Raw genomic sequence first — 57,671 nt, forward strand, 5'->3', positions numbered from 1 at the left:
TGCCAATACAGCTTTTAATGCTAAATTTAATTTATGATATTTCTTGTATAGCTATTCCTTGGGATAATGTAGATGAAGATTATCTTAAAGCACCTCGTAAATGGGATGCAGGCTCCATTAGCAAGTTTATGATTTGGATTGGACCAACTAGCTCAGTTTTTGATATTGCAACTTATATTCTAATGTATTTCTTTATTTGTCCATTTGTATTTGGCGGACAATTCCATACACTAAATGAAGTGCAACAGTTAGGGTTTATGGGACTTTTCCATGCAGGATGGTTTGTTGAATCACTATGGTCTCAAACTCTTGTAATTCATATGATTAGGACACCACGTATTCCATTTATTCAAAGCCGTGCATCATGGAAGCTTACAACATTAACAACATTAGGAATAGCAATAGGAACTATAATTCCTTATACAGCTTTTGGAAAGGCTTTAGATATGGTTGCTATGCCAGCAATTTATTTCCCTTGTCTAGTTATAATAATAATTCTTTATATGGCATTAGCAACAGTTTTAAAGAAAGCTTTTATAAATAGATATGGTGAGTTATTGTAAATATTTATTAAAGAAAACAAGCTAAGTTTTAAATTTAGCTTGTTTTTATTTAATGAGCAATGAATATATAAATTTAGAGTATTATTAATTGTTGAATAATTTATAAAATTATGATAAAATACTTTTGCAATAAACTTTTAAAAGGTTATATTAAAAGTTAAGGAGAGAGAAAATTGAGAAAATACAAATGTGTAATATTTGATTTAGACGGAACAATTTTAAATACAGAAAGAATGAATATGATACCTCTACAAAGGTTAATTAAAGAAGAACTTGGACAAGATATATCATATGAAAACTTATTGAAATATAAAGCATATGCAGGAAAAAAGACAATAGAAGAATTAGGTTTTAAGAATATAGAGAAAGCTTACGATAAATGGGTGAAGTATGTAAATGAATTTGAAGAAGGGGCTACATTATATGATGGCCTTGATGAAGTTATAAAAACTTTATATAAAGAAGGAATCATATGTGCAATAGCAAGTTCTAAAATGAAAAATCAATATGAAATAGATTTTGTACCTACTGGATTGCAAAAATATATTAAATGTGAAGTGTTAGCTGATGATACAGAAAAGCATAAACCTTATCCAGATCCATTGCTTAAGGTTGCCGAAATACTAGATATATCACCAAAGGAGTGTATGTATATAGGTGATACAATATTTGACTTTAAAGCTACAAAAGCAGCTGGTATGGATTTTGGAATAGCCATATGGGGAGCAGATAGCTTAGATGGTATAGAAGCTGATTTTAATTTAAAAGAGCCAAGAGATATTTTAAAGGAGTTAAATATTTAATGAAAAAAATTGCAGGAACACCAAAGGAACTTAAAAATGTAAATACTTCATTAATAATGAATTCTATAAGGACTAGAGGTAATGCAACGAGAGGTGAAATTGTTAAAGATACAGGAATAAGCCATACAACTGTAAGAGGAATACTTAATGAACTAATTGAAATAGATGAAATAATATCTATTGGATTGGATGAATCAAGTGGTGGAAGAAGAGCAGAAAGATATAAAATTAATTCTAATAAAAGGTATGTAATAGTACTTTCAGTAGAAGAAGCAAAAATAGTATATAGAGTGGTAAATGCCTTAGGTGAAGTCTTAGAGGAGAATACTAAACTAATAAATGGTGTAGAGGATACTAAAACTATAATAGATTCCATAGAAGGTTTATATAGAGTTTATTCTAATATAGAGGGAATAGGAATCAGTGTACCAGGAATAGTGACTAAAGATGGGTTTTTATCTGGAATTAAGATGGAAGAGTGGAAAGAGATAAAAATAAAGAAACAGCTTGAGGAGAAGTATAAAATTCCGATAATATTAGAAAATGATATAAACTCAACTTCTATAGCTTTTTATAATGATTATGTAGAAAAGAATAATTGTAGAAGTATGAGCCTTGTGTATATAAGTTTTACTTCATTAGGAGTAGGATCAGGAATAATAGTAAATGGAAATGTTTTAAAGGGTGACGATGGATATGCAGGTGAAATTGGTTTTATACCTATGAAAGATAAGTTTTTAAACATTGCTATGATGAGTGATCTAGATGATGATACCTATTGCAGAATAATTATAGATACTATTAAAACTATATCAGCTATAATTAATCCTAAAGTAGTGGTTTTAGGTGGAAGTAGTTTTAAATATGAGATGAAAGATAAAATAATAAATCAGTATGATAAAGAATTTAATATAAAAACTAAAATACTAATAGAGAATAAAGAAGCTGATTATGCTTTAGAAGGAATAAAAGAAAAGGCATTAAGCTTAATAAATAAAGAGGTTAAGCTTATTGAAATTTAATTTAAACTAAATTAGTTTATTATAAGTATGGAGGGCGTTATAGTTTTTACTAGCGTAACCAAAATACTTTTAAATAAAATTGAAAGTTATGGCTATAATTTAATATAAGCCATAACTTTTCTTTTTACTAAGAAACACATAATTAATAAGAGTTCTTATATAAATACCTTACTAAAATGTAATACAAATATGTATGGAATAATTGTATAATTAATGTAATTCAATAATTATAGGGAGTAAATAATATGAATTATAAAATATATATTATAGAAGATGATTTATCAATAAGCCTTTTATTAAAAGAATATATATCTAAATATCAATTTGATGTAAAAGTAGTAGAAAACTTTGAAAATATAATGGATGAATTTAATGAATTCAATCCTGATCTTGTATTATTGGATGTTAACTTACCTAAGTTTGATGGTTTTTATTGGTGTAGGAAAATAAGACAAGAGTCGAAAGTACCAATAATATTTATATCAGCTAGAGATAGTGGAATGGATCAAGTTATGGCCCTTGAAAATGGGGGAGATGATTATATAACCAAGCCTTTTTATTATGAGGTTGTTATGGCAAAGATAAAAAGTCATATAAGAAGAGCCTTTGGAGATTATGCCCCTAAAATGAATGAGAGAATAGTAGAACTTGATGGATTGATATTTTATCCAGAAAGATCAGAAATAGAGTTTAATGATAAGAAATTAATAATAACGAAAAAGGAAGGTATATTATTAGAATATCTTATTAAAAAATATCCTAAAGTTGTAGATAGAGATTTCCTTTTAGAAAAGATATGGGATGATATCGAATTTGTAGAAGAAAATACATTAAATGTTAATATAAGCAGAATAAGAAAGAGGCTTCAAGAGATTGGAATATATAATGGAATAGAAACTGTAAGAACAGTTGGATATAGGTTAAATAAAACCTGGTAGGAGAATTAAAATGAAATTATTTATAAAGGATAGTAAAGGATATATAATTATATATTTCTTAAGCCTTATTATTACATTAAGCTATATAACACTTTTAGGTAATTTAAATCTAAATGAGCGTTTCTATATATTATTATTTAATACATTTATTTTATTTGTTTTCTTGGGAAGTAGATATTATAAAAATAAAGAAGTTTATAAATTCTTAGAGAAGAACTTAAATAATTTAGATGATTCTGTATTGAATTTAGGAGATTCAGTTTTAGGAGAAAGCATATCTAATGTTTTAAAAAGAGCAAATAGTTTATATGAAAATAAAATTATGGAATTCAACAAAAGCCATGAGGATCATTTGACATTTATAAATCAGTGGGTTCATCAAATGAAAACACCTTTATCAGTTATACAGTTACAGCTGCAAGAGTATGAAGGGGAAGAGCCTATTGAAAATATTAAAAAAGAAGTATATAAGTTAAATAGGGGACTAAATATGGCAATGTATTTTGCTAGGCTAGATTCATTTCAAAAAGATTTTATAATAGAGAAAATTTATTTATATAAGTTGGTTATGGACAAAATAAATGAGGAAAAAACCTTATTTATTAAAAATAAAATAAAACCAGTAGTTGAAATAGATGAAGATATAGAAATATATAGTGATGCAAAGTGGGTTAAGTTTATATTAGAACAGCTTATTGTTAATGGGATAAAATATTCTAAAGGCGTTGGAAAAGAGTTAATAATAAGAGCTTATGAAGATTCAGGATTTGTTAGATTAAATGTAATAGATGAGGGTGTAGGAATAAATAAAAAAGATATTAAAAGAGTATTTGACCCATTTTTTACAGGAGAAAATGGACGTAAATTCGGTGAATCTACTGGTATGGGATTATACATAGTAAAAAAGGTTTGTGATAAATTAGATCATAAGGTAGTAATAGATTCTAAAATTGGAGGTGGAACAATAGTTACAGTAATGTTTAAAAAGTAGGATTATTTATCCTACTTTTTTTAGTAAATTAGCCTAGGTTCCAGAAGTTTTAAAAATAGAATAGTCGAAGGTGACATACATGTAATAATCCTGTAAGGTTTAAAGATAGTAGAAATAAAGTAATTTCCTTTAAACTAGATATATAAAGTTTAAAGGAGGATAAATAAGGTGATTGATATAATATTTATATTAAAAGCGATTATAATTGGAATAGTAGAAGGACTTACAGAATTTATTCCTGTATCTTCTACAGGACATATGATATTAATTGGAAGCTTAATAAATTTTAATGGCGAGTTTGCTAAAATGTTTGAGGTAGTAATTCAATTAGGCGCAATACTAGCTGTAATAGTTCTTTACTGGAAGAAAATTAGTGAAAGTATAATAGAATTTTTAAAATTTATAATTACTAAAGGAAAAGAAGGTAGCGTGGGGTTTAAGTTTGGAATTAATATTATAATAGCTTCTATTCCAATGGGGATTATAGGTGTATTATTTTATAAGAAAATAAAATCTTTATTTAAGCCAGAAGCTGTAATTATAGGTTTCATAGTAGGTGGCATTTTATTATTAATAGTGGAAAATATATTTAGAAATAGAAAAAAGCTAACTTATAATATAGATGATATAAGTTATATTCAAGCTTTAAAGGTAGGTATATTACAAGTTTTAGCTGTTTGGCCAGGAATGTCTAGAAGTGCATCAACTATTATGGGAGGATGGATTGCAGGAATGTCAACATCAATAGCTGCTGAATTTTCATTCTTTTTAGCTATTCCAGCAATGATAGGTTCATCAGGTAAAGACTTATTTGAATTTGATTACTCTATAATGACATCAACTTTATGGATTGCATTAATATTAGGATTTATTGTTGCCTTTATAGTATCGATGATAGTTATTAAAAAATTTATTGGTTATTTAAAGAAAAAGCCTATGAGAATATTTGCAATATACAGGATTTTAGTAGGAATTTTACTTGCTATATTAGTATTTAAAAAAGTTATAACATTAACGGTATAAAGGGAGAGAAAAATGGAAGTTTTAACAGTTAAAAATTTAAAGAAGATATATGGAAATAAAGTTGTATTTAGCGCTTTAAATAATATTAACTTTAATATAGAAAAGGGAGAATTTGTAGGGATAATGGGGCCTTCGGGAAGTGGAAAGACAACACTCTTAAATATGATTTCTACAATAGATAAACCTACTTCAGGAGAAATAAAAGTAAATAATGTTAATCCTTTAATACTTAAAGGAGATGAATTGGCGTTATTCAGGAGGAGAAAGTTAGGCTTTGTATTCCAAGATTTTAATTTAATAAATACATTGACTATTGGTGAAAACATATTGTTACCATTGACCTTAGATGGAGTATCAATAAATGAGCAATATAAAAGGCTACAAAGAGTAGCAGATATTCTTGGTATAAAAGAATTGCTAAATAAAAGGACCTTTGAAGTGTCTGGAGGTGAAGCTCAAAGAACAGCAGTTGCAAGAGCTTTAATACACAATCCATCAATTCTTCTAGCAGATGAACCTACTGGAAATTTAGATTCAAAAGCATCGAGGATAGTAATGGAGCTATTTGAAAAAATAAATAAGGAGGAAAATGTCACTACAATGATAGTCACACATGATCCATTAGCAGCCAGCTATTGTAATAGAATTTTATTTATAAAGGATGGATCAATATATAATGAAATTTATAAAGGGGATAATAGACAACAGTTTTATCAAGAAATTTTAGATGTTCTTGCGTTACTAGGAGGGGGAAGATAATGAATTTTATAGAGTTCGCCACTAGAAATGTAGGAAGAAATATAAGGGCATATTTTGGATATTTCTTAAGTAGTAGTATTTCAGCAGCGTTATTATTTTCATTTACTATGCTAATACTGCATCCAGAATTAGATATAAGTAGCTTTCGCAACTACTTACAAGTTGGATTTTATTTAACTATGGCAATAGCATACGTATTTTTATGCTTCTTTATATTTTATTCTGTAAGTGTATTTTTAAAAAGTAGATATAAAGAGTTTGGAACACTATATATTCTAGGAGCTTCAGATAAACAAATAAAGAAAATGATTATAATTGAAAATATTTTGATTAGTTCTATATCTGGTGTGATTGGAATTATATTAGGATTAATTTTTTCAAAAATATTTTTAGTAGCTAGTGGGAAGTTATTAGGTTATGATATTTTAACTTTTTATTTCCCAACTAAGGCAATGATAATTACAATAATGGCGTTTATTTTAATGGGAGGAATAATTTCTATTTTCACTGCTAGTATAATAAAAGAAGATAAGGTTTTAGCATTGCTTAAAGCAACAGAAAAACCAAAGGATGAACCAGAAACATCGAGTATTCTTACATTAATTTGCATTGTATTAATTGTTGTAGGATACTATTTTTCAATTACCTCAACCATGAAAAATATAATATATAGAATTGTGCCTGTAACAGTAATTGTTATAATCGGAACTTATTTATTGTTTTCCCAGTTTAGTGTTTTTATAGTAGATAAGCTAAGAAGCATTAGAAGGTTTTATATGAATAAAACAGCATTATTATGGGTTTCAAATCTTTTATATAGAATAAAAGATAATGTAAGAATGTTTTTTATTATAACAATAACTTCAGCAGTGGCATTTACGTCAATTGGAGGAGTATATTCATTTTGGCTTAATAAGGAATCAGAAGTGGATAAAAATTTTCCTCAAGCATTTTTCTATTCCTTTGATGAAGATAATATAAATATTGATGAAAAAATAATGTTTTTTGAAGATGATTTAAAGGAGTATAACTATAATTATACAAAGGTTAAGGGTGAAATAAAATCACTACAATATAATAATAATGAGATAAATATAATAAGTGAAAGTACCTATAATATTTTAGCTAATTCACTTAAAAAAGATAATATACTTCTTAATGAAAATGAAGCTGTATTAGAAGCACAAGTTACACAAGGGCTTAAAAATATATCAATTGATAGTATGAATATAGAAGTTACTTCAGTTTTAGAATATAGAGTTCTTCCAGCTTTATATGAGGATTTATATATTATAAATGACGAAGAATATAATAAAATCAATGCTTCAGTATTTTCATTTTATAGTATTAATATAGATAATTATAAAGAAACTTTGGATATATCTAAAAAATATATAGAGAAGTTTCCAGAAGAAAACTATAGTAAAGAAGAGATTCTTCTAATAAAGGCTAATATGTTAGAAGCCATTAAATTAGGGTATGGAATATTTATGTTTCTAGCAATATTTATAGGAATAATCTTCTTTGTAACTACTGCTAGCTTTCTATATAATAAATATTATATGGATATAGAAGAGGATAAAGTGAAGTATAACAATCTAAATAAAATAGGATTAACCTTTAAAGAAATAAAGAAAATATCAACTATAGAAATTGGAGTATTATTTTTACTTCCTTATATAGTTGCAGTAGTACACTCTTTATTTGCACTATTAGCATTAAATAATGCATTTGAAATGGAAATAAGAATATCAGCAATTACAGTAATGGGAAGCTTTTTAATTATTCAAGTTATATACTTCCTTGTTATTAGAAAAAGATATTTAATTGAGATAAAAAGAAATTTATAAAAAATAAGGGTGATTAAATGTCACCTTTATTTTGTTATATTAAAATTAATATATTTATTATTTTAATATGTATAATGGTATAATTTAGATAAAAACATTGAGAGGTATCTATAATGAAAGAAATTTTATTAATTGAAGATGATTTTGATTTAGGTAAACAGCTTTCTTCATCACTAAGTAAATGGGGATTTAGCGTTGATTTAATAGATGATTTTAATAATATAATAGAGGAATTTATAAATATAAAGCCAAGCTTAGTAATAATGGATGTTAATTTACCTTATTACGATGGTTTTTATTGGTGTGAAAAAATTAGAGAAATATCTAAAGTTCCAATAATATTTTTATCTTCAAGGGATTCTAATATGGATTTAATTATGGGAATTAATAATGGCGGAGATGATTATATAACCAAGCCATTTTCTATAGAAGTTTTAATAACTAAGATAAATGCAATTCTTAGAAGAAGTTATGATTATGTGGGTTTAGATTCTATTATGTATTATAAGAATACTATTTTAGATATGGAAAAGTGTACTTTTAAGTATGAAGATAATATCATTGACTTAACTAAAAATGAAATGAAAATTTTATCAATTCTTATTAAAAATAAAGGTAAGGTAGTATCAAGAGATAAGATTATGATGAGTTTATGGAATGATGATGAGTTTGTAAGTGATAATACATTAACAGTAAATGTAACTAGGCTTAGAAGCAGACTTAAAGATGAATTAGGATTAAATGATTTTATAAAGACCAAGAAAGGCATAGGGTATATGATTTAATGGATTTAATAAGGTTTATAAAGGAGAAAGCATTAAATGTAATACTTTTAATTATTTTGATAGTTATAATAAATGTATATTTAATTTCTATAAATTCCTTCAATAATAGAATTGGAGATCTAGTTTATTTAGACTTTATTATAATTGCTATTTATGTAATATATTTTTATATAAATTATAATAGTTGTAAGAAAAAGTACCATGATATATATAATTCAATTTCAAATAAAAAGGATATTTCTATAGAAGATATTAAAGGAACTTCATTAGAAGAAGAGATAATGTTAAATATTATAGAAAATAAAGAAAAAAAATATGATGCTAAAGTACATACATATGAAGAACAATTAAGGGATATGGAAGAATATATTTCTAAGTGGATTCATGAAATAAAGCTTCCTATAACAGCACTTAATATAATCTCTGATGAAATAGAAGAACATAATGTATCAGATAGTGTCAAAAATGAAGTTGAAAAAATTAATTTTTTAGTTAATTCAGTAATGTATGGTAGTAGAGCTACAGTTGCATCAGAAGATATATTTATTAAAGAAGAAAATTTAGAGACTATAGTGAAGAAGTCAATAAAAAATAATGCATTTTTCTTAATAAAAAATAAGATAGAAGTGTCTACAAATAATTTAAATTATAATGTTTATAGCGATGGGAAATGGATTATTTATGTTTTAGATCAATTAATTAATAATGCAATTAAATATTCAAAAGAAAATAGTAAAATTGAGTTTTATGCAGAAAATCATAATGATTGTATAAAGCTATGTATTAAAGACTATGGAATTGGAATAGCAAAAGAAGATATAGATAGAGTGTTTAATAAAGGGTTTACAGGAAGTAATGGTAGAAATAAAGTATACAAATCTACAGGAATGGGGCTTTATTTTACAAAGAAAATATTAAATAAATTAGAGCATGAAATTTCTGTTGAATCAATTAAGAATGAATATACTTTGTTTAGTATATATTTTTATAACATATCAGATTATCTAAAGGTTACTAAAATGTAACATTAGAATTTAAAAGGTAAGGTTAGGTGAAGGAATCCAAATTAAAAAACTATTAAAATAGAATTAAAGTTAAATTAATTTTGGAGGATTTAGTTATGAAAGAAATTTTAAAATTAAAGGATGTATCTAAAGAATATGGTGTTAAGGGATTTAGGACAAGAGTATTAAATAAAATAAACTTTACTGTAAATGAAGGCGATTTTATTTCAATAATGGGACCATCAGGAGCAGGAAAGACAACTTTGCTTAATTTAATATCCACATTAGATAAGCCGACTAAAGGAGAAATAATTCTTGATGGATTAGATATAACTAAGATTAAAAATAAAGAGTTATCTAATTTAAGAAGAGATAAAATAGGATTTATATTTCAGGACTATAACCTTTTAGATAATATGAACTTAATGGATAATATAGCATTACCTTTGGCACTTGGAAGAAAGAGAACTAAAGATATTGAAAATAAAGTTATTAATATTGCCAAAATATTTGGTCTTAATGAACACTTGAAAAAGTATCCATATGAATTATCAGGAGGACAAAAGCAAAGGGGGGCAGCAGCTAGAGCATTAATAACTAGCCCAAAAGTAATATTTGCAGATGAGCCTACTGGAGCCTTAGATTCAAGATCATCATCAGATTTGTTAGAATCTTTAAGTAGAGCAAATAAAGAAGAAAAGGCAACTATTGTTATGGTTACTCATGATGCTGTTACTGCAAGCTATTCAAATAAAGTTTATATTTTAAGTGATGGGGAAATAAAGTGTCAATTAAATAAAGGAGATAATAGAAAAGAGTTTTACGGAAAAATAATTGATATGTTAGCATCCTTAGGAGGTGCTAAATAATGAGCGTATTTAATATAGCTTATAACAACTTTAAGAACAATATAAAAGTTTATACTATGTTCTTTATCTCTATGATATTTTCTGTAGTTGTGTTAAGTAACTTCTTAATAATGATGGATGGAGATGTAATGAATGTCCTTGGTGATATGAATGAGGAATATAGTAAGCTCATATTACAAATGATAACTATTATTTTAGTAATATTTATGTTTTTCTTTATTTGGTATGCATCTAATATATTCTTGAGAAATAGAAAAAAGGAAATTGGAATTTATGCATTTATGGGACTTGATTCATTTGTAATAGGAAAAATATATTTTATTGAAATGATGTTAATTGGAGTAAGTGCATCAATAATAGGTACAATAATAGGTGTAGTTTTATCAAAGTTTTTTCAAATTGTAGTTTTTAAAATTGCAGATTTTAATATAGATGTTTCATTTAATGTAAGTATAAATTCAATTATCTACACTATATTAATTTTTATGTGCATATTCTTATTTATGAGTATAAAAGGATTTATAAGCATAGTTAGAAGTAGGATTGTAGATCTTTTAAATGAAAGTAAAAAGCAAGAGAAGATGCCAAAGGTTAATTTTCTTATTTATATAATTGCAATAATATCATTAATTTTAATAGGCTATGGTTATTATTTAGTAGATAAAGAAGCAACAAATGCCGTTAAGACCTTAATATTAGTTTGTATAGGAACATATGGATTGTTTGGAGCTGTATTTCCAATAATATTTAATTTTTTAGTTAATAAGAAATCTATATTATATAAAGGATCAAATATTATAACTATAAATAATTTAGCTTATAGGCTTAAGAAGAATTATACTGTTTATGCAACTATAGCCATTCTTACAGCAACAACTACAACTGTATTAGGAACAGCCTTTTCAATGAAGACCACGTATGAAAATAGTCAAAAAAATATTACATTATATTCTTTAGCTATTGCATCTACAGATAATTTTGATACTAAAAAAATATCTAATATATTAAATAATGTAGGAGAAGAGAAATATTCATTAAGTACTAAAGTAGTGAAAGTTAATAGTACATTAAAAGATGTTCCACAACATGAAAATGATGAGTATATAGTTATATCTTATGAGAATTTAGTAAATATATTAAAAGCTAATGGAGATGAAAAAAACTTAGAAAAATTTAATGAAGATATGGTTCAGGGAAAAAAGGCCATATATATTGAACGACCTGGTACACTTATGAGCTTATTAACAAATATTAAAGATATTACATTAAATGATATTCCATTTGAAGTAAGTGAAAGTACTAGAGTTAGGGTTTTTGGTGAAGCTTTAAATTATTCAACTGTAGTTGTAAATAATGATGAATATGAAAATCTTAAAGAAACATCAACTGAATTAAACTTTTATGGTAGTAAAATAGAAAATGAAGAAGAAATATTAAGTGGAATAAATGAAATAGGTGAATATGTTAATCTAGAAGCTACAAAAGGTTATTATGGCTTATATGAATTAAATAAAATTGATTGGATAAAATTTGTTTATGCAATTGGAGGGTTCTTATTTTTAGTTATGGTGTTAGCTGAAGCAAGTATAATTTATATAAAAATTTATAGTGATGCAAATGAAGATAAGCAAAAATATAAAACCTTACTAAGTATAGGAGCTTCTAAAAAGGATATAAGTAAATCAATAAATAGTGAGGTAACTTTATTTTACTTTATTCCACTATCAGTTGGAGCAATTAATAGCTATTTTGCAATTAATGTATTAGCTGACTTTATGAAGGAAAATTTAAACTCTGTATATTTATTGAGTTTAATAATTTGCACAATTATATTTGCTATTAATTGTATTATTTCCATTATAGGATTTAAGAAAATTATAGGAATTAATAAAAGTTAATTAAAAATAATAAAAAATCACGAACTTGTAAATTCCGTGATTTTTTTATTATTTAAGTATTTTTTACATATGAATAAAATAACAATATATAAGTGATAATAGAATTATAAACAGAAAGGAGATAGAAAAATGGAAAATTCAATGTTTTGTTATCAATGTGAGCAAACAATGGGGGGAAAGGGATGTACCAAAATGGGTGTCTGCGGAAAGACTCCAGAGGTGGCAAATCTTCAAGATTTATTAATATATCAATTAAAAGGGATTGCATGTTATGCAAAGCCCCTAATTGAAAAGGGAGAAATTATAGATAAAGAAATTGTTAAATTTGTTGAAAATGGATTATTTACAACATTAACTAACGTGAATTTTGATGTAGCCTTTCATGTAAAACTGCTTAAGGAATCTCAAAAAATTAAAGAATCATTACGAAGTAAAGCTTCCAAAGGAGATTATCCAGAACAAGCAAAATATAACTTAAGCTCAAGTAAGGAAGAAATGCTAAAAGACTCAGTTAAAGCAGGAATTATGTACGATCAATCATTAGACCCTGATATAAGATCATTAAGATCAACCATTTTATATGGATTAAAAGGAATATCAGCATATGGGCATCAAGCAAGATTTATAGATTTTTATAATGATCAAGTTGACCAGTTTTATTTTATAGCATTAGAATCTTTGACTAATGATGAAATTAAATTAGAAGAATTAATACGTTTGACTATGAGAACTGGTGATATGGCAACACAGGTTATGAAAGTATTAGATGATGCAAATACCACTAAGTATAAGAATCCTATGCCGCATAAGGTAAATGTAAATACAAAAAAGGGACCTTTTATAGTTGTTTCAGGACATGACTTAAGAGATTTAGAAATGTTACTAGAGCAAACAGAAGGCAAAGGAATAAATATATATACGCATGGGGAAATGTTGCCAGCTCATGGATATGATGGATTAAAGAAATATAAGCATTTAGTAGGAAACTATGGATCAGCTTGGCAAAACCAACAAAAAGAATTTGATAATTTGCCAGGATGTATTCTTATGACAACAAACTGTTTGATGAGACCAAGAGAGAGCTATAAGGATAGAATTTATACTACTAGCGTTGTTGGTTGGGATGGAGTAAAACACATAGGTGTAGATGAAAGTGGATATAAGGACTTTTCAGAAATAATAGATAAAGCTCTTGAATTAGGTGGATTTAAGGAAGATGAAGAAGATCATGAAATATTAGTAGGATTTGGGCATAAAGCAACATTAAGTCATGCTGAAGAAATAGTATCTGCAGTTAAAGAAGGAAAGGTAAGACATTTCTTTGTAATTGGTGGCTGTGATGGAGCAAGGCCAGGAAGAAACTATTATACAGAATTTGCTGAGCAGGTACCAAATGACTGCATTATATTAACTCTAGCTTGTGGTAAATATAGATTTAATAAATTAGAGTTTGGAGATGTAGCTGGCTTACCAAGGCTATTAGATGTAGGGCAATGTAATGATGTTTATTCTGCTGTAAAAATCGCTACATCATTAGCAGATGCTTTTGATACAGATGTAAACTCTTTACCATTATCAATAATTTTATCATGGTATGAACAAAAAGCTGTTGCTGATTTATTAGCATTATTATCTCTCGGAATAAAAGGAATGTTTTTAGGGCCTTCATTGCCAGCTTTTATATCTCCAAATGTTTTGCAATATTTAGTAGACACATTTAATCTTAGACCAATTAGTACTCAGGAAGAGGATTTAAAGGAGTGTCTTAAACAGTTAGTATAATATTTAATTATTTAAAAAAGATACAGTATATACGAAAAGTGCTGTATCTTTTTATTTTATAAAATTAAATAAATATTTAAAATTTGATTCAAATCACATTTTTATTTTTAATATTTTCTTATAATTTACTCATAGATAAGAAAACTAAATGTTTGGAGGAATTAAAATGAAAAATAATATAAATGTAAATTTAAGTTTAGGTGAATGTGTTATTATTTATCCTGCAATTGTAGAAAAGTTTAATGATATGCAATTAGATTATTGCTGTGGTGGAAATAAAAATTTAGAAGTTGCACTAAATGAAAAAGAAATTGATGTGGAAAAATTTATTGAAGATGTGAATAATGAACTTGATGAATTTATATTTGATAATTCTTCATATATAAATTGGAATGAAAGATCTTCAGAAGAATTAATTAATCATATAGTAAATACTCATCATATTAAAACATTTGAATTATTAAAAGAAATCAATCCATTATTGTTAAAGGTGTTTAAAGTTCATTATGATCATTTGCCAGAAATTTTAACAAGAGTTCATAAGCTTTTTGGAGCACTAAAATGTGAATTAGAAGAACATTTAATAAAAGAAGAAAAAATACTATTTCCAAAGATAATTGAATTTGAAAAGATTAATGATAAAGTGAAAAAAGAGAGATTAAGAAAAGAAATAGAAAGCTTTATAGGAGAACATGAAGCAGCAGGAGATATACTTAAAGAGTTAGCAGATATTACAGATGACTACAACGCTCCAGAATTGGCATGTACAAGCTTTAAATTATTATATCTAAAAATGCATGAGCTTGAAAAAGATTTATTTATTCATATCCATAAAGAAAACAACATTTTATTTAAGAGATATCAATAGAAATTTTATTAAAAATATAGAGGTGATTAATTTGGAAAATAAGAGATTTATTTTAGATAATGGAGTAAATAGAGCTGTTAATGAAGAAAAGATAAAAGAATTAACTACACTTTTAAGAGGATTAAATGAAGAAGGATTAACAGAAGAGTTAAAGGAAAAGGGATTAAAGCTAGTTAAATCAATAAGCCCTTTAGAACTTTCCATGGCAGAACAAAGCTTAGTAGAGGAAGGAATGAATCCAAGCGAACTAAGACATTTATGTGAAATTCATATGATGATTTTGAAAGGTGAACTTGAGAAGCTACAAAGTAATATATCAAAAGGACATGTTTTATATACACTAATAGAAGAGCATGAATTAATTTTAAACTTCTTAAAAGAATTAGATGAAGTAACAAAGACAATATTAGATATGGATAATTTCGATGAAAGTAGAGAAGAATTTGGAAGAGTAACTGAATTAATTAATAATATACTAGATGCTGAGCCACACCACAAAAGAGAAGAGGATGTTTTGTTCCCTGAGCTTGAAACCAGGGGAATCACAGGGCCCACAAGAATAATGAGGCTTGAACATGAAGATCTAAGAAGAAAGAAGAAAGAGTTAAAGAAATTAAGTGAATCTGTTTCTCTTTTAGATTTTAATGAATATAAAAGAGAACTAAAAAGACTTTCAAATGCTATTTGCTTTGAGTTAAAAGATCATATCTTTAAGGAAAATTATATATTATATCCTACAGCATTAGAAAGTATAGAAAGTGATACTAAATGGACTAATATGAAAAAAGAATGTGATAATATAGGATATTGCACATTTACGCCTGAAGATTGTATATAGTAAAAGATATTTTATTAATTTACATTAGTTAAATATATATATCTTATTAAGTATTATAAATAATAGATACCTCCTAAGTGATAATCTAAATCTTTGATTTAGCTAGCAGAACTTACACCTAAGAACGTATGTGAATAGGTGTTTCCTATTAATCATATAATTTTAATTATAAATTTGAGTTTTATAGTATAATTAAGATAATATTATGATTTTGATTAGGAGGTATTTATTTTGAGTTGTGACTTTTGTTGTGAAAAATGTGCTAGTAGATTATATGCGCGAGAAGTACCTATATTTGAATCACTTTCTGAATCTGAGCTAGACAGAATAATAGATATAAGAAAACATATGGCTTTGAAAAAAGGAAAAAGTTTATTTTTAGAAGGAGACAAAGTTTCAAAGCTTTTTATTATAAGTGAAGGAATGATAAAAATAACTAAGAATACTGTAGAGGGTAAAGAGCAAATTATAAATATATTAACTGTTGGGGATTTTCTTGGAGAAAATAATATATTAGGAGACACCCTTGAAAGTAATGTATCTGCAATAGCTGTTAAGGATACTGAGCTATGTACTATTTCTAGGGAAGATTTAAAAGAAATACTATACTCTAATCCTTCTATTTGTTTAAAGCTTCTTTCAGAATTAAATAAAAGATTAATAGAGGTAGAGAATTTAACAAGAAATTTATCTAATAATAATCCAGAAGCAAGAATATGTTGTATGCTTTTAGAGTTTTCAGATAAATATGGAAAAGACATAAATGGAAAAATTGAAATAGATTTACCGTTAAATAGAGAAGGAATGGCTAATTATTGTGGGATAGCTAGAGAGACATTAAGTAGGAAGCTAACTTTATTAGAAAGTGAAGGTATTATAAAGCTTATTGGAAATAAAAAAATAGTAATAAATAATTTGAATTTGCTAGAAGGATCTATCTTCTAAGAAGATGTGTATTAAAGGATATAATTATATTGTAAATAATTAGAATTTTTAAAGTGACAAATATAGTCTAGGGGAAGGGTTAATATGAGTCTAATATTTAATAAGCCAATAACAGAAATAATAAAATCTAGATATTCAGTTAGAAACTACAGCGATAAGCCTTTATCTGATAAAATTATTAAAGATTTAGAAGATTATATAAGCAAATTAGATAATCCTTTTAAAATAAATATAAGAATTAGTTTGATTAAAAAGGATAGTTTTAAAAATGAGATTAAGCTTGGCACTTATGGTGTTATAAAAGGAGCAAATTATTATTTGGTAGCAGCTTGTGAAGAGAAAGATTTTGCACTAGAAGCTTTAGGATATACTCTTGAAAAAGTAATTTTATATTGTACTTCATTAGGTCTTGGAACTGTTTGGCTAGGGGGAACCTTTAGTAGAGGAGATTTTGCAAAAGCTATTAATCTTAAAGATAATGAGATATTACCAATAGTATCTCCAGTTGGCTATGAAGGTGGAAAAAAATCTTTACTAGCATCTCTTATTGGAAACAATAAAAACAATAGAAAAAAATATTTAGAGCTATTCTTTAATGAAAGCTTTAATATTCCACTTTCGATAGAAAATGCAAAGGAATATGGAGAAGCATTAGAAATGGTAAGATTAGCACCATCAGCTGTTAATAAGCAACCTTGGAGAATAATAAAGGTAAATAAAGATATACATGTATATACAAATGGAAAAGTTGATATGAATAGAATAGATATAGGTATAGCTCTTTGTCATTTTGATTTATATACAAAGGAAAAGGAAATCAATGGAGAATTTAAATTTATGAATGTCAATATTCAAAGTAAATACGAATATGTTATATCATGGATAAGGGAATAATTATAAAAAGAAAGTCGCTTTAAAGGCTTTCTTTTTATTTTGTATATAAGTGTAATAGAGATTGATTTATATATAATTAAAAAAGATCTATAAGACAAATAAATATAAATTTTTTTTAATTTATATAAATAATATACAAATAAAAGAATGAATATACAAATTGATAAATTTATAATTGGTATTATAATACGTGTAAAGGGTTTAAGACCATAAAAATTAGAATATTCAAAATTGAAATAATTATAAATTAATTTTATTTAGAGGTGGGATAGAATATGTTACAAGAAAACTTAACAAAAATTCTAGAAAAGAGATTTGATAAGACAATAAAGGAAGCAAGCAACGAAGAAATCTATTTAGCTTTATTAGAATTAACAAAAGGATCAATAAAGAAAAAAGGAACTAATAAGGGAAATAAAAAGCTTTATTATATTTCAGCAGAGTTTTTAATAGGAAAGTTATTATCAAATAACTTAATTAATTTAGGTCTTTATGAAGAAGTTAAAGAAGTATTATCAGCAAATGGTAAAGAATTAGCTGAGATAGAAGAAATAGAATTAGAACCATCATTAGGTAATGGTGGGCTTGGAAGACTAGCTGCATGTTTCTTAGATTCAATTGCAACTTTAGGATTAAATGGGGATGGAGTAGGCTTAAATTATCACTTTGGATTATTTCAACAAGTATTTGAAAGTAATAAACAAAAAACAGTTAAAAATCCATGGATAACTAGTAAAAGTTGGTTAAATAAATCAGATATAAAATTCGAAGTTTTATTTGGAGGATTTAAAGTTACATCAAGTCTTTATGATATAGATGTTACAGGTTATGATAAGGCTTGCAATAAGCTTCGTTTATTTGATATAGATACAATAGATGAAACATTAGTAGAAGAGGGTATAAACTTTGATAAGGAAGAAATAAAGAAAAACTTAACTTTATTCTTATATCCAGATGATAGCGATAAAGCTGGACATTTATTAAGAATATATCAACAATACTTTATGGTAAGTAATGCAGCTCAATTAATTTTATTAGAAGCAGAAGAAAATGGATATGATTTACACAAGTTATATGATCATGTAGTTATTCAAATAAATGATACTCATCCATCAATGGTTATTCCTGAATTAATTCGTCTTTTAGGTGAAAAGGGAATAGAAATGGAAGAAGCTATTGAAATAGTATCTAAAACTTGTGCATATACAAATCATACAATATTAGCAGAAGCATTAGAAAAGTGGCCAATAGAATATTTAGATAAAGTTGTACCACAATTAATGCCTATTATAAGAGAATTAGATAATAAAGTAAAAGCAAAATATGATGATGAGAAAGTAGCTATAATAGATAAGGGTAATAGAGTTCATATGGCACATATGGATATTCACTATGGATTTAGCGTAAATGGAGTTGCTGCTCTTCACACTGATATATTAAAGGAAGAAGAATTAAAGCCATTTTATGATATTTATCCAGAAAAGTTTAATAATAAGACAAATGGAATAACATTTAGAAGATGGTTAATCCACTGCAATAATGAACTTACTAAGTTTATAAGTGAATTAATTGGAGAAGACTTTAAAAAGGATGCTACTAAATTAGAAAATTTATTAAAATATATAGATGATAAAGCTGTTTTAAATAAGATTGGAGAAATTAAAAAGAATAATAAAATTGCTCTTAAGGATTATTTAAAAGAAACTCAAAATGTTGAAATAGATGAAAATTCTATATTTGATATTCAGATAAAGAGACTTCATGAATATAAGAGACAACAAATGAATGTACTTTATATTATTCATAAGTATTTAGATATTAAAAAGGGAAATATCCCAACAACTCCAATAACAATGATATTTGGAGCAAAAGCTGCACCAGCTTATATAATAGCTCAAGATATAATTCATACTATCTTATGCTTACAAGAAATTATAAATAATGATCCTGAAGTTAACAAATACTTAAAGGTTGTTATGATAGAAAACTATAATGTAACAAAGGCATCTAAACTAATTCCAGCTTGTGATGTTTCAGAACAAATTTCACTAGCATCTAAAGAAGCTTCAGGAACAGGGAATATGAAGTTTATGCTAAATGGAGCATTAACTTTAGGAACTGAAGATGGAGCTAATGTTGAAATACATGAATTAGTTGGAGATGACAACATTTATATCTTCGGAGAGTCAAGTGAAACTGTTATTGAACACTATAAGAAAGCAGATTATGTTTCAAAGAAATATTATGAGAAACCTGCAATAAAAGAATTAGTTGACTTTATAGTAAATGATGAAATGGTAGCAGTTGGAGATAAGGAAAACTTAACAAGACTTCATAAAGAATTAATTAATAAAGATTGGTTTATGACATTATTAGATCTTGAAGATTATATCAAGACTAAAGAAGTAGTATTTAAAGATTATGAAGATAGAGAAACTTGGAACAGAAAAGTTTTAATTAACATTAGTAAAGCCGGATTCTTCTCTTCAGATAGAACTATTGAACAATACAATAAGGAAATCTGGAAACTAAAGTAGAAGATGATTATAAATTACAACTACAAACAAAAAAAGCTGCATAAGCAGCTTTTTTTATTTAAATTACTTATAATACCTCATAAGTAATATCTTTATAAAATACTGCTCGTATTTTCTCATGAGATTGTTCTTCTCCATAAAGAGTTAGTTACTATGGCAGTAGTAGAATCAATCCAATATATATCTATATCATCGGCTAATATGTTTTTTTCATTATTTGAAATTGAAGTTTAATATTTAGATAAATCTAATAAAAATAATTTATATTTTTAATATAGGTAAATGTTTTCTATGATTTTTTGCATATAGTAAAAAATCTGACTAAGGAGTATAATATGAAAATGTAAGCATATGTAGTTAAAGAAGGGATGATTAAGTTTATATTAATTGAGTGTATAAAATTTATAGAATTAATAATGTATTAATTTATTTTATGAGTTTTATATTAAAGAAAATTAAAATTGTATTTAGTTAATTTTAAAATTATAGTAATCAAAGTAGTAGAGGAAATAAATGATATGAAAAAAATAATGACAGTTTTTGGAAGAGATTTAAAAAGTATTATAAAAAATCCAGTAGCAATGATTATTGTCATTGGAGTATGTATTATACCATCTTTATACGCATGGGTTAATATAAAAGCTTGTTGGGATCCTTATGGAAATACAAGTACTATTCCAATAGCAGTAGTAAATAATGATAAAGGAGCAACTATTGCAGGACAAAATATAAATGTAGGAGCTGAAGTAGTAGAGGAGCTTAAAGAAAATAAAAATATAGGTTGGAAATTCGTTAATAATGAAGAGGCTGATATGGGAGTTATTGATGGAACATATTTTGCAACTATAGAAATACCAGAAACTTTTTCAGAGGATTTAACGAGTATAGCAACTGATAAAAGCAAGAAACCAGAGATAACCTATAAGCTTGATACTAAAGCAAATCCAGTAGCAGGTAAAATTGCTGGTGTAGCAGAGGGGACTTTAATAGATGAAATTACTTCGAATTTTATAGAAACTGTTAATAAAAAAGCTTTCGAAAAGATTAATGGATATCAAGAGGATATAGATAAAAATAGTAATGATATAGTGAAGCTTAAAAATGCTATTATAACAATTTCTAAAGAGATGGATTCTATAATAGCAGTTTTAGAAAATGTTAATTCAAATTCGGGAAATTTAAATGACTATTTAAAAGAAGTCCAAGCTTCTATTCCTACTTTAACAAGTGGGATAACAAGTAGAGAAACAATAACTCAAAACACTGCAAATTTAATAAAATCAACAAATGATAGCTTTAATACATCTTTCAATGTATTAAATCAAAATTTAAATCAGATGAAGGTTGGTATAGGTAACATCATAAGTATATTAGATACTATGAATGTTAATGAAAGTACTACAGATATAAGTAGTAAATTAAATACTTTAAACAGTAATATGAATGTAGTAAATAATAGTATAGATGCTAATATAAGATATCTTGAAGCTATTAATAAAGAAAAACCGAATAAAGGAATTGGAGACTCAATAGTTGATTTAAAGACAGTTCAAGATAAATTAAATGAACAAACCGATATATTGAATTCAATTACAAAAGGTTATTCTACTTTAAGCGAAGATAAAAAAGAAGTTATAAATCAATTAAAAGAAAATTTAAAGCAAATTTCAAATGATATAGATAAATTAACAAGCAATTTTAAAAATAATGCAATGCCAGTATTAGATGAAATAGCTACAAGTTTAACTGATGCAACACAAAAAGGTTCTCAATTATTAACAAAATCAAAGGAATCAGTAAATGGAATAGCTACTTTGATAAACTCAGCAGCTCAAGGAAGTCAACTTACAAACAAAGTTTCAGACGATATATTAGAACAATTAAATATGTATAAAGATGATATAAAGTATGTAGGAGAGCAATTATCAAAGTTAAATGATGAAAATATAAATAGCATACTTGCAATACTTCAAAGTAATCCAGATTTAATTGCTTCTTTTATATCAAATCCATTTAATATAAAAGAAGTAAAAGTATATTCTGTTCCAAACTATGGCTCAGCAATGGCACCAATTTATTCTGTTTTAGCTCTTTGGGTTGGTGGATTAATATTAACATCAGTATTAAAAACAGAAGCGCCTAAGATTAAATGGGATGAAAAAATTACAATAAGACATAAGTATTTTGGTAAAATGTTTACATTTGTAATATTGGCTATAATACAAGGTTTAATAATAGCATTAGGTAATATATTTTTACTTAAAGTTTACTCCGTCAATCCATTTTTAATGGTAATATTTTCAGTTTTATCAGCTATAACATTTTCAATAATAATATTTACTAATGTATCATTACTTGGAAATGTAGGAAAAGCAATTAATATAATATTTATGATTATCCAATTAGCAGGTTGCGGAGGAAGTTATCCAGTACAAGTAGATCCTCTTATATTTAGAATATTACAACCATTTTTCCCGTTTACTTATGCTGTAGGAGGCTTTAGAGAGTCAATAGCAGGACCATTAGCAACTAGTGTTACATTAGATATAGTAGTACTATTAATATTTAGTGCACTATATATATTATTGGGTTTTGTTTTCAAGCCAAGATTAAATAGTGTAGTTAGCAAGTTTGAAAAAAAATTCCATGAGTCAGGTATAGGTGAATAATGGAGGGAAAATAATGAAAATGTTATTTAAGATATTTAAAAGAGATTTAATTAAAATTAAAAAAAATTATGCAGCAATGATTGTAGTAATAGGATTATGTATTATACCTTCACTATATGCTTGGATAAATATTTGGGCTTGCTGGGATCCATATGCTAATACTGGTAATTTGCCTGTGGCTGTAGTAAATAAAGATGAAGGAGCAGTAGTAAATTCTATAGAAATAAATGTTGGGGATGAGGTTGTTGAAAATTTAAAAGAAAATACTTCAATAAAGTGGGAATTTCTAGACGAATGGCAAGCAAATAATGCATTAAATCAAGGCACTTATTATGCGATAATAGAAATTCCACAAAATTTCTCAAGTGGATTAGTAAGTTTAACTACAAAAAGTCCTAAAAAACCAAATATAATATATAAATCAAATGAAAAGGCTAATGCCATTGCTACAAAAATTACTAATGTAGCTAAAGATAAATTAACAAAAGAAATAAAATCAAACTTTATAGAAACTGTTAATAAAAAGGCTTTTGATGAATTAAACAAAGTTGGATTACATTTAGAAAATAATAAGCCTAAAGTTCTTGGTATTAAAGATGTAATAAGTACTGCAGAAACTGATTTAGCAAGTATTCAAAATTATATTAATGATTCATCAAAAAATGCAGAGGATTTAAATAATTATATATATAGTATAAAAAATGATTTACCACTTATTACAGAGCAAATAAATGATTTACAAGATGCAGCAGAAGCAAGTAAAAGGCTAGTAAATGAAAGTAAAAATAATTTGATTACACTTAATGGAGACATCAATAGTAATATTATTAACTTACAGGCGCTATCACAAAAGATAGATACAATGTTAAAAAGTATGAAAAATATAAATATGCCTAAAGAGGATATTATAAAGAATATTGATCAATTACAAAGCTATACAGGAACTATGGAAGCTTTAGCAAATGCTTCTATTAAAGAATTAGAAGAAATTAATTCAACATTAAATGATGAAAAGTTAAATTTATTAATATCAAATCTTAAGAATTTAGAAAAAACATTAAAAAATCAAGAAAATATATTAAATGAATTAAAGGATAAAGTAAATAACGGTAAGATCGAAGAAGGCTTTTCTAATAATATAGATAATGTTATAAAATTAAATGAGGATGCTGTTAACAATATAATATCAATATCAAATGAATATTATAGAAATAGTACAAATACTATTAACAATGTTGCTAATACAACGAACTTAAGTTTAGATAATTTAAATTCAATTTTAGAAACATCAAAAGTAATAGTACCACAACTAAATGCTTTAGCTAATTATGGTATAGCATCAAGTAATGAAGCAATAGATGATGCAGAAAGGTTAAGCAAAAAAATAGCTACATTACAAAAAAATATAAAAGAATTAAATGAGAAATTAAATAATTTAAATGAAGAAAGTTTAGATGAAATTATAAGCATAATGGGAAAAAATCCAGAAGAAATAGCTAATTTTATATCTTCACCAATAGAAGTAAGGGAAATTGAAGTATATGGTAAAGGTGTATTTGGAATTGGATTAACTCCTTTCTATACAGTATTAGCCATATGGGTTGGTGCACTTTTAGCAGGAGCTTTGTTAACAACGCATTGTGAGGATTTTGAATATGGGCCACAACCTAGTATGATGCAAAGACATTTTGGTAAGATGCTTCTTTTTATTAGTATAAGTTTAATTCAAGCATTTATAGTAACTTTAGGTGACTGGTTAATATTAAAAATAAAGGTATATAATGTACCATTATTATTTGGTTTTTCATTTTTAACATCTATTACTTTTACAATAATAATTTTCACTCTAGTATCTATTTTGGGGAATGTAGGAAAAGCTATTGCAGTTATTATAATGGTTTTTCAGATAGCAGGGGCTGGAGGAATATACCCAATACAAACTAACCCTGAGATATTTGGAGTTTTATATCCGTTATGGCCATTTACATATGCTATAAATGGATTTAGAGAAGCAATAGCAGGACCAGTTTGGAAAACTGTAATAACTAGTGTATTAGCACTTGTAGTATATTCATTAGTGTTTATAATTCTTTCAATATTAAAGAAACCATTTCATAAGTTAATTCACTTTATGGAACATAAATTTGAAGAAGCAGAGATATAAAAATATAAGAAAAGGATATAGAAATTAAGAGTCTATATCCTTTTTGTCTTTTATTCAAAATAAAAAAAGCTGTAGTTGCAGCTTTTTTTATCTAAAGTTAACTTCACGTTCAGGAATTTTATATTGTAAATATTCTTCTATTTCCTCTAAAATATTATAATTTTTAGGATCAGTAATAAGGCAAGTGTAGCCACTATCTCCAGCACGAGCTGTTCTTCCTATTCTATGAATATAACTTTCAACACTTTCAGGTGCATCATAATTATATATGTGAGTAACTCCAGTAACATCTATACCTCTTGAAGCAACATCTGTAGCTATTAAATATTGAATATCACAGTTTCTAAAAGACTTCATTATTTTTTCTCTTTTATTTTGAGGAACATCACTATGTATTTTTTCAGTCTTTATACCTTTAGAGGAAAGCTTTGCTTCTAGCTCGTCAGCTCTTCTTTTAGTTCTGCAAAAGATAATAGACATAAAAGGATTATCTTCTTCTAAGATTTTAACTAAAGCATCAACTTTCCATCTATCAGTAGTTTTAACTACTTGTTGTTTGATGTTAGGAATTATAGATTCCTCTTCTTCTGTAATATCGATGATTTGAGGATTATTCATATATCTATAAGCTAATTTCTTTACTTTAGAATCTATAGTTGCAGAGAAACAAAGAGTTTGTAATTTTTTAGGAGCATAAGACATTATCTTTTCTATCTCATTTCTAAATCCCATTAAAAGCATTTGATCTGCTTCATCTATAACTACAGTATTTAACTTACTTAAATTTATGCTTTTTCTTTCTAAATGATCAAGTAGTCTTCCAGGAGTTGCAATAATTATATTGATTCCTTTATCAAGCTTTTTTAACTGAGAGCCTACATCTTTACCACCATAAGCTGCTAGTATTCCTAAATTGCTTATATTAAATTTATTAGCTTCTTCAGTGATTTGTATAGCTAATTCTCTTGTTGGAGATAAAATTAATACTTCTGTATTTTTAGAATTATTATTTACTCTTTGAAGAATAGGTAATAAAAAAGCTAGAGTCTTTCCAGAACCTGTTTTTGACTTAGCAATAATATCATTAGTATTCATAATTAAAGGAATAGTTTGAACTTGAATTTCAGTAGGTGTTTTTATATTATAATTATTTAATTTCTTTATTAAGTTATCATCTATTTTTAAATTTTTAAAATTCATAAATTAAGTCCTTTCATAATTTAAAATAAAATAAAGTGGAGCTTGGTATCCGGCGAAAGACAACCAAGCTCCACAAATAATTAGCACTTACGTACCAACTGCTTAATAATAATAACATTAAATTAATAAATAATCAACATAAAGTTTTTTATTTTATATTTAGAAAATCTTTAGAATTACCTAAAGTATCTCTTTAGGATTAGAAGATATACTTTAGGTAATAGGGATTAAGTAGAAATTTTATTGTATAATATTGATAGTATTTTAAAAAAGGAGTTAAGTTATGAATTCATATAATGTTTTAGTTGTAGAGGATGAAAAGGAGATAGCAGATGCTATTGAAATATACTTAAAGAACCAAGGGTATACAGTTTTTAAAGGATACAATGGAATAGAAGGACTAGAAATTATAAATAAGGAAGAAATTCATTTAGCAATAGTGGACATAATGATGCCTAAAATGGATGGTATAACTATGACTGTAAAGCTTAGAGAAAAATATGATTTTCCTATTATTATGCTTTCAGCAAAATCTGAGGAGGTTGATAAAATAGTAGGACTTAATATAGGAGCTGATGATTATGTTGCGAAGCCATTTACTCCACTAGAATTATTAGCTAGAGTAAATTCTCAGTTAAGAAGATACTCTAAATATTTAAATGCTCTTGGTGTAGAAAAAGAGAAAACAAACAGTTTTATAATAGGAGGTCTTGAATTAAATGTTGATAAAGTTGAATTAAGTGTTGACGGAAATCTAGTTAAAATAACACCAATTGAGTTTAAGATACTTCAGCTACTTATGCAAAATCCAGGGAGAGTATTTTCATCAGAAGAAATATATGAAAGAGTATGGAACGAGCAAGCAATCAATACTGATACAATAATGGTTCATGTAAGAAATATAAGAGAAAAAATTGAAATTAATCCTAAGAATCCGAAATATTTAAAGGTGGTGTGGGGAGTTGGATACAAAATTGAAAAGCAGTAAAAAAAATTACCTATTAAGCACAGTAGTATTTATATTAGTTATTTTAACATCAGTGGGTTTAGTAGCATCTTATCCAAGAATAGCTAAACTTGCAAATGAAAAAGAAAAACCTCCATATTATGAAGATTATTATTTTCAAATGGATTTATTTAAGGGAAGCTTTGTATTATATAAAGATCTTTTAGAAAAGGAACAAAACAGAGACATTTCTTCAGAAGAAATATTCTTTAAGGAATTCAAAAATGATAAATATGATTATAATTATATAAAACAAAGACTTAATTCTGAATTAAGTAATTGGAATAGAATATTAAAAAGAGATTTGAAAAATTTAGATTATTATATTATAGATAAGCAAAGCAAAGTCTCATCTACGAATACAGATAAAAATTTAGGTGCTTTAATATCTAATGAAACAAATAAAGATCTATTAAATGATTTGGAAAGTTATTATGGATATTATATGGTAATTGACTTCGATGAATATGGTGGTATTAAGGTAAATAAAATAAAGGGAGCTGATGAAAGTACAATTGATATATTTATGGATTTTCAGTGGAGAAATTTAATAGATGGATATGGTAATCTTACATTATCAAACCCTAAAAATATAACTATAACCTATGCAGTTCCTAAGGAATTGAAGTATGTAGATAGAATAAGTAATTATATGAATAGGTTTAATAGTTATGCTTATGGAGATATCATTATAATTTATGTTTTGATAGCTTATGCAGTGATAGTGCTTATATCTTTAATTATTCCATATAAAAAGTCAAAAGACATTATTGGAATTAGAAATTTTATTAAAATGCCTTTTGAGATAAATACAATTATAATTACTGTAATTACATCTTTAGTTTCGTTATCTCCGAATATATCTTACTGGACTGCAAATAATGAATGGATTAAAGAAGCTTTAGCTAAAGTTGGGATTCCAGTTATATTAACAACTCCATTATTAATGATAGGAAATGTAGCGTACTGGTTTATTTTATTAATTACAGCGTTTTCAACTATAGTTTTACTTAAATCTATATTTAATAAAGGAATAAAGAATTATATAAAAGAAAACACAATAATATATAAAATTTTTAAGTGTTTAAAAAATTTATGGATAAAAATATATGATAGTATTACAGATATAAATTTAAAAGATAAGTCTAATAAAGTAATAATTAAAATATTAGGAGTTAATCTTATAATTTTAATTTTTATGTGTAGCATATGGTTTTTCGGAATAGGTGCATCTATAATATATACAATAGTGCTATTCTTTATTTTAAGGAAACATTTTAATAATATAAAAAATAAATATCAAATATTGCTTAAGGCTACAAATAAAATTGCAGAGGGAAATTTAGATGTTACTATAGAAGAAGAACTTGGAGTTTTTGAACCACTAAAAGATGAACTACAAAAGATACAAAAGGGATTCAAAAATGCAGTTGATGAAGAGGTAAAAAGCCAAAGAATGAAAACTGAGCTTATATCAAATGTATCTCACGATTTAAAGACTCCATTAACATCAATAATTACTTATATAGACTTACTAAAAGGTGAAAATGTAAGTGAAGAAGATAGAAGGCTATATTTAGATACATTAGATAGAAAATCTCAAAGACTTAAAAATTTAATTGAGGATTTATTTGAAGTAAGTAAAGCAACAAGTAAGAATATTCAATTAAATATAGTTAATGTAGATATAGTTTCTCTTATGAAACAAACTCAATTTGAGTTAAGCGATAAAATAGAAGAGTCTTCATTAAATTTTAAATGGAATTTTCCAGAGAATAAAGTTATAGTACCTTTAGATAGTCAAAAAACTTTTAGAGTATTTGAAAATCTATTAATAAATATAGTTAAATACTCAATGCCAAATTCAAGAGTTTATATAGATATAATAGATGAAAATGAAGAGGTGTATGTGACTTTAAAAAATATGTCTGCCAATGAAATTGATTTTGCAGCTGAAGAAATCGTAGAAAGATTTGCAAGAGGAGATAAATCAAGAAATACAGAAGGGTCAGGACTTGGATTAGCAATAGCTAAAAGTTTTGTTGAATTACAAGGTGGAACATTAAATATAGAAGTAGATGGAGATTTGTTTAAAGTAATATTAAAATTTAAAAGGTAATAGAAAATATTAGCGTAAGACTAAAATAATTTTAACAGTTAACTTTAAAATCTTATAATAGCTAAAAAAGACATCAACAGGATATAATATTTATCTAATTGATGTCTTTTTTAATATTTAAAATAAAATTTGTAAAAGAAGTAGTTGAAAAATTAAATGTAAAATCTATTTTGCAACAGTCTCTTTTGAGATATAATATAACTTGATATAAAGGTTTACAATAAAATAACAATAATATAAATATGATATTTTATAGGGGGAGAGTTTATGATTTATAAAGTTGAAGAAAATGATATTATGTTAGCTTTTGATAAAGTAATTACTTACTTGAATGAGTTGTTTGAAGAAAAATTATTGGTAGCTTTTAATAATATTAAAGAGTGTATAAAGGTATATGAGGGAGAGAATATTCCTTTAAAAGTAACTGTGGGACAAGAAGTATTAAAAGGATCAGCAGCATATGAGTGTATGATGAGTAAAAGAACTATAAATAAAATAATACCTAAGGAAGTTTTTGGAGTTCCGTATAAAGTATATGCATTTCCAATATATGATAATAATAAAGAAATTGTAGGTTCAATATCTATTTGTAAGAGTTTGATAAGGCAAAATAGAATTTTAAGTATAGCAGAAAATATAGAAAGAAGTTTATCGGAAATTAGTGGAATAGTAGCAGGAATTGCAATGAGTGTTCAAAATGCTGCCCTTGAAAGTGAAAATATAAATGAGAAATCAACAATAGTAAAGAAGGAAGTTGCAGGAACTGATAAAATCTTATCAATAGTTAAGGAAATAACTAACCAAAATAATCTTCTTTCTTTAAATGCTAGGATTGAAGCAGCTAGAGTTGGAGAACTGGGAAAGGGATTTGCTGTGGTAGCTAGGGAAATGGGGAACTTGGCGAAAAATAGCAAAGATTCATTAAAGGAAATAGAGGATAAGCTTTTAAGTGTTAGAGAAGCTTTTAATGATATTACAGAGAAGTATTCTAATATGAATAGTGGCTTCGGTGAGCAAGTCTCTTCATTAGAGGAGATCGCAGCAACTATAGAGGAGTTAAATAAAACATCTACAAATCTAAGAGAGATGGCAGAAAAAATGTAGGCTGTATTTAGGATTATAGGAGGGATATTATGACAAATCTTTTTAAGCATAATTTAAAAATAAAAGATAGACAATCTATGATTAACATAACAGAAATTATAAATGAAGATATTAAAGTTTCTAATATCAAAGAAGGAATTGTAGTAGTTTATTGTCCTCATACAACAGCAGGAATTACTATTAATGAAAATGCAGATCCAGATGTGGTAAAAGATTTAATTTATGGTTTTGAAAAAGTATATCCAACTATTGATAAAAATTATAAACATTTTGAAGGAAATTCTCATGCTCATATGAAATCATCAACTATGGGAGTATCACAAACTTTAATACTTAATGATGGAATGTTAATACTTGGGAGATGGCAAGATATTTATTTTTGTGAATTTGATGGTCCAAGAGAAAGAACTTTTTATGTGAAAATAGTAAAAGGATAAAATTATAAGATAATTATGTACAGCGTAGATAGATTTGCTTTTATACGAGTCTATCTACTATTTTTTTATAAATAAATCTCATATATTAATATATCTTTTAGTAATAAAATTTAGTTTCTATAAATCATTTTGAATGCTTTTCTTAAAAGAGTATCCTTATATTATACAAGCAAAAGGCTTTGAATATTTAAAGTATCATTATAAAAGTTCCAATTGTAATAAAAATACCGCCTAATAATGTTTTTACAGTGAGAGTTTCTTTTAAAATTATAAAAGCTAGAATCATACTAATTACAACACTAAATTTATCTATTGGAACTACCTTTGAAGCTTGTCCAATCTGAAGAGCTTTATAATAAAATAACCAGGATAAGCCTGTAGCAATACCGGATAAAATTAGAAATATCCAACTTTTTTGATTTATATTAGAAATTTGATTGTAGCTTCCATTCATAAAAACTATTCCCCAAGCCATTATTAACACTACAACAGTACGTATTGCCGTAGCTAAATTTGAGTTTATATTTTCTATTCCTATTTTAGCTAAAATTGAAGTTAATGCAGCAAAAAACGCTGAGAGAAGTGCAAAGACTATCCACATATTAGAAGCTCCTTTAACATTTATTTTTTTCATGAATATAAATTTCCTCCAAATAAGACTTTTAAATAATTATATACTATAATTATTAATAAGACTATGAAATGAGAATAAAAATCAATAAAAATTTTTATTTTCTTTAAACATGTTAATTATATAAATTAAAAAATAAATATAGATAAAATTAATATAAATATAAATAATACCTAAATATGCATATAATATAAATTTATAGCATTATATATAGTAAAGGATAAAATTAAATATTATTTATAATATAATAATATTTAAAACTTAAAAAACTATTAAATTAACAGGAAAAAAGAGGAAAACTTAATGCTGTATAGAAGTATTAACTGTAACTAATTTTATGGAGGGGGTAGTATGGTATTATCAACTAATCCAGCAGTTAGGCTATACGAAATTTTAAGTGAAGCAAAGGAGTTTTGTAGTAAAAGTTCTAGTAAACAAAGTAGATTTAGAACGGTAGAATCGGTTCTTGCTCAGGTCTTTGATTTAGATATAAACGATGACGAAAAAATATTTAAATCTATCATACAAATTGTAGAAATGATAGAGAATATTAAGAAGTTAACTAATAAGATAGAGAGTGATTCTAAGGATGGATTAGTAAAAACTCTTACTAACTTTGAAAAAAAGATTATGTCAATAGGGTTAGATGATGATATACACAAGTTAGACAATATAATAACAAAAGAAATACTAATATCAATAAGCGGTTTAGCATTAGCTTTAGATGTAAGTAATCAATATAGAAATATAGAAGAAGAAAATTTAATGAAGTTCAAGGAAAAAATACACATATTGATAGAAGAATTAAATGAGTTAGAAGTAAACGAAGAACTAAAGGAGTTTTTAAATAGTGTACTTACTGATTTATACTATAAAATAGATGAATATAAGATGTATGGAATGGATGGATTAAAGATCTCCGTTGAACAAGGGCTAGGAAGTATAATGTTTAATAAAAATATTTGTGTGGAAGCTTCTAGGAATGTAAAGTTTAAAGAAAATATAAAAAAGGTTTTAAATTTACTTACAAGTATAAATACAACAATTTCATTTGTAAAAAACATTATGCCAATAGCCTCAGAAGCAAATGACATAGTAAATAGGTTGTTAGGATAAAAGTGAAGCTATATTATTGGTAATTTCCCAATAATATAGCTCTTTTTCTATTTATGTGTTGTGCGAGTCGAAGGCTCATTCTCCCCATATGGAGTCTTTTCATTGGATTTATTTTTAATCATCTTATCATAGTTAGGTGATGATGGATTAGTAGTATCTTTTGAATTTTTATTTTTCATTTAAAATCCTCCTTAATGATTATTATCAATAATTAGAATTCCCCTATTATTAGAAAATATTATTATTTATAAGTGTATAAAATAACACTTATGTAAGATATATTTAAAAGTAGAATCTTTATTATACTTAAATAATATAAAATTTTGATATATAATTTAATATAGTGGCAAAACAAGAAAATAGTGGTTTTTTATTATTAGGAGGAAAAATGGATACAAAGAAAATTTTTATAATAGAAGATGAAGATAAAATTAGAACGGAATTATGTACTTTTTTAAATAGATATGGATATGAAGCTAGTTATTCCTTAAATTTTGAAAATATAGTAGAAGAGGTTATGAAAGAAAAATATCATTTAATTTTATTAGATATTAATCTTCCTTATTATGATGGTTATTATATTTGCAGAGAAATTAGAAGACGAAGTTCTGTCCCAATAATGGTTGTAACAAGTAGAGATAGTGAAGTGGACGAGCTTATGAGTATGAATTTAGGAGCAGATGATTTCATAACAAAGCCTTATAATACTCAAATACTTTTAGCTAGAATATCTTCAATAATAAGAAGAACTTATAATAATTCTGATTCAGAAATATTGGAATATAGAGGACTTTTACATAACTTATCTACAAGTGAAGTTGAATATAATGATAAAAAAATTGAACTTAGTAAAAATGAAAGTAAAATACTATATGTTTTAATAAAAAATAAAGAAAAGATAGTATCTAGAAATGAAATAATAGAAGCTTTATGGCAGTCTGACGAATTTGTTGATGATAATACATTAACAGTAAATATAAATAGATTAAGAAAAAAATTAGAGGAAATAGGAGCAATAGACTATTTAAAAACTAAGAGAGGGCAAGGGTATATATTAATATGGGATTAATGGACTTTATTAAAGAAAGAATATTATTTGTAATTATAAGTTTATCTATATTGATATTTAGTTCAATACTTTTGCGAGCTTTAAATGTAGATTCATATGCTATTGCATTTATGTTTATACTTAATTTAATTAGTGGATTAATATTTCATGTATATGACTATTTTAATAAAAAAAAGTATTATAATGAGTTGATTTCTAATTTAGATACATTAGATAAAAAATATTTAATTTCAGATGTTGTAGATGAGGGGAATTTTATAGATAGTAAGATTTTATATTATGTAATTAAAGAAGCTAATAAAGCTATGAATGATGAAATTGCTTCTTTAAAAATAAATAATAATGAATATAGAGAATATATAGAGTTATGGGTCCATGAGATAAAAACTCCAATATCCAGCTGTAAATTACTTATAGAAAATAATAAATCAGATATTACAAAAAGTATAGATGATGAAATATATAAAGTTGAAAACTATATTGAACAAGCTCTTTTTTACACTAGAAGTAATGCTTTAGAAAAGGATTATATAATAAAAGAATTAAACCTAAAGAACTCCATTAATAAAGTTATAAAAAGAAATGCTAATACATTAATAGAAAGAAAAATAAAAATTGAAGTAAAAGATTTAGATGTAATTGTTTATTCAGATAGTAAGTGGATTGAATTTATTATAAATCAAATAATATCTAATTCTATTAAATATATTGGAAATGGTGAACGTATAATCAAGTTTTACACAAATAAGGTAGGAGAAAATATTATTTTATATATTGAAGATACAGGAATTGGAATGAGTGAAAAAGATGCAATTAAGGTTTTTGAAAAAGGATATACAGGAGAAAATGGGCGTAGATTTGGAAAATCAACAGGAATAGGTCTATATTTGTGTAAAAAGTTAGCTATAAAGCTTGGACTTGGAATAAATTTAACTTCAGAGCTTAATATTGGAACTAAAGTATCAATAATATTTCCTATAAATAGAATGATGATTTTTGAAAAGTAATTTTAAATATAGTTATATTACAAAAGTGTAAGTTTTCTGTTATGTTATTCTATGGATTGAAGGCACAATAAATCTTAGAATTATCCTATAGTAATAAATAGGAGGAAAGATAATATGGGAAAAGAAGTATTGAAAGTAAGTAATATAGAAAAGTATTATGGAAGGAAAGGTAATATTACAAAAGCAATTAATGATATAAGTTTTGCAGTTGAAGAAGGAGAATTTGTTGGTGTTATGGGAGCATCAGGAAGTGGGAAAACTACACTTTTAAACTGTATATCAACAATAGATAAGGTAAGTAGTGGACATATTTATATATCAGGAAATGATATTACAAAATTAAATTCCAAAAAGATATCAAAATTTAGAAGAGAAGAGCTAGGATTTATATTTCAGGATTTTAATCTTTTAGATACTTTAACAGCTTATGAAAATATAGCTTTAGCTTTAACTATATTAAAAATCAATCATAAGGAAATAGATAAAAGAGTAAAAGAAATAGCTAAAAAATTAAATATAGAAGAGGTTTTAAATAAATATCCATATGAAATGTCAGGTGGACAAAAGCAAAGAGTTGCATCTGCAAGAGCAATAATAACAAGCCCTTCATTAATATTAGCAGATGAGCCTACTGGAGCATTAGATTCTAAATCAGCTAAAATGCTTTTAGAAAGCTTGGAAAGTTTGAATAAAAGCCTTAATGCAACAATTATGATGGTTACTCATGATGCTTTTTCTGCTAGCTATGCAAGTCGTATTTTGTTTATTAAAGATGGAAAGATATTTAATGAGTTAGTTCGTGGAAATGATTCAAGAAAAGAATTCTTTGAGAAGATAATTGAAGTTATAACACTTCTTGGAGGTGACCAAAACAATGTATTCTAAGCTAGCATTTAGAAATTTAAAAAGAAGTTTTAGAGATTATACTATTTACTTCTTAACATTAGTATTTGGGGTATGTATATTTTATACATTTAATTCAATACAATCTCAAAGTATTATGATGGAATTAAATGAAGTTCAAGCATCGGCATTTGAACAAGTAGATGGTATAATGGGATATGCGTCAGTCTTTGTATCATTTGTTTTAGCGTTTCTAATTATATATGCAAATAACTATTTAATAAAAAGAAGAAAAAAAGAGTTTGGAATATATATGACATTAGGAATGGAAAAAGGAAATTTATCTAGAATAATATTTACAGAAACATTATTAGTAGGAGTAATTTCCTTAGCCATAGGATTAGGGCTAGGAGTGTTATTATCCCAAGGACTTTCAGTATTAACAGCTAAAATGTTTGAAGTAAACCTTATTAAATTTAAGTTTATTTTTTCATCAAGCTCAATGATAAAGACTTTAATATGTTTTGGAGCTATATATATAGTTGTATTAATGTTTAATTCCATATCCATAAGAAAAGTTGATCTTATTGATTTATTAACATCATCAAGAAAAAATGAAAGTATAAAGATAAGAAATATTTGGATTTCTGTAATAACATTTATTATAAGCTGCGCTATGCTTGGATATGCATACTATACTGTTTTAAAGGGTGGAATAGCTATAGTAAGTTTTAGTGTAAGTGGTATAAGCATATTATTAGGTGCATTAGGAACATTTTTATTTTTCTTTTCGCTATCAGGATTTTTATTAAAATTAGTTCAAGCTAATAAAAAACATTATTTAAAGGATTTAAATATGTTTGTATTGAGACAAATAAATAGTAAAATAAATACTGTATTTATATCTATGGCATTTATATGTTTAATGTTATTTATTGGAATTTGCATGTTGGCAGGCGGTCTTGGAATAAACAGTGCTATGAACGCTGATATAAAGGATTTAACTCAATATGACTTAACTTTATGGAATTTTAAAGGTACTAATATAGAAAAAGTATTACAGGAAAATGGTGTAGATTTAAATGAATACTCTAATGAATATGTGAATTATATAAATTACAATAGTGATTTAAAATATACTGATATTTTGTCAGAAGAAGGAAAGGAAAGCCTTAAAAATTATTATCCGGTTTATACAAATCAACCAGTTCAAATTATAGGATTATCAAAATTAAATGAAATAATGAATATGGCAAATAAGGAAAGTATAAAATTAAATAATGACGAATATGCAATATTTACAGATGTAAAAGATTCTATAAAGCCATTAAGTAAGACTTTAGATTCAAATAAGGAAATAAACATAAATGGATTTACACTAAAACCAAGTAAAATTGATGTTATTGAAGTTGTTGCTTATGATAATATGATGAAAAGTAACATATGTACTATTATAGTTAATGATTCAATTACTGAAGGATTAACACCAATGAGTTCTTACTTGAATTTAAATTATGATAAAAATAAAAGTAGTGTTGAACAATTAATTAAGGAAAAGATAGATAATGTTATTCAAAAAGAAGAAGGCAATATATATTATATTACAAAAGATAAGTTATTAGCAAGTTCATCAAGCCTTGGAGCCATAGTATCTTATCTGGGAATTTATATTGGAGGAGTATTTCTAATAACAGCAGCAGCAGTACTAGCACTTCAACAATTATCAGAGTCAACTGAAAATATTGAAAGATATAATTTATTAAGAAAAATAGGCGTAGATGAAAATTTAATAAATAGATCTTTATTAAGTCAAATAGCAATATACTTTATAATGCCGTTATCTTTAGCTTTAATACATTCAATAGTAGGATTAGAATTTTCTAAAAATATAGTGACTATGTTTGGAAGTATAAATATAATGAAAAATATATTAATATCATTATTTATATTAATATTAATATACGGTGGATATTTTATAGCTACTTACTTTGGAGCAAAGAAAAATATAAATCAAAGAATATAATAAATTATTTTAATAGAAACAATTATTTAGAAGAGTGATATAGTTTAATTTGATAAAACTATATCACTTTTTTTATCTCATTTAAATTTATGGTAGTATATAATATGTAAGTAAGAAGTAATAATATAAAGAATAGTTGCTATTGGAAATTATAACAATAAAAAAATAATTTAAGGAGGACTTATATGAGAATATTAATTACAAATGATGATGGAATAGATGCGAGAGGGATAATAGCTTTAGCAAAAAAAATATCTAAAAAACATGAAGTGATAGTTGTTGCGCCTAGAGAACAAAAAAGCGCATCAAGCCATTCTATATCAATTCACAACCCTATAAAAATAAGAGAAGAAAAAATAGATAAAAGTTTTAAATCTTATAGTTTAGTTGGAACACCAGCTGATTGTACTCAAGCAGGATTATCTTTACTTGGAGAAAATATAGATTTAGTTATTTCAGGGGTGAATAGAGGATTAAATTGTGGAACTGATATATTATATTCCGGGACAGTATCTGCAGCTATAGAAGGAGCAATATATAGTGTGCCATCAATTGCTATTTCTATGGAAGTAGATTGGAATAGAGAAGATGAGGATTATACAAAAGCAGTTAATTGGGTAAGTAGGATTGTAGATATAGCAGAAAAAAGCTATTTAAAAGATAATGTGGTTTTAAATATTAATGTTCCAGATGTGAAAGAAGAAGAGATTAAAGGATTTAAGGTTTGTAGGTTAGGAAAATCAACATATAAAACTGATTATATTTTAATAGAAGAAAATGAAGATAAGATTTATATGACAAAAGGAACGAGAAATAACATTTTAGAAGATGATTCGGATTTGTATTTTTTATCAGAGGGGTATGTAACATTAACACCACTGCACTTTGACTTTACTAATTTTAAGATATTAGATGAAGTGAAGAATATATTTGAAGATAAGGTGATGAAAGAATGGAAGACGAAAAGATAAAAGATATATTGTTACAAAGAAAAAATATGAAATTTAGATTAATAATTGAAGGAATTATCATAGGCTTAATTACAGGCGGGGTTATAGTACTAAATAGAATAGCTATAAAAAAGTTATATGGAGTTTTTAATAAGCTATATTTATGGGGAAATAAGGGTTTAATTAATAGTCTTTTAGTAATAATAGTTTTAGCTATAATAGGAATAATAGTTGGAATTATGGTTAAAAAAGAAGGAATGATTTCTGGTAGTGGTATTCCACAAGTAAAGGGAAGAGTTATAAATAAGCTAAAAATGAATTGGCTTAGAATACTGATATATAAATTTCTAGGTGGAGTGTTAGCATTATCAGCAGGGCTTTCTCTTGGAAGGGAGGGTCCATCAGTACAAATTGGTGCTTCTATAGGAGAAGGGGTTGCAGAAAAAACTTATAAAAAAATTCCTGTGAAAAAAGAATTTTTAATAACAGCGGGGGCATCTGCAGGGCTTTCTGCTGCATTTAATTCGCCACTATCAGGAATAGTATTTGCATTAGAAGAAATCCATAGAAATTTTTCTCCATTAGTCTTATTACCTGCTATGGCAGCTGCTATAAGTGCTGACTTTGTATCGAAAAATTTTTTAGGGATGGAGCCAGCATTAAAATTTAATACTATGAATGCATTGCCTTTAAAATATTACTGGATATTAATTATTTTAGGTATTATAACAGGAGTAATGGGAGTTGTATTTTCAAAAGGAATATACTTATTTCAAGATTTGTATTCTAAATTAGAAAGAGTGCCTCAAGAAGTTAAAGTGATGATACCATTTATAATAACAGCAGTTATTGGGTTGATATCTCCTATGTTATTGGGAGGAGGACATGAATTAATATTAGATTTATCATCGGGAGAACAATCTATTTTATTTCTAATAATAATATATTTATTAAAGTTCCTATTATTATTAGTTTGTTTTGGATCAGGGGTACCAGGAGGCATATTCCTTCCAATGTTACTTCTTGGAGCTGTTCTTGGAGATATTGTTGGAGTATTTTCAATAGATATTTTAGGTGTAAGTAGTTCATTTATAATTAACTTTATAGCACTAGGTATGGCTGGATATTTTGTATCTGTAGTAAAAGCTCCTATAACAGGTATAGTTCTTATTATGGAAATGACAGGTTCATTTAATCATTTATTATCACTATCAGTAGTTGTAATAATTTCATATATAACATCAGAATTTCTAAGAAATGAACCTATATACGAAGTCCTCTTAGAAAGACTTCTTAAAAAAGTTGGAGTAAATAAAGAAGAAAATGATAATAAGAAAACTATATTAGAGTTTGTAATTGAAATGGGAAGCTTAGTAGAAGAAAAATTTATAAGCGAAATTGAATGGCCAAAGGATTGTTTACTTGTTTCTATAAAAAGAGGAGAAAAAGAAATAATTCCAAGGGGATCTGTAAAATTAATAAGTGGCGATTACATAGTAGCTTTAGTGAATATAGACAAAAGAGCTTTTATAATAGAAGAAATTAATAAACTTACTTTAGTCTAGGAAAATTAAAAGAGAACTATAAATTAAAACCCTTAATTTATAGTTCTCTTATTAATTTAAGATTATTAATGAAAGTAGTTAAGTTTAAATATAGCTAGAATAAAGTTACATCCTTTTTATATACTAAAAAATTTAGCAAAGTTTATAACTAATATTAAGTTAATAATACTTATTAGAATAAATATAAAAGAAAGTTTTAAGAATAAGTTATATTTGAATTAAAGTCTTTAGAGATTATAGTATTAGTAATATGAAATATAGAAAGTACTAGCTTAAATTATGATAATAATAATATTATATAAATCATAATAATACGATATATAATCTTACAAGTATAAATGGTAACATTTAACTATAAAGTATGTTTTTATAAATAAAAATTTATAAAAGGGGAGTTGTTTTTATGATATTTAAAAAAGTGCTAAGCCTTATGATAACGTCTACATTATGTTTAGGCTTATTAGTAGGGTGTGGAAACAAAGATACAGGTGAAAATAGTACAAGCAAAGGAAATGATGAATCATTTACACTTAGAATTTCTACTACTGGAGAAAAAGATGATAATTTAGACCTTGCTATGGATATGTTTAAAGAAAAATATCCAAATGCAGAATTTGAAATTATATCTAGCCCTTGGAATGCTACAAGAGAAAAACAAATTACACTTATGAGCATGGGAGATATACCTGATATTTGTAAAACAGGAGGATGGGCAAAAGAATTTTATAATGATGGACTTGCTATGAATTTGACAGATGTAATAAAAGATTGGGATATTTACAATAAACTAACACCAGGACAATTAGAACGTATGAAATTCGGTGACGACATTTGTGCTGTAACTTACAACACAAACACTATGTATATGTTCTATAACAAGAAATTGTTAGAAAAGCTAGGAGTAGAAGTTCCCAAAACTATTGCTGATTTAGAAACTTTAGGTAAAAAGATTAAGGAAAGTGGAACCAAAACTGAAGATGGTAAAAACGTATATGCTGCAAATATATCTACAGGGAGTGTTTGGGACATATCTACTTGGGCATTTTCATTAGGCGCAGATTTTATGAATAAAGACTATACTAAAACCTTAATTGACTTACCAGAATCTATTGCAGCCCATACAAAAATGCAAGAGTTTGTTAAAAATGGTTGGGCACCTATTCCTGATGGGACATCAGATCAACTTTGGTTCAATGGACAATTAGCAACTTACATCACTGGTGAATGGACTATTCCTGCTACATTAGATGCAAAAATAGATGTGGGGTATGCTCCAGCACCTGCAGGATCAACTGGACTAAGTGTTGCTCCTATAGGAGGATGTGATTGGGTTATTACTGAGCAGTCTAAAAATAAAGAAAAAGCCATTGAGTTTCTAAAATTGATGTATTCAGAAGAATTCCAAGTAAAAGCTGATAGAGGTGTTACAGACTTATCTATATATGATAACACAGAAAAACAAAAATTATGGGAAAAAGATGGAGTTCTTGAATCTAAAAAAGTTCAACAAGAACAATTAAAAACTGCAAAATATATAGCTTTTGATGGATTGTATGCATTCCCAGACGCACAAAATGTATATAAAGCTGCTGTAGAAAGAATATTAGTTAATCAAGAAGATCCAAAAACAGTTTTAGAAAATGCAGCTAACGAAATTAACAAAGGTCTAACAAAGTAAGATAAAAAATGAGGGTTTGGTGGGCTATTTCTTTAAGTTCCATGCATACCCTCTTATTTATATGAAAGGAATGATAATATGAAAAGGAAGTTGAAGTCTAGCTATAAAGATCAAGCTTTTGTATGGAGCATTGTAGGACCTGCAATATTATTTTTTGCAGTTATAGTATATTATCCTTTTTTAAAAAACATCTATTATATGTTTTTTAACTATAATTTTATAAAAAAGCCTAAGTTTGTTGGTCTTGATAATATTACTAAATTCTTTGCTGATACTAATGCACATACAGCTCTAAAAAACACATTTACTATAACTATTTTTAGTGTTCCTCTTGTTCTTATAGTAGCTTTACTTATAGCTATAGCAGTTTTTAACATGAAAAAAGGTAAGAGTTTTGTTCGTGCTTCTATTTTTTCAACTTTCTTAGTTCCAGGAGTAGTAGCAGCTATTATTTTTAAACTATTATTTGGAACAGAGAATGGTCTTATAAATACGACACTTAATAGCTTAGGATTTGATAGTATTGGATGGTTAATACAACCTTTTTGGGCTATTGTAGCAGTTATTATTGTGCATGTTTGGAATGGTACAGGCTATTACATGGTAATATTTCTTTCAGGTTTATCAAATATTAATACTCAATTGTATGAAGCAGCTAAAATTGATGGAGCTTCAATATTGCAATCTTTTAGGTATGTTACCTTACCGCAATTAAAACCAACAATTGTTTTTTCTATGATTTATGCAACAATGGCATATTTAAGAACTTATCCATCAGTAGAGCTTTTAACAGGTGGAGGACCATACCAATCTACAGAAACAATAATAATGTATATGTTTAAGCAAGGCTTTAAAACTAGAGATGTAGGATATGCTTCAGTAATAGCAGTTATTGTATTTTTAATAACTCTTGTAGTATCCATCGTTCAGATGAAAGCTACAAAATATTTTGATGATTAGGTGATTATATGAGTGAAAAGTCTACTAGAAAAAAGATTAAATTACAACCAATTTTATTAATAGTAATAATGCTTATTGTAACAGCTATATTTCTTATACCAATAATATGGATGACTTCTGCATCTTTTCAAGGACAAGGTGAATTATTTAAGATTCCTTTTAATTGGATACCTAAAGACCCAAGTCTAGAAAATTACAAATTTGCTATTGATGCAGGCGGTTTAAAGAATGCTTTTATTACTTCTACAATAACATCAATTTTATTAATAAGTATTCAAGTATCTCTTAGTACTATTACTGGATATGTATTTGGAAAGTATAAATTCCCTTTTAAAAAGACCATCTTTATGTTTATAATGATGACATTAATGATACCAGGAGAATTAACTTATTTCCCTTTATTTGATATTGTAAAAACTTTCAATCTTACTAATACTTACTTTGGATTAGTTCTTCCATTTATATATAGTGGATTCGGAATAGTATATATTTATCAATTTTCAAAATATATTCCTAATGAGATTTTAGAGTCAGCTAAGATAGATGGATGTGGAAATATAAGAACATTTTTTTCCGTTGCACTACCCATGTTAAAAAGCGCCATATCAGGTCTTGTAATTTTGGCATTTACATTTATTTGGACTGAATTTGCATGGTGTAAATCAATAATTACCCAAGAAGAAATGAGACCTCTTTCTATGGTATTAACTCAATTATCAAAGGGTTCTGATAATGCTGTAAATTATGGTGGATTAATAGCAGCAGGTGCTATGGTAATGATTCCTATCTTAATTATATTTCTAATTTTCCAAAAGAACTTTATAGAAAGTATTATTGGTTCTGGAGTGAAAGGTTAATTTTTAATGGAGGTATAAAATGAACACTAAAATAAAAAAAGTACATGTAATTTATAAAACTCACTTAGACATTGGCTTTACAGATTTTGCCCAAAATGTTTTGGATAGATACACAAATGAATATATACCTAATGCAGTAAATTTGGCTTTTAAACTTAATACACCAGAAAATAAAAAGTTTATTTGGACTGTAGGATCATTTTTAATAGATTATTACTTAAAAAATGCTTCAAAAGATGCAATTAAAAATTTCGAAAAGGCAATAAAACTTGGTTATATAACTTGGCATGGAATATCATGTACCACACATACTGAATTAATGGACAAAGAGTTATTTAAATATAGTCTTAATATAAGCAAAGAACTAGATAAAAAGTATAATAAAACAACTATTGCTTCTAAAATGACTGATGTGCCAGGACATACTATTTCTATAGTTCCTTATATGGCTGAGGCTGGTCTAAAATACATGCATATTGGTGTAAATGGGTCATCTATGGTTCCAATGGTTCCTGAAATGTTTCTTTGGAAAATAAATGGAGCTGAGTTAATTGTTCACTATGCATCTGATTATGGGGCTTCATTCTCTATAGATGGGTTAGATGAAGTACTTGAATTTGCCCATACTGGAGATAACCTAGGACCACAATCAGAAGAAGATGTTGAAAAAGAATTTAACCGTATTAAAGCTAAATATCCTAATGCCGAGGTAGAAGCATCAACATTAGATGAATTTGCTAAGGCAGTTATTAAAATAAAAGACAAACTCCCTGTCATAGAAGAAGAAATTGGAGATACATGGATACATGGAGTTGCTTCAGATCCTGTAAAGGTTGTGCAGTTTAAAACTTTATTAACATTAAAAAATAAATGGCTTAAAGAAGGATTATTAAAAGAAGGTAGCTATGAATATACAGAGTTCATGACAAACCTTATGCTTATAACAGAACATACCTGGGGACTTGATTATAAAAAATATTTAGCGGATTTTAAAAATTGGACTAAAGAAGACTTTTTAAAAGCAAGAAAAGCTGATATTACCACTTTAGAGTCTCTTACAATAAGAAATATTCAAATTTATGAATTTTTAAAAGATGATATCCCTAAGTATAGAAATGGTGAATTTAAAGGTTCTTATAAAGAATATGAAAAATCTCATGAAGAACAGAGAGAATATATTTTAAAAGCCATTGAAAAACTTCCAAGGGAACTAAAAGAAGAAGCAAAGTTAGCCTTAAATAATATTATTCCACTAAAAAAATCTATTGAAGGAAATCTCATTAAAATAGGTGATTTAATAGAAATTAATGGATGGAAAGTTAAGTTTAATGGGGAAGGAGCTATTAATTATCTTGAATGCATGGATAAAAAATGGATTAAATCTGGAGAGTTAGGCAAATTACAATATGAAGTTTTTGATGCTAAAATTTGCTCAGATAATTACTATAAATACAATAGAAATTTTTATGAAACTATGTGGTGGTCAGAACCAGATTTTTCAAAACCAGGTCTAGAATTTGTGGATGATTTGGAAAATATTTGCTATAATTTTAGTGTGACAAGTATAATAAAAGAAAAAAATAATATATATGTTTCTATTAAATCTGATGATGAAGCTGCTTCAAAGTATAGTTCTCCAAGAATAGCTGAAATAACTTATAACTTCGATAAAGATGTTATAAGATGTAACCTTCAATGGTTTGATAAAGATCCTGGGAAAATACCTGAAGCTATATGGTTTAAAATGAAGTTTGATGTTGAAAATCCAAATAGGTTCATGATGAAAAAAATAGATCAATTGATTTCTCCATTAAATGTATTAAAAGGTGGAAATAGAAATCAACATTGTGTAGAAGCACTATATTATCATGGAGCAGATGGTGTTTTAGAAATTAAAAACCTACACTCACCACTAGTAAGTATTGGTGGTAGAAATTTATATAAAATGGATCATAAAGTTAATAACTTAGAAAATGGTTTCTATTTTAATTTATTTAACAACAGATGGGGTACAAATTTTAAGATGTGGTGTGAAGATAATTGCTATTTTTATTTTGAAATAAGAATAAAAACAAATTAGTTGTATTATTAGGTGCAGCTTATTGAAAGAATGGGTGAAAGATGATAAAAAGAGATTTTTATAAAAGAATCTTTAAAAGTATGAGATTTACTATAATAATTTTATATTCCTTAATTATCTTGATATCTATTAGTATAATAAGTGCAATATCCTATAATATTTCCTTTAATACATCTGAAAAGCAAGAAATAGATAATGTGTTTCAGATTACAAGTCAAATAGCAAATAACTTAAGCATATATTTTCAAGAATGTATAACTAAAATAAATTTATTTAGAAATGATAAACAATTAAAAGAAAATATACAAAAACTAAATGAAGACATTTCAGAAAATGACAGGGTTAAATATGTTAAGTCTATTAATGAAAAAATGAGCCAAGTTATTATATTCAATAATGATATAAAAGATATAATAATTTTGTCAGATAGTTTTAATAATAGTTCAACACATAATGAAGGTATAAATTATAATTCCAATCATAATCAAGGGGTAAATTATAATTCATATGCAATAAAAGATATAATAGAAGATTCAAAAAATATGTCAAAATATGATGTGCAATTTTTATCAGTTAATGAAAAGGATTATCTTTATGGAGGAGAAAACCAACAAAATATGTTGGTTTATTTTCCTATTAAGGAAGCTAATGGTAAAGATACAATTGCCGCAGTTGTTTATTCTTTAGAGTTTGAAAAAATAAATAAAATTTGCAGTAGAAATGATTTAGCAAGAGAATATAGTTGTTATTTAATTGATCAAGATAAAAATTTATTTTATGCTCCATATGCTGATTTTAAATTTGAAAAAGATGACTGGAATTTTGAAAAGGATATAACCATCTTTAAGAATAAAGAGGTTTTATCTTACTGTAAAATTCCATCTACTAATTGGTATGTAGGATATAAAATTGATTTTTCGAAAATAAGTGAACCATTAATAAATATAAAAAAAGTTACTACTATAGTAAGCTTAGTTGCTATTATCTCTACTATATCAATCTCAATTTTTATTGGCTATAAGGCTACAAAGCCTATAAAAAGTTTATCTAAAGCTATGAAAAAAGCCGAAAAAGGAGATTTTCAAACTGCTGTAGAAGATGTATCTGGTTTTGAAGAAATTGATACTTTATATAGAAGATATAATGAAATGATTAATAAAATAGATTTACTTATTAAGGAAGTTTATACAACTAAACTTAGCAAACAAAGAGCTGAAATAGAAGCTTTACAAGCAAAAATAAATCCACACTTTTTAAATAATACATTGCAATGTATAACATCTTTAGCAATTATAGAAAGAAATGACGACATAATTTATGTTGTTGATGCTTTAAGTCATTTATTTGATTATATACTATATGAATCAAGTGATATGGTTCCACTTAGTAAAGAAATAGAGTATGTTCAAAAATATATTGATATTCAAAACATAAGGTTTAATAACAGTATAAATCTGTATATAAAAGTAGATGAGCAACTAAATGATATCTTAGTCCCTAAATTAATATTACAACCTATTGTTGAGAATACCATACAACATGGATTTAAAAATAAATTAGATAAAAAGCATGTAACTATTGAAGGTGAATTTTATAATAATAACCTTATTCTTAAAATAAGTGATAATGGTAATGGAATTAGTAAAGAAAAATATGAAGAAATTTTAGAATCATTAGAATATGAAAAAGAACCAGTAAATCATATAGGATTATATAACGTAAATAAACGTCTAAAATTAAATTATAATCAAGAAAGTGGTATCAAAATTGAGAGCAAAGAAAATTATTGTTCTACAATAACATTGATACTATAAAGGAGGGGAATATATGGAATTGACAGCAGTGATTATTGATGATGAAATGTTAACGATACAATCTCTTGAAAAGTTACTTCCTATGTGCAACTCTAGAATAAAAGTACTTGGTTATGCAACAAATGGTAAGGAAGCTTTTCATTTGATCAGCACTACTAAACCTGATATTGCAATTGTAGATATAAACATGCCACTTTTAAATGGAATAGAATTAATTAAATTGCTAAAAAAAAATAATCTGAAAACCAAGGTAGTAGTCCTTTCAGCTTATCGTGAGTTTAATTATGCTCAAGAAGCTTTAAATTTTGGAGCATTTGCCTATTTGTTAAAACCTATTAACATAAGTAGTTTAAAAAGTACAATAAAAGAATTATATGAAGCTGTAAAAAATGAAAAAGAGGATAAGTACATAAAGAATAAATATAATGAGGTACTTCCAGAATTTAAAGAAATCTTAACAAAAAAATTATTATTAGAAGAAATCAGCCAAGAAGAATTCATAAATAAAGTTAAAAATAGTAACATTAAATTATTAAAAGATTTTCGTTTATGTTATATTACAAATAAAAATAGTAATGCTGAAATAGAAATTCTAAATTATATACATTCCATCTCGGACAAACAATATAAAAAAAGTTTAATTAGCTTTAAGATTGATGCAAATACAATTTGTATTTTAATTGATAAATGTGATCAGGTACAATTTGTTAGTATAATTAAATCAAGAATAAAAAATGGTCAAGTGGTTTATTTAAGCAAAATGTGTCATGATTATAGTGATTTGATTCAAGAGTATAATAAAATTAGTAACTTAATACAAGTTAATTTTTATAAAAATTTTTCAGGACGTTTAGTATGGTGTGAAAAGTATGAAATTGTAGATTTTATAAAAAGAGCATATCACATTGATACACTAAATATAAAAAAATGGATAAGCAAAAGTGATAGAGATAGTTTTATGGCGTATTTAAGAGAATATTATAAGCACATAAGAAATAACGAAGATGTTTGGCCAGAATATATATATAGAAGTATTTATGAAATTGTTATTATATTTAAATCCAACATGCAAGTTGAAAATGTTGAAACTAGATATATCTTAGATAATTTAGATATAAATGACATAAAAAGATGTGCTACATTAAATGAGTTAGAAGAATTTACTGAATCGTTATTTGAAAAGTTTTTTGACATTGGAGTAGAGAGCTTTCAGGAAAAAACTAGAGTGATTTTAATGGTGAAAGATTACTGTAATAAACATTACGGTGAGGAAATTACATTAGATGATATCTCAAATTATGTTAATATATCAAAAAATTATTTTTGTAGCTACTTTAAAAAATATGCAGGCGATAGTTTTGCACAATACCTTAAAAAGATAAGGATTAAAGTTGCAAAAGAAAGATTAAAAGAAAGTAATATGAAAATTGTAACTATTGCTAAAGAGGTTGGTTACAATAATTCAAGCCATTTTTGTAAAATGTTCAAAGAAGAAGTTGGTATTAGTCCAGCAGAATTTAGAAGAGAGTATTTTAAATTAAATGAAAGCTAATATAATAGGCGTTCTTAATAAACTTATAGTTAAGGATAATAAAAGATATACTTATCTAACTTAATTAACAAAAGAGCTGCCACTGAATGATTTTCAAAGCATTCTCAGGAGGCAGCTTCTTATTTACACTATAGTTAATTATATTTTTAAAATCTATGGATAAATTATTTATAGTGTTTTTGAACTATTATTGTATATTATCCTTAATTAAAGCTTCTTTATTGTTTTTAATATAATTTAAAATAGCTTCGCTTATAGCTTTTGCGCAAGCTTCTTGACCTTTATCAGATTTTAGATATTCTTCATCAGAAGAATTACTTAAAAAACCTAACTCTATCAATGCTGAAATACTAGGAGTTAATTCTAAAACTGCAAGAGCATCATCTTTATTTTTATAAGTTTTTAAGCCTCTGTCATCTGTATATTTTAATTTTGATAATTTATTTTGTATAGTATTGGCTAAACTTTTACTTTCTTCATTTGAAGCTTTATACCAAGTTTCTAATCCTTTTGAATCAGGATTACTAGAATCACTATTGCAGTGTATTGATATAAACAAGTCAGCATTAAATACTTTTGGTATTTTTATTCTTTCTTTTAAACTATCATTAGCGGTTTTTAGCCATGGAAGAGAGTCGTTTGTTCTTGTATAAACTACTTTCACTTTACTTGTTTCAAGAAGTTTTCCAAGTTTCAAAGAGATGTTTAAAGCTATATCCTTTTCTAGAACACCAGTTACCCCTTTAGTTCCTGTATCCCAATCGCCATGACCAGGATCTATGCATACTATAAAGGGATCTTCATTAGAAGACGATGATGTAACTTTATTATTAACATAAGTGTTATTATTACTATACTTATTGTTTAATAGTAGGATAAGTGAAAGTATGAAAAATCCAGTAAACATAAGAGAAATACGTAATACTAATTGTCTTCTTTTCTTTCGCTTATATAGGATTTTTCTTTTGTATGCGATATCAAATTTTTGATTTTCCATAATACATACCTCTTAACTTATAATAATATAATATAATTATACTTAACATAATCATAAATGTAAATAAATGGAAGCGAAATAAAAGAGATCACTCAGTTGATAATATAAGAGTATTGATATAAACTGTAATAAAGGGGGAGTTTTCATGCCGAAAATATTACAAAATCCAAGAGAAACAATATTAAGAGAAGCGGATACACTTTTAAGAAGCCAGGGTTATAATAACTTTAGTATGAGAGAACTCGCTAATAGATGTGAAATAGGACTTGGAACAGTATATAACTATTTTGAAAATAAAATGGCATTAGTTAGTGAAATATTTAATAACACTTGGACAGAGATACTTAAAGAGCTTGAAGAAGTAAAAGACAAAGACATAGCATTTGAAGAAAAGATGCGGTTAATATATTTAGGATTAGAAAAATTTTTATTATACCATAAAGAAGTATTTTTTGAACTAACTAAAAATGGAAAAAATATAAAAAATAATAAAAATTCTAATGATTGTAAAAGATATGACGTATTAGAACACTTATATTTGATTGTAGATGAAATAATAGATTTTCATAGAGAAAATAAAGAGATAACTATTAATATAGAAACTAGAAAGTTAACATCATTTTTAATTAGTAATATGATAACTATAGTAATGAAGAATAAGGAATTTTCAATAGATGATTTAATATATATAGTTACAAATAAGCTATAAAGGAGTAAGTGTTAATTTATGAATTTATTAAATAAATTAGAAAAAAAGTTCGGAAATTTTTATATAAGAAATTTGATGCTTATTATAGTAATAGGAAATGCTTTCATATATGCATTAAATATGATGAGTGGTGATATTAATCTAATAAACAATATTGTATTGGATCCACAAAAGGTAATGAATGGAGAAGTATGGAGGCTAATAACATTTATATTTGTACCACAAAGTAAATCTGTTTTTTGGTTAGTTTTTTCATTATACTTTTACTATTTAGCAGGTTCAGGCCTTGAGCAAGAATGGGGAGGATTTAAATTTAATATTTACTACTTAGTAGGTATGTTAGCAACTGTATTAGTGTCCTTTTTAACAGGAGTTAAAGCAACAGGATCTTATGTTAATCTTTCTTTGTTCTTAGCTTTTGCAAAAATATATCCTAATTTCAAAATATTATTATTTTTTATAATTCCTGTAAAAGTAAAATATATAGCTATATTTAATTGGATATTAATTGGAATAAACTTTGTTTTTGCTGGATCTTTAGGACAAATGGTATTAGTGGTGATCCCTGTTATTAATTTTATTCTATTCTTTGCTAAGGATATAATTACTGGAAGTAAAAATGGAGCTAAAAATTATCATAGGCAACAAAAATTTAAAGCTCAAGTAAAAGAAAGAGAGATATTACACAAATGTGTAGTATGCGGAATTACAGAAAATGACGATTCTAATATGGAGTTTAGATATTGTTCAAAATGTTCTGGTAAAAAATGTTATTGTATCAATCATATAAGAGATCATGAGCATAAATAAATAAGCAAGTAAATAAATAAAATTTTAAAAGGCAAAAGTTCTTTAAGATACTTTTGCCTTTTTTGAGTTATATTAAAAACATAATTTAAATTCTTCTATAAATAATAATAATTATTAAGTACAAGTAATAGTAATTATTAATTAAATATAGTATAATATAATTAACAACGAAAGACATATAATTTGAAATTATTAATTTTTTAGATTAACTTTAATGATAAGGAAGGAAAAAGAATGGAAAATAATGATTTAAAAAGAATATATGATAATCCTTTATATATAAGACATATAGAAAATCCAAGTGAAGATTTGATGCTTGAGGCTGTTAAGAAAAATGGATTATCAATAAGATATATAGAAAATCCTAATTATAAAATTAAAGAAGCTGCTATTAAAAATAATCCATTAGCAGTTGAGTATATAGAAAATTTAGATGAAGAAAATGCTATATTAGCAGTAAGATTATTATGGAATTCCCTTAAATACATTAAAAATCCTACAGAAAAAGTTAAATTTGAAGCTATTAATGCAAAAGGTTGGGCAATTCAATTTATAAATAATTCAAGTGAGGAAATGCAATTAAGAGCTGTATCTAAAGATTATGATGCAATAAAATATATTAAAGATCCATCAGAAAAGGTACAACTTGAGGCTATAAATAAATATTGGGCAGCTATAAAATTTATAAATAATCCAAGCTTAGAGGCTAGGAGAGAAGCTGTTAAAGGGAATGAAGAAGCAATTAACTATATTGATTTTAATTTAGATGAATTAAGAATACTAATTGGAGATAATATAAAAATTGTTAAGTACGTATATGATTCTATAGATGTAGAATTTGTAGTTAATGTGGTGATAGATAAGGTAAAAGAAGATCTTATAGATGAAAAATATATTAAGGACTTCTTAGAACTTGAAATTTTAGAAATGGATAAGATTAATTTTATAAGAGAATATGGAAGTAAAAAAGCTAAAATTTTATTAGTTGATTATAAACTTTCAAGATAAGGCAGCAAGAGGTGATAATATGAAATTTTCAGAAGCTATAAGTACTATAGATTTGGTTTTAGAATCAGGAAATGTTCCTTTAATAATAGGTGAAGCTGGGATAGGTAAAACTTCATTAGTTAAAAAAATATGTAAAAGTGATAATTATCATTTAGTAAATATAGATGCAAATCTTTTAAAAGAAGGTGAAATTGGAGGGCTTCCTTTAGTTGAAAATGGAAGAACTAAATATGCAACACATTATAAACTTATAGAAGTAGAAGAAGCAATAAGAGATAATGAGTACAATGGTGTGCTATTATTCATTGATGAGTTAAACAGGTGTGAGCATGCAGTACAACAAGAACTTATGAATCTAATATTAAATAGAGAAATAAATGGATATAAATTAGCTGATAATGTAAAAATAGTAGCAGCTATGAACCCATCTAATAAATATGATGGATTTGAAGATAGTGATTATCAAGTTGTGGATATGGATAGAGCACAAGAGGATAGATTCGTTTGGATAGAGTTAAGTTCTGATATTAAAGAGTGGATTAAATGGGCTATGAGTAATGATGGAAATATACATGACCATATAATTGAATTCTTATCAACATTTCCTGAGTATTTAAGCACTCCAAATTCAAAGGAATCTATAAAGTCAACTCCAAGAAGCTGGGAGAGAGTGGCTAAGGCTTATAATATTTATGTTAAAAATAATAATAAGTATTCAACTGACATATTTTATAATGTAGTCAAAGGTAATGTAGGAGTAAGTATAGCAACAGATTTTATAAATTATATAAAAAATGTAAAAAATCCTTTAATTAAACCAGAAGATTTATTTTCATATATTATTTTACCAATAGAATTAAAAGATGAAATAAGAAAAGAAAGTCATTCAAGATTGTATATTCTAGCTAAGAATTCTTTAAGGTATTTAGAGGAAAATAATACAGATAATAATAAAAAATTATTTGGTGACTTGATAACTTGTTATCCAAAGGATTTAAGACTTGGAATAATGAAAGAAATTAAAAGTGATTCCACTGAAGAGTTATATAATGATTTATTAGATGAAGATACATTCTTAGATGCATTCTTTAATATTTTTGAGTAAGGAATGATTATATATGCTATTTGAAGATAAACGAAATAATTTATTAAAACAAGCTTTAGATATAAAAGAAACTGGTATATTAAATAGTAGCTTTGAAAGAGAGTTTTTTTCATTAGTAGAATCTGTAGTTATAGATATGTTAGACGGTGAAGACAGTTTCTTTGGACAATTTTTGGTGAAGATTGAAAGAAGTGTTAGATTTAATATAACATGGCCTTTAGCTACTATACCTAAAATGCAAGGATTTAAAATGTATTTTAATCCCATATTGTTTTTAATGTGTGATAAAAAAGAGATGGAAGCACTTTTTAAACATGAAATATATCATATAATGTATGGTCATCATCAAAGAGAAAGAGATCTTAAGAATAAATATACTACTACTGCTGTAAATTTAGCTTTAGATATTTCTATTAATCAATTTATTAAAAGTTTACCAATGGATAGTTTTAAAATAGAGATAGTAAATAAAGAATATAATTTAGAGCTTAAGGAAGATAATACTATCGAAATATATGCAGAAAGAATAGAAAAAGCAATAAAAGCAAAGCTGTCAACAAATGTGAAATCAGATGATAGGTCTATTGGAGAAATGATTGATATATCAAAAGCTCATGATGTATGGGAAGAAAGTAACCTAAATTACGATTCTATAAAAGATATGACTAAGAAGGTTGCTATAAGTTCTTTTAAGGGGAATGCACCAAAGGATATTGAAGCAATTATTAAAGCTTATACGGAGAAGGCAGAAATATCATGGCAAGAAGCATTAAAAAAGATAATTCCATCTCTTAGAGCTGGAGAAAAGAAGACAGTAACAAGAAGAAATAGAAGACAACCAGAAAGGTTAGATATAAGAGGTACATTACCCAATAGTATTCCAGAAGTTATAATTGCAATAGATATAAGTGCTTCTATGAGTGAAGAAGAAGTTCACAAAATTATGATTGAGATATTAGAAATAACAAAAACAAGAACTAATAAAATTACAGTAATTGAATGTGACAATGAGATAAGAAGAGTTTATGAAATAAAATCAAAAAATGATATAAAGAAAAGAACTTCTAATGTTGGATCTACTAAATTTTCACCTGTATTTAAATATATAAGAGATAACAAACTAAGAAATCATGCTCTTATATATTTTACTGATGGTGTTGGAGAAAAAGAACTTGAAGTTAGACCTTTTAATTCAAATACCATTTGGGTCCTAACTGGAGATGAAGATTTATCCTTATCTAGAGCCTATGGAGAGATAAAAAGAATAGAAGGAAGATCTGAAAAAGGTGAGGGTGGCACTACGGGATTGGATATGATTAAAGAGTATCAACAAGAGCATGGAAGATATTTTTAGGTAGCTTACTATTCAGTATGCTACCTTTTAATATTTGTACAAGTATATCAATAGTAGAATTATATAATGAATTATGATATAATATAAAAATGTGGGGGTGTGTTATGAGGTCTTATAAAATAAGTAAAAATAATAGTATTCTTTTTATAATAATTATACTTCTTACCAGTTTGGTTATAAACGTTTACACATCTGCGATGAATTCGCGTTATAAAATATTAATAGGAAAAGAAACATATAGAAGTGTTGAAGAAATAAGAAGTAGAAATGAAGGTGCATTAAATACATTAAATCAATGTATAAAAGCAGGAAGTATTAGTAATGAAGAGTTACTTTCGTTATATGAAAATTATAGTGCAATATCTGAAGCATTTACAAATTTATGGTCAAAATATGGAGATTACAGAAAAGAAGAGATTATATCTATAAATAAAAAATCAAAAACCTCAATAGAAACACCAAATGAAGTTTATTCAAGAATTGAAAGTTTATTATTTGAATATTTAAATATTCAAATGAATAATCATTATGAAAAACTTGTATTAGATGGAGAAGCTTTAGATAACTTTGTAGCTATGAGTAATATGTCTCAGCAAATTGATGAGTTTTATAAAGAGTTTAACAATAAAAATTTTAACAATATTAAAGAAGAAGATAAAGAAATAGAAACAATAAAGAAAAATTATTGGATAGATATTCTAAAAGGGATGAACTCTATAATTGAACCGTATTTAAATTATGAATTTACTATAAAAAGATAGTTTTAAAAATACTCTTTAGAAAAGTATAAAAGTCTAAAATTTTGAAAATGTTAATATATAAGGATTTTAGCAATTTGATTTAGAAAAGTAGATTTATTTTATACTTTCCTTACCTTTAGTTTGGAAGTGAACATATGTAAGTTTGCGTTGACTTGGAGCAGAGCGACGGAAAAAGTAAACTTATATATGTTCACTTTTTTATTTGATTTTTTCTCTATAATTAGAAAAGTATGATATAGTTATATTATAGATAATAATAAATAATATTATTTAATATAACTTATTTAAATTATAAGTACACTTAGAGTGTAATAATAGCATATAAAATAGTTATAATAGATAATAATGAATACATTATGAGTATGAAATTTTTAGGAGGTTTAATATGAATTTAAATAGAAATGATCAATGTTGGTGTGGAAGTGGAAAGAAGTACAAAAAGTGTCATATTGAATTTGATGAAAAATTAGAGCTACTTAAATCTGAAGGATTTGAAGTACCAACTAGAGATTTAATAAAAAATTCAGGGCAAATAGAAGGAATAAAAGAAAGTGCTAAAATTAATAATGCAGTATTAGATTTAGTAGAGAAAAATATTAAGGTAGGAATGACAACAGAAGAAATAAATAAGATAGTTCATGAATTTACAGTAAATAGTGGAGCAATACCTGCACCATTAAATTATGGGGGATTTCCTAAGAGTGTTTGTGTTTCTATCAATGATGTTGTATGTCACGGAATTCCTAGTGATGATGAAGTATTACAAGATGGAGATATAGTAAATGTAGATGTATCAACTATTTATAATGGATATTATTCGGATGCTTCAAGAATGTATAAGATAGGTAATGTTACAGAAAAGGATTCAAAGCTGGTTAAAGTTGCAAAGGAGTGCTTAGAAAAAGGATTTGAAGCTGTTAAGCCATGGGGATTCTTAGGTGATATAGGAGCTGTTATACAAGAGCATGCAGAAGCTAATGGATTTTCGGTAGTAAGAGCTTTTGGAGGACACGGAGTAGGATTAAAATTCCATGAAGATCCTTTTGTAAGTCATTACGGCAAAAGAGGAGAAGGAATGATACTTGTTCCAGGAATGATATTTACAATAGAACCAATGATTAATGAAGGAACTTATGAAGTTTTTGTAGATGAAGATGATGAGTGGACTGTTTTAACAGAGGATGGTGGATACTCAGCACAGTGGGAGTACACCGTGTTAGTAACAGAAGATGGTGCTGAAATATTAGCTTGGTAAAGCTAAATAAAAAAGTCGCCAAGGCGAGCCTGTCGAGCCGTAGACTTTTTTTAGCGCATGTGCATTTCCGAAGCTTGCCTGAGGAAAATCTTGCACGCGCACTATATTCATATTTTTACTCTTTAGGAGATAACTTTAATAACTAAGTATATTACAAAAGTTATTTACAATAAATATAAAAATATAATTTCCTAAAGAGTAAAAAAGCTGTATTAAATTAATAATACAGCTTTTTTTATGTTAAAGCATAACACTTTTTAAGAATCTAATCAATTAGATTACTAGATTAGTGGCATCCGCCACCACATGATCCGCATCCGCCTTCAACTTCTATAACTGGTTTTAATGATAAGCCTCTACCATCATTTTCTTCAGTTGAAAGTAATTTGAATCCTCCGAATTCATCAACAAGTTTTTCTTCTACTACAAAAGTAATATCGTTAATTTTTTGAGTAACAT

At 26.2% G+C, this 57,671-nt stretch carries 49 protein-coding genes (2 of these 49 cut by a window edge); 44 read left to right on the forward strand and 5 right to left on the reverse strand.

Going from position 1 to position 57,671, the window contains the following annotated elements; genetic code table 11:
* The 20 genes from mgtA to ACYUEX_RS02785 all read left to right on the forward strand — a co-directional run.
* A protein-coding gene (gene mgtA, locus ACYUEX_RS02690; RefSeq protein WP_460286458.1) for a magnesium-translocating P-type ATPase crosses the window boundary here: on the forward strand, positions 1-563 show its 3' portion. 2,128 nt of this gene lie to the left of the window's left edge; 563 of the gene's 2,691 nt are visible here — the last part of the coding sequence; its start codon lies beyond the left edge, outside the window; the stop codon is at positions 561-563.
* Between the two features lie 173 nt (positions 564-736).
* Positions 737-1,366: an HAD family hydrolase gene (locus tag ACYUEX_RS02695; protein ID WP_460286459.1), complete on the forward strand. Its 630-nt coding sequence runs from the start codon at positions 737-739 to the stop codon at positions 1,364-1,366.
* The gene (locus ACYUEX_RS02700; protein ID WP_460286460.1) at positions 1,366-2,388 is read left to right on the forward strand and encodes an ROK family protein; all 1,023 of its coding nucleotides are present in this window, start codon (positions 1,366-1,368) and stop codon (positions 2,386-2,388) included. The genes ACYUEX_RS02695 and ACYUEX_RS02700 overlap by 1 nt, the downstream gene beginning before the upstream one ends.
* A gap of 245 nt (positions 2,389-2,633) precedes the next feature.
* Positions 2,634-3,326, forward strand: coding sequence for a response regulator (locus tag ACYUEX_RS02705; protein ID WP_460286461.1), 693 nt, complete (start codon positions 2,634-2,636; stop codon positions 3,324-3,326).
* 10 nt (positions 3,327-3,336) lie between these two features.
* The gene (locus tag ACYUEX_RS02710; protein WP_460286462.1) at positions 3,337-4,317 is read left to right on the forward strand and encodes a sensor histidine kinase; all 981 of its coding nucleotides are present in this window, start codon (positions 3,337-3,339) and stop codon (positions 4,315-4,317) included.
* A gap of 171 nt (positions 4,318-4,488) precedes the next feature.
* Entirely contained in the window at positions 4,489-5,340 is an 852-nt protein-coding gene (locus ACYUEX_RS02715; RefSeq protein ID WP_460286515.1) for an undecaprenyl-diphosphate phosphatase, read from the forward strand.
* Positions 5,341-5,352: 12 nt separating this feature from the next.
* Complete coding sequence (locus tag ACYUEX_RS02720; RefSeq protein WP_460286463.1) at positions 5,353-6,099, forward strand: ABC transporter ATP-binding protein; 747 nt, start codon at positions 5,353-5,355, stop codon at positions 6,097-6,099.
* Positions 6,099-7,949, forward strand: a complete 1,851-nt coding sequence (locus ACYUEX_RS02725; protein WP_460286464.1) for an ABC transporter permease — start codon at positions 6,099-6,101, stop codon at positions 7,947-7,949. Before ACYUEX_RS02720 ends, ACYUEX_RS02725 begins: the two co-directional genes overlap by 1 nt.
* 113 nt (positions 7,950-8,062) lie before the next feature.
* On the forward strand, positions 8,063-8,734 hold the full coding sequence (locus ACYUEX_RS02730; RefSeq protein WP_460286465.1) for a response regulator transcription factor: 672 nt from the start codon (positions 8,063-8,065) through the stop codon (positions 8,732-8,734).
* Positions 8,735-8,790: 56 nt separating this feature from the next.
* Positions 8,791-9,759 carry an ATP-binding protein gene (locus tag ACYUEX_RS02735; RefSeq protein ID WP_460286466.1) on the forward strand — a complete coding sequence of 323 codons (969 nt, stop codon included), beginning with the start codon at positions 8,791-8,793 and terminating at the stop codon, positions 9,757-9,759.
* Between the two features lie 95 nt (positions 9,760-9,854).
* Positions 9,855-10,607, forward strand: a complete 753-nt coding sequence (locus tag ACYUEX_RS02740; RefSeq protein WP_460286467.1) for an ABC transporter ATP-binding protein — start codon at positions 9,855-9,857, stop codon at positions 10,605-10,607.
* Positions 10,607-12,505: an ABC transporter permease gene (locus tag ACYUEX_RS02745; protein WP_460286468.1), complete on the forward strand. Its 1,899-nt coding sequence runs from the start codon at positions 10,607-10,609 to the stop codon at positions 12,503-12,505. Before ACYUEX_RS02740 ends, ACYUEX_RS02745 begins: the two co-directional genes overlap by 1 nt.
* 129 nt (positions 12,506-12,634) lie before the next feature.
* Entirely contained in the window at positions 12,635-14,287 is a 1,653-nt protein-coding gene (hcp, locus tag ACYUEX_RS02750) for a hydroxylamine reductase (protein WP_460286469.1), read from the forward strand.
* A gap of 166 nt (positions 14,288-14,453) precedes the next feature.
* Positions 14,454-15,155 carry an iron-sulfur cluster repair di-iron protein gene (gene ric / locus ACYUEX_RS02755; protein ID WP_460286470.1) on the forward strand — a complete coding sequence of 234 codons (702 nt, stop codon included), beginning with the start codon at positions 14,454-14,456 and terminating at the stop codon, positions 15,153-15,155.
* 31 nt (positions 15,156-15,186) lie between these two features.
* Complete coding sequence (locus tag ACYUEX_RS02760) at positions 15,187-15,993, forward strand: DUF438 domain-containing protein (protein WP_460286471.1); 807 nt, start codon at positions 15,187-15,189, stop codon at positions 15,991-15,993.
* Between the two features lie 231 nt (positions 15,994-16,224).
* Positions 16,225-16,938, forward strand: a complete 714-nt coding sequence (locus tag ACYUEX_RS02765) for a Crp/Fnr family transcriptional regulator (RefSeq protein ID WP_460286472.1) — start codon at positions 16,225-16,227, stop codon at positions 16,936-16,938.
* An 84-nt stretch (positions 16,939-17,022) separates the two neighbouring features.
* On the forward strand, positions 17,023-17,832 hold the full coding sequence (locus ACYUEX_RS02770) for a nitroreductase family protein (RefSeq protein WP_460286473.1): 810 nt from the start codon (positions 17,023-17,025) through the stop codon (positions 17,830-17,832).
* 275 nt (positions 17,833-18,107) lie between these two features.
* Positions 18,108-20,369 carry a glycogen/starch/alpha-glucan phosphorylase gene (locus ACYUEX_RS02775; protein ID WP_460286474.1) on the forward strand — a complete coding sequence of 754 codons (2,262 nt, stop codon included), beginning with the start codon at positions 18,108-18,110 and terminating at the stop codon, positions 20,367-20,369.
* 518 nt (positions 20,370-20,887) lie between these two features.
* Complete coding sequence (locus ACYUEX_RS02780) at positions 20,888-23,038, forward strand: YhgE/Pip domain-containing protein (RefSeq protein WP_460286475.1); 2,151 nt, start codon at positions 20,888-20,890, stop codon at positions 23,036-23,038.
* Between the two features lie 13 nt (positions 23,039-23,051).
* Entirely contained in the window at positions 23,052-25,202 is a 2,151-nt protein-coding gene (locus tag ACYUEX_RS02785; RefSeq protein WP_460286476.1) for a YhgE/Pip family protein, read from the forward strand.
* Positions 25,203-25,289: 87 nt separating this feature from the next.
* Here ACYUEX_RS02785 and ACYUEX_RS02790 read toward each other — a convergent pair whose 3' ends face one another.
* On the reverse strand, positions 25,290-26,402 hold the full coding sequence (locus ACYUEX_RS02790) for a DEAD/DEAH box helicase (protein WP_460286477.1): 1,113 nt from the start codon (positions 26,400-26,402) through the stop codon (positions 25,290-25,292).
* A 283-nt stretch (positions 26,403-26,685) separates the two neighbouring features.
* Here ACYUEX_RS02790 and ACYUEX_RS02795 point away from each other — a divergent pair, with 283 nt between their 5' ends.
* The 4 genes from ACYUEX_RS02795 to ACYUEX_RS02810 all read left to right on the forward strand — a co-directional run bounded on the left by ACYUEX_RS02795 (position 26,686) and on the right by ACYUEX_RS02810 (position 31,068).
* A complete protein-coding gene (locus tag ACYUEX_RS02795; protein ID WP_411170166.1) occupies positions 26,686-27,390 on the forward strand; it encodes a response regulator transcription factor in 705 nt (234 codons plus the stop codon).
* A complete protein-coding gene (locus tag ACYUEX_RS02800; RefSeq protein ID WP_460286478.1) occupies positions 27,365-29,527 on the forward strand; it encodes a sensor histidine kinase in 2,163 nt (720 codons plus the stop codon). Before ACYUEX_RS02795 ends, ACYUEX_RS02800 begins: the two co-directional genes overlap by 26 nt.
* Positions 29,528-29,794: 267 nt before the next feature.
* Entirely contained in the window at positions 29,795-30,631 is an 837-nt protein-coding gene (locus ACYUEX_RS02805) for a methyl-accepting chemotaxis protein (RefSeq protein WP_460286479.1), read from the forward strand.
* 29 nt (positions 30,632-30,660) lie between these two features.
* Entirely contained in the window at positions 30,661-31,068 is a 408-nt protein-coding gene (locus tag ACYUEX_RS02810) for a secondary thiamine-phosphate synthase enzyme YjbQ (protein ID WP_460286480.1), read from the forward strand.
* A 187-nt stretch (positions 31,069-31,255) separates the two neighbouring features.
* Here the strand turns inward: ACYUEX_RS02810 and ACYUEX_RS02815 are convergent, their stop codons facing one another.
* Complete coding sequence (locus ACYUEX_RS02815; RefSeq protein ID WP_460286516.1) at positions 31,256-31,669, reverse strand: EamA family transporter; 414 nt, start codon at positions 31,667-31,669, stop codon at positions 31,256-31,258.
* A gap of 381 nt (positions 31,670-32,050) precedes the next feature.
* Between ACYUEX_RS02815 and ACYUEX_RS02820 the strand changes: the two genes are divergently transcribed.
* Positions 32,051-32,815, forward strand: a complete 765-nt coding sequence (locus ACYUEX_RS02820) for a hypothetical protein (RefSeq protein WP_460286481.1) — start codon at positions 32,051-32,053, stop codon at positions 32,813-32,815.
* Positions 32,816-32,862: 47 nt separating this feature from the next.
* On the opposite strand, the gene ACYUEX_RS02825 is transcribed toward ACYUEX_RS02820, so the two are convergent.
* On the reverse strand, positions 32,863-32,994 hold the full coding sequence (locus tag ACYUEX_RS02825) for a hypothetical protein (protein WP_411170171.1): 132 nt from the start codon (positions 32,992-32,994) through the stop codon (positions 32,863-32,865).
* Between the two features lie 209 nt (positions 32,995-33,203).
* On the opposite strand from ACYUEX_RS02825, the gene ACYUEX_RS02830 reads away from it, so the two are divergent.
* The 12 genes from ACYUEX_RS02830 (at position 33,204) to ACYUEX_RS02885 (ending at position 49,213) form a co-directional block, all read left to right on the forward strand.
* Entirely contained in the window at positions 33,204-33,884 is a 681-nt protein-coding gene (locus ACYUEX_RS02830; protein ID WP_460286482.1) for a response regulator transcription factor, read from the forward strand.
* The gene (locus tag ACYUEX_RS02835) at positions 33,875-34,891 is read left to right on the forward strand and encodes a sensor histidine kinase (protein WP_460286483.1); all 1,017 of its coding nucleotides are present in this window, start codon (positions 33,875-33,877) and stop codon (positions 34,889-34,891) included. The genes ACYUEX_RS02830 and ACYUEX_RS02835 overlap by 10 nt, the downstream gene beginning before the upstream one ends.
* Before the next feature lie 114 nt (positions 34,892-35,005).
* On the forward strand, positions 35,006-35,776 hold the full coding sequence (locus ACYUEX_RS02840) for an ABC transporter ATP-binding protein (RefSeq protein WP_460286484.1): 771 nt from the start codon (positions 35,006-35,008) through the stop codon (positions 35,774-35,776).
* On the forward strand, positions 35,766-37,757 hold the full coding sequence (locus ACYUEX_RS02845) for an ABC transporter permease (RefSeq protein WP_460286485.1): 1,992 nt from the start codon (positions 35,766-35,768) through the stop codon (positions 37,755-37,757). Before ACYUEX_RS02840 ends, ACYUEX_RS02845 begins: the two co-directional genes overlap by 11 nt.
* A 185-nt stretch (positions 37,758-37,942) precedes the next feature.
* Positions 37,943-38,728 (forward strand): 5'/3'-nucleotidase SurE, encoded by a 786-nt coding sequence (gene surE, locus ACYUEX_RS02850; protein WP_460286486.1) that lies wholly within the window; start codon positions 37,943-37,945, stop codon positions 38,726-38,728.
* On the forward strand, positions 38,710-40,272 hold the full coding sequence (locus ACYUEX_RS02855; RefSeq protein ID WP_460286487.1) for a ClC family H(+)/Cl(-) exchange transporter: 1,563 nt from the start codon (positions 38,710-38,712) through the stop codon (positions 40,270-40,272). Before surE ends, ACYUEX_RS02855 begins: the two co-directional genes overlap by 19 nt.
* 403 nt (positions 40,273-40,675) lie before the next feature.
* Complete coding sequence (locus tag ACYUEX_RS02860) at positions 40,676-41,950, forward strand: ABC transporter substrate-binding protein (protein ID WP_411170178.1); 1,275 nt, start codon at positions 40,676-40,678, stop codon at positions 41,948-41,950.
* A 78-nt stretch (positions 41,951-42,028) separates the two neighbouring features.
* Positions 42,029-42,910 (forward strand): carbohydrate ABC transporter permease, encoded by an 882-nt coding sequence (locus ACYUEX_RS02865; protein WP_411170179.1) that lies wholly within the window; start codon positions 42,029-42,031, stop codon positions 42,908-42,910.
* 8 nt (positions 42,911-42,918) lie between these two features.
* Complete coding sequence (locus ACYUEX_RS02870) at positions 42,919-43,767, forward strand: carbohydrate ABC transporter permease (RefSeq protein ID WP_411170180.1); 849 nt, start codon at positions 42,919-42,921, stop codon at positions 43,765-43,767.
* A gap of 19 nt (positions 43,768-43,786) precedes the next feature.
* Positions 43,787-45,847, forward strand: a complete 2,061-nt coding sequence (locus tag ACYUEX_RS02875; RefSeq protein WP_460286488.1) for a DUF5054 domain-containing protein — start codon at positions 43,787-43,789, stop codon at positions 45,845-45,847.
* Positions 45,848-45,888: 41 nt separating this feature from the next.
* The gene (locus tag ACYUEX_RS02880; protein WP_460286489.1) at positions 45,889-47,661 is read left to right on the forward strand and encodes a sensor histidine kinase; all 1,773 of its coding nucleotides are present in this window, start codon (positions 45,889-45,891) and stop codon (positions 47,659-47,661) included.
* Between the two features lie 13 nt (positions 47,662-47,674).
* Positions 47,675-49,213, forward strand: coding sequence for a response regulator transcription factor (locus ACYUEX_RS02885; RefSeq protein ID WP_411170183.1), 1,539 nt, complete (start codon positions 47,675-47,677; stop codon positions 49,211-49,213).
* 187 nt (positions 49,214-49,400) lie between these two features.
* Here the strand turns inward: ACYUEX_RS02885 and ACYUEX_RS02890 are convergent, their stop codons facing one another.
* Positions 49,401-50,210, reverse strand: coding sequence for an N-acetylmuramoyl-L-alanine amidase family protein (locus tag ACYUEX_RS02890; protein ID WP_411170184.1), 810 nt, complete (start codon positions 50,208-50,210; stop codon positions 49,401-49,403).
* A 145-nt stretch (positions 50,211-50,355) separates the two neighbouring features.
* Here ACYUEX_RS02890 and ACYUEX_RS02895 point away from each other — a divergent pair, with 145 nt between their 5' ends.
* The 7 genes from ACYUEX_RS02895 to ACYUEX_RS02925 all read left to right on the forward strand — a co-directional run bounded on the left by ACYUEX_RS02895 (position 50,356) and on the right by ACYUEX_RS02925 (position 57,212).
* Positions 50,356-50,919: a TetR/AcrR family transcriptional regulator gene (locus ACYUEX_RS02895; protein WP_411170185.1), complete on the forward strand. Its 564-nt coding sequence runs from the start codon at positions 50,356-50,358 to the stop codon at positions 50,917-50,919.
* Between the two features lie 18 nt (positions 50,920-50,937).
* Positions 50,938-51,729: a rhomboid family intramembrane serine protease gene (locus tag ACYUEX_RS02900; protein WP_460286490.1), complete on the forward strand. Its 792-nt coding sequence runs from the start codon at positions 50,938-50,940 to the stop codon at positions 51,727-51,729.
* A gap of 234 nt (positions 51,730-51,963) precedes the next feature.
* Positions 51,964-52,737, forward strand: coding sequence for a hypothetical protein (locus ACYUEX_RS02905; protein ID WP_460286491.1), 774 nt, complete (start codon positions 51,964-51,966; stop codon positions 52,735-52,737).
* 19 nt (positions 52,738-52,756) lie between these two features.
* Positions 52,757-53,842, forward strand: coding sequence for an AAA family ATPase (locus ACYUEX_RS02910; protein ID WP_460286492.1), 1,086 nt, complete (start codon positions 52,757-52,759; stop codon positions 53,840-53,842).
* Between the two features lie 13 nt (positions 53,843-53,855).
* Positions 53,856-55,196: a vWA domain-containing protein gene (locus tag ACYUEX_RS02915; RefSeq protein ID WP_460286493.1), complete on the forward strand. Its 1,341-nt coding sequence runs from the start codon at positions 53,856-53,858 to the stop codon at positions 55,194-55,196.
* Positions 55,197-55,300: 104 nt separating this feature from the next.
* Positions 55,301-55,957 carry a hypothetical protein gene (locus ACYUEX_RS02920; protein ID WP_460286494.1) on the forward strand — a complete coding sequence of 219 codons (657 nt, stop codon included), beginning with the start codon at positions 55,301-55,303 and terminating at the stop codon, positions 55,955-55,957.
* 385 nt (positions 55,958-56,342) lie between these two features.
* The gene (locus ACYUEX_RS02925) at positions 56,343-57,212 is read left to right on the forward strand and encodes a methionyl aminopeptidase (RefSeq protein ID WP_460286495.1); all 870 of its coding nucleotides are present in this window, start codon (positions 56,343-56,345) and stop codon (positions 57,210-57,212) included.
* 286 nt (positions 57,213-57,498) lie between these two features.
* On the opposite strand, the gene ACYUEX_RS02930 is transcribed toward ACYUEX_RS02925, so the two are convergent.
* Positions 57,499-57,671: the 3' portion of a HesB-like protein gene (locus ACYUEX_RS02930; RefSeq protein WP_460286496.1), read on the reverse strand. It continues 157 nt past the right edge of the window; 173 of the gene's 330 nt are visible here — the last part of the coding sequence; the start codon falls outside the window, past its right edge; its stop codon occupies positions 57,499-57,501.

It is taken from the genome of Clostridium sp. CTA-7, from assembly GCF_054768095.1.

Coding starts and splice junctions, on each gene's coding strand:
- ACYUEX_RS02700 (WP_460286460.1), top strand. CDS start 1,366: ATGAAAAAAATTGCAGGAACACCAAAGGAACTTAAAAATGTAAATACT.
- ACYUEX_RS02705 (WP_460286461.1), top strand. CDS start 2,634: ATGAATTATAAAATATATATTATAGAAGATGATTTATCAATAAGCCTT.
- ACYUEX_RS02710 (WP_460286462.1), top strand. CDS start 3,337: ATGAAATTATTTATAAAGGATAGTAAAGGATATATAATTATATATTTC.
- ACYUEX_RS02720 (WP_460286463.1), top strand. CDS start 5,353: ATGGAAGTTTTAACAGTTAAAAATTTAAAGAAGATATATGGAAATAAA.
- ACYUEX_RS02725 (WP_460286464.1), top strand. CDS start 6,099: ATGAATTTTATAGAGTTCGCCACTAGAAATGTAGGAAGAAATATAAGG.
- ACYUEX_RS02730 (WP_460286465.1), top strand. CDS start 8,063: ATGAAAGAAATTTTATTAATTGAAGATGATTTTGATTTAGGTAAACAG.
- ACYUEX_RS02740 (WP_460286467.1), top strand. CDS start 9,855: ATGAAAGAAATTTTAAAATTAAAGGATGTATCTAAAGAATATGGTGTT.
- ACYUEX_RS02745 (WP_460286468.1), top strand. CDS start 10,607: ATGAGCGTATTTAATATAGCTTATAACAACTTTAAGAACAATATAAAA.
- hcp (WP_460286469.1), top strand. CDS start 12,635: ATGGAAAATTCAATGTTTTGTTATCAATGTGAGCAAACAATGGGGGGA.
- ric (WP_460286470.1), top strand. CDS start 14,454: ATGAAAAATAATATAAATGTAAATTTAAGTTTAGGTGAATGTGTTATT.
- ACYUEX_RS02770 (WP_460286473.1), top strand. CDS start 17,023: ATGAGTCTAATATTTAATAAGCCAATAACAGAAATAATAAAATCTAGA.
- ACYUEX_RS02775 (WP_460286474.1), top strand. CDS start 18,108: ATGTTACAAGAAAACTTAACAAAAATTCTAGAAAAGAGATTTGATAAG.
- ACYUEX_RS02780 (WP_460286475.1), top strand. CDS start 20,888: ATGAAAAAAATAATGACAGTTTTTGGAAGAGATTTAAAAAGTATTATA.
- ACYUEX_RS02785 (WP_460286476.1), top strand. CDS start 23,052: ATGAAAATGTTATTTAAGATATTTAAAAGAGATTTAATTAAAATTAAA.
- ACYUEX_RS02790 (WP_460286477.1), bottom strand. CDS start 26,402: ATGAATTTTAAAAATTTAAAAATAGATGATAACTTAATAAAGAAATTA.
- ACYUEX_RS02795 (WP_411170166.1), top strand. CDS start 26,686: ATGAATTCATATAATGTTTTAGTTGTAGAGGATGAAAAGGAGATAGCA.
- ACYUEX_RS02805 (WP_460286479.1), top strand. CDS start 29,795: ATGATTTATAAAGTTGAAGAAAATGATATTATGTTAGCTTTTGATAAA.
- ACYUEX_RS02810 (WP_460286480.1), top strand. CDS start 30,661: ATGACAAATCTTTTTAAGCATAATTTAAAAATAAAAGATAGACAATCT.
- ACYUEX_RS02815 (WP_460286516.1), bottom strand. CDS start 31,669: ATGTGGATAGTCTTTGCACTTCTCTCAGCGTTTTTTGCTGCATTAACT.
- ACYUEX_RS02820 (WP_460286481.1), top strand. CDS start 32,051: ATGGTATTATCAACTAATCCAGCAGTTAGGCTATACGAAATTTTAAGT.
- ACYUEX_RS02825 (WP_411170171.1), bottom strand. CDS start 32,994: ATGAAAAATAAAAATTCAAAAGATACTACTAATCCATCATCACCTAAC.
- ACYUEX_RS02830 (WP_460286482.1), top strand. CDS start 33,204: ATGGATACAAAGAAAATTTTTATAATAGAAGATGAAGATAAAATTAGA.
- ACYUEX_RS02835 (WP_460286483.1), top strand. CDS start 33,875: ATGGGATTAATGGACTTTATTAAAGAAAGAATATTATTTGTAATTATA.
- ACYUEX_RS02840 (WP_460286484.1), top strand. CDS start 35,006: ATGGGAAAAGAAGTATTGAAAGTAAGTAATATAGAAAAGTATTATGGA.
- ACYUEX_RS02845 (WP_460286485.1), top strand. CDS start 35,766: ATGTATTCTAAGCTAGCATTTAGAAATTTAAAAAGAAGTTTTAGAGAT.
- surE (WP_460286486.1), top strand. CDS start 37,943: ATGAGAATATTAATTACAAATGATGATGGAATAGATGCGAGAGGGATA.
- ACYUEX_RS02855 (WP_460286487.1), top strand. CDS start 38,710: ATGGAAGACGAAAAGATAAAAGATATATTGTTACAAAGAAAAAATATG.
- ACYUEX_RS02860 (WP_411170178.1), top strand. CDS start 40,676: ATGATATTTAAAAAAGTGCTAAGCCTTATGATAACGTCTACATTATGT.
- ACYUEX_RS02865 (WP_411170179.1), top strand. CDS start 42,029: ATGAAAAGGAAGTTGAAGTCTAGCTATAAAGATCAAGCTTTTGTATGG.
- ACYUEX_RS02870 (WP_411170180.1), top strand. CDS start 42,919: ATGAGTGAAAAGTCTACTAGAAAAAAGATTAAATTACAACCAATTTTA.
- ACYUEX_RS02875 (WP_460286488.1), top strand. CDS start 43,787: ATGAACACTAAAATAAAAAAAGTACATGTAATTTATAAAACTCACTTA.
- ACYUEX_RS02880 (WP_460286489.1), top strand. CDS start 45,889: ATGATAAAAAGAGATTTTTATAAAAGAATCTTTAAAAGTATGAGATTT.
- ACYUEX_RS02885 (WP_411170183.1), top strand. CDS start 47,675: ATGGAATTGACAGCAGTGATTATTGATGATGAAATGTTAACGATACAA.
- ACYUEX_RS02890 (WP_411170184.1), bottom strand. CDS start 50,210: ATGGAAAATCAAAAATTTGATATCGCATACAAAAGAAAAATCCTATAT.
- ACYUEX_RS02895 (WP_411170185.1), top strand. CDS start 50,356: ATGCCGAAAATATTACAAAATCCAAGAGAAACAATATTAAGAGAAGCG.
- ACYUEX_RS02900 (WP_460286490.1), top strand. CDS start 50,938: ATGAATTTATTAAATAAATTAGAAAAAAAGTTCGGAAATTTTTATATA.
- ACYUEX_RS02905 (WP_460286491.1), top strand. CDS start 51,964: ATGGAAAATAATGATTTAAAAAGAATATATGATAATCCTTTATATATA.
- ACYUEX_RS02910 (WP_460286492.1), top strand. CDS start 52,757: ATGAAATTTTCAGAAGCTATAAGTACTATAGATTTGGTTTTAGAATCA.
- ACYUEX_RS02915 (WP_460286493.1), top strand. CDS start 53,856: ATGCTATTTGAAGATAAACGAAATAATTTATTAAAACAAGCTTTAGAT.
- ACYUEX_RS02920 (WP_460286494.1), top strand. CDS start 55,301: ATGAGGTCTTATAAAATAAGTAAAAATAATAGTATTCTTTTTATAATA.
- ACYUEX_RS02925 (WP_460286495.1), top strand. CDS start 56,343: ATGAATTTAAATAGAAATGATCAATGTTGGTGTGGAAGTGGAAAGAAG.